Below are 57,671 nucleotides of genomic sequence, written 5' to 3'. Positions count from 1 at the left end.
TCTAAATTCACGCTAGAAAAAATGAACACAGTGGAATTTAGCAATGCGATTGCAAAGTACGCAAAAAAGGCAATGGAACTATATTCCGAGATTGCCGTACAAATTGTTGACTCTGAAGGTGAGAATGAAAATACTCGAAATGAAATACGTATAAAACCTTTTTTAGACAAGCTTAAAAGAACCTTAGCCTTAAGAATGTCAAAAATTTCAACCTGGAAACTCCCAAAACTCCAAAATATTACTAGCTCAACATAAATCTTAAAGCAATGTAGGACACTGTAAAACACTGAATATACTGTGAATTTTTAGTGCAATAAGTTCATTAAAAAAAGCCGCCATCACCCGACGGCGGCTTACTCATTCCCACCCCAGTAATATCTTGCACCAAGACGCCGCTCCTGAAAATAGCCACATTATCCACAATCAGCGCGTGATAGTGTGACTGCTGGGAAGCCGCATGCGGGACAATCCTTGTGCATTTTTTTGCTGGGAAAATCTGCAATGGCGATTGTTGGGATAGCTAAGTTTTTATAATACTCATATAAATATCGCGATACAGAACTAATTTCAACAAAACAATTACAGGAGTTATTGTGTCATATCATGAAATTGAGAATCTTAACGAAATTTCAAGGCTCGGCAAAAAATTACAAGATAGCCTCTATTCCGCCACTGTTCGCACGCAGAAAAGAACAATTGGTTTCCCCGGAAACAAAGAGGTTAGAGAAATTTCATTTCTAACTGACAACGGTGCGGATTCCTTATGGTTTGCCAACTGGGAATCAATTCGCACACCGGGAAAGATAGTCAATCTTTTCGGGCGAGGAGATCCTCATGAAGATACACAACTAACGATCGACGTACAATTTAATTACAATACGGAGAAATTCACCAGGCAATTAGGCGGTGTTTTTCTAAAAGATATCGATAGCGGAGAAATCATAGTCGCACATCGAGGAATAATTACAAAAAAAAGTAGAATAGAGCTTGATATTGTATTTGAGGTGATGGCAGCAGATGTGATTGAGGGAGAAAATAGCGACGGCTTAAGAGATTACCTTTTCATAACATTGTTAAATTCAAAAAACCTAATTTCTGAAATTGGGGAATTTTCCCAAAATCTTCGCAAGTCTTTTCAAGATCTAGATCTAACATCAATGAGTGGTGCGAACCCTGATAAAAAGCTGATAAATCCAGGGAGCCGAGCCAGAAATTTAAATGATCTTCGTCCATATTTTAAAGAATTTAGTGGCAAACGACGTTCATTTACACCACGGAAAGTATTCCCGGATTGCAGTCATGGAAAAGTCGTTAATGCTCTTGAGCAGGAGTTCTTTCTATCGGCGCAGACATTAAAATCAACAGCTGTTGATCTTGTGGTTAATGGAAAGACATCATCTATCCTTTTTGAGGTAAAAACAAATTCCGGCACGCAAAGCATTTACACCGCAGTCGGGCAACTTACTGTGCATATGCCCAAGGTGGCAGAGTTTACGAAAAAAATCGTAAGCAAAGTTTTAGTTATTCCGGAGAAACCATTGAAGGAACTGGAGAAAATTTTAGAAGCAGAACTAAACATATTGATAGTTACGTACGATATCTCTGCAAAAGGAAAAGTAACTTTCAACGGATTGGAGAAGATATGAAACATCGAACGCTTCAGAACCATTTTCCAGATTTAATTCCGCCTTAATCTCGACAAATATTTCTCCATAACAGATACAGAAAAAAAGCCGCTGTCTCCCGACAGCGGCTTTCTCATTCCTACCCCAGCAGCAGCGCCTTGAACCAGACGCCGCGCCACAACTAGCTTAATTACCCCACAAACTTCCGCGCATTCCTGAACATGCGCATCCAAGGCGAATCCTCACCCCATGCTTCAGGATGGTAAGACTGCTGTACCGAACGGAACACGCGTTCTGCATGCGGCATCAGCACGGTGAAGCGGCCGTCTGGCGTGGTCACGGAGGTGATGCCTTCCGGCGAGCCGTTCGGGTTGTACGGATACGCTTCCGTGGCGGCGCCCTTGTTGTCGACGAAGCGCATGGCTTTGGTGACCTGGGTGATGTCGCCCGTTTGCGAGAAGTCGGCGTAGCCTTCGCCGTGGGCGATGGCGATGCCGGCTTGCGTGCCGGCCATGCCGTTGAAGAAGATCGATGGGGAATCCATGACTTCGACCATGGCAAAGCGGCCTTCGAATTTCTCCGACTTGTTGCGCGTGAACTTGGGCCAGGCGTGGGCGCCGGGGATGATGGATTTCAAATTGCTCATCATCTGGCAGCCGTTACAGATACCGAGACCGAAGCTGTCCGTGCGGTTGAAGAAGCGCGCGAACTGTTCCGCCAGGCTGGCGTTGAACAGGATGGTTTTCGCCCAGCCTTCGCCCGCGCCAAGTACGTCGCCGTACGAGAAACCGCCCACGGCGATGACGCCCTGGAAGTCGTCCAGTTTGACTCTGCCCGCAATCAGGTCGCTCATGTGCACGTCGACGGCCGTGAAGCCTGCCTGGTGCATCACGTACGCCGTCTCGATGTGCGAGTTGACGCCCTGCTCGCGCAAGATGGCCCCACGCGGACGCACGCCCGTGGCGATGAATGGCGCGGCGATGTTCTCGTTCTGGTCGAAGGTGACGATAGGCGACATGCCCGGGTCTTGCACGTCCAGCAAACGGTCGTATTCAGCGTCCGCGCAGGCTGGATTGTCGCGCAGGCGGGCGATGCGCCAGCTCGTTTCGCTCCACAGGCGATGCAGAGCCGCGCGCGGCTGGGTGTAAATCAGCTTGGCGTCGCGCGTGAATTCGATGACGTCGCGGTCGTTCAATTTGCCGATGATATGGCTGCAGGCGCCCAGGTTGAAGGTGCGCAGCACGTCCATGACGAGCGACTTTTCTTCCGCACGCACCTGGATGACGGCGCCCAGCTCTTCGCTGAACAAGGCGCGCAGGGTCAGTTCGTTGCGGCGTTCCGCTACCTGGCCCGTCCAGTTCTTGGCGTCGCCCCAATCGCTCGAGTGTTCGCCTTCCATGGTCAGCATGTCCAGGTTGACGGACATGCCCGCGTGGCCGGCGAAGGCCATTTCCGTCAGGGTGGCGTACAGGCCGCCGTCCGAACGGTCATGGTAGGCCAGCAGCTTGTCGTCGCTGTTCAATTTCTGGATGGCGGCGAAGAAGCCTTTCAGGTCTTCCGCGCTGTCCACGTCCGGCGTTTCATTGCCCAACTGGCCCATGACTTGCGCCAGCGCCGAGGCGCCCAGGCGGTTCTTGCCGCGGCCCAGGTCGATCAAGATCAGCGAGGTGTCGCCCTGGTCCGTCTTCAGCTGCGGCGTGAGCGACTTGCGCACATCAAGCACTGGCGCGAACGAGGACACGATCAGCGACACTGGCGAGGTGACGGATTTGGCCGCGCCCGTGCTGTCGTCTTTCCACGTCGTGCGCATCGACAGCGAATCCTTGCCGACGGGGATGCTGATGCCCAGTGCCGGGCACAGGTCCATGCCCACGGCTTTTACCGTGTCGTACAGGGCTGCGTCCTGGCCAGGCTGGCCGCAGGCGGCCATCCAGTTGGCGGACAGCTTGATGTCGGAGATGTCGGCAATCGCTGCGGCGGCGATATTGGTGACGGCTTCGCCCACGGCCATGCGGCCCGAGGCGGCGGCGTCGATGACGGCCAGCGGCGTGCGTTCGCCCATGGCCATCGCTTCGCCCAGATAACCTTCAAAGCTCATGGTGGTGACGGCGCAATCGGCCACCGGCACTTGCCATGGTCCTACCATCTGGTCGCGCACGGTCATGCCGCCTACGCTGCGGTCGCCGATGGTGATCAGGAAGGATTTGTCGGCCACGGTCGGCAGCAGCAACACTTTTTGCGCCACATCCACCAGGTCCATGCCCGTCAGGTCGATCGCCGGGAAATCGTTGGCAACGTGGACCACGTCGCGCTGCATCTTCGGCGGTTTGCCCAGCAAGACGTCCATCGGCATGTCGACTGGCTCGTTGCCCAGTTCCGGGTCGATCAGTTTCAGTTGACGCTCTTCGGTGGCCACGCCCACGGCGGCGAACAAACAGCGTTCGCGTTCGCACATGGCTTTGAATAAGGGCAGGCTTTCCGGCGCGATGGCCAGGACATAGCGTTCCTGCGATTCATTGCTCCAGATTTCCTTCGGCGCCATGCCCGATTCTTCCAGTGGCACTTTGCGCAGGTCGAAAATCGCGCCGCGCTTGGCGTCGTTGGTGATTTCCGGGAACGCGTTCGACAAACCGCCCGCACCCACGTCGTGGATGGAGATGATCGGGTTGTCGGCGCCCATTTGCCAGCAGGCGTTGATGACTTCCTGGGCGCGGCGTTCCATTTCCGGATTGCCGCGCTGGACGGAATCGAAGTCCAGGTCGGCCGTGTTGCTGCCGGTGGTCATCGACGAGGCGGCGCTGCCGCCCATGCCGATGCGCATGCCCGGGCCACCCAGCTGCACCAGCAGGCTGCCGACGGGGATGTCGTTCTTGTGCGTGTGTTGCGCCGAGATATTACCGATGCCGCCCGCGATCATGATCGGCTTGTGGTAGCCGAATACGGCGTCTTTGTCCGTGCCGACGTTCTGTTCATACGTGCGGAAGTAACCACCCAATACCGGACGGCCGAATTCGTTAGAGAACGCGGCGCCGCCCAATGGGCCTTCGATCATGATTTGCAGGGGCGAAGCGATGCGTTCCGGCTTGCCGTATTGATCTGCATCAGAACGCGATGCCAATGGCGCCGTCACGGAAGCGGCCGTTTCCCAGCTGCGCACGGCATCCGGCAGCGACAAGTTCGATACCGTGAAACCGGTCAGGCCAGCCTTTGGCTTGGCGCCGCGACCCGTTGCGCCTTCGTCGCGGATCTCGCCGCCCGCGCCCGTGGAGGCGCCGGGGAATGGAGAAATCGCCGTCGGGTGGTTATGCGTTTCCACCTTCATCAGGGTGTGCGTCAGTTCCGTCGACGCCGCATATTCGTGATTTGCACCGCGCGGGTAGAAGCGCGAGACGGTCGCGCCTTCCATGATCGAGGAATTGTCGCTGTAGGCGACGACGGTGCCCTTCGGCTGCAATTCATGCGTGTTCTTGATCATGCCGAACAGCGATTTTGGCTGCGCCACGCCGTCGATGGTCCAGTCGGCGTTGAAGATCTTGTGGCGGCAATGCTCGCTGTTCGCCTGCGCGAACATCATCAGTTCCACATCCGTCGGGTTGCGGCCGGCCTTGGTGAAGGCGGTGTCCAGGTAGTCGATTTCGTCTTCCGACATCGCCAGGCCCAGTTCCGTGTTCGCCGTTTCCAGGGCACGCTTGCCCTGCCCCAGCAAGTCGATCGATTCCAGTGGACGCGCTTCCAGGGTGCGGAACAAGTCCTTGGCGTCGTCGGCGCTGCGCAGTACGGATTCCGTCATGCGGTCATGCAGCAGGTCGGCCACAGCTTGCACCTGCTCGTCCGTCAATTTGCCGGCGCCAATGGCGCTGCCCAGGATGCCCGATTTCAGGTTGATGCGGAAAGCGATGCCGCGTTCGACGCGCTTGATGTGCGCCATGCCGCAGTTATGCGCGATGTCGGTGGCTTTCGAAGCCCACGGCGAAATCGTGCCGAAACGGGGAATGACGAAGAATTCTTCGGCAGCGCCTTCCGTATTGTCAGCGTGGGCCGGCTCGCCGTACGTCAGCAAGGCGCCAAGGCGCGTGCTGTCGTCGTTGGTGAGAGGCGCGCTGGCATCGATGAAATGGACATAGCGTGCTTGTACGGCAACAATCGCAGGCGAGACGGCTTGCAGTTGGCTTAACAGACGGTGGCTACGGAAATGGGACAGGGCATTGGAACCCGGCAGTATCAACATGATTGGAAGGTGGTTGATGCAGCGTGGCTGCGGGTTAAAGGTAGGTATGACAATATCTTTCGTACGGCAAATTTCCTTTGCGCGCATTATACCCGTTTTACCCCTGCCTTATGACCGGAACTTGGGGCTTTGCCACCCTTTTGCCCCGCAAAGCGGCAGTTTTTGACACCGCAACAACAACCTCAGGCGATCACATAGCGGTTCTTGCCTTGGCGCTTGGCCAGGTACAGCGCCTCATCGGCCAGCCGGTAGCTGTGGCCCAGCTCCTTGTCCCGGTCCAGCTCGGCCACGCCCACGCTGATCGACACGAACTGCGCGGCCAGGAACGCCTGGCTGACGGCCTCGACCAGGGCGCCCGCAAAGGCGCGCACGGCCTCGCGGTCGCCCGCGTAGACGACGCCGAATTCCTCGCCGCCCAGGCGCCCGCACAAATGGCCTTGCGCCTTGTCGGCGATGATGGCGGCCGTGCGGACGAGCACCTCATCGCCCGCATCATGGCCCTGCTGGTCGTTGATGATCTTGAAATCGTCGATGTCGATCATCAGGAAATGCAGCACGCCGCCGTGGAGCGCGCCATGCATCTGCTGGGCGCGCTGCGTGAACATGCGGCGGTTGTTCAAGCCCGTCAGGCCGTCCTGGAAGGCCAGCCGCGTCAACTCCACTTTGGAGTGATAGTTGCGCAAACGCAATAAGCTGAAACTGACATTCAGCGCCAGCCCGAACAGCACGCTGACGGCGATCATCAGCGGCGCCCAGGATTGGTCGGGCAAGCCCGCGTTCACCGGGTACAGGCCGTGGCCCACGTTCCACCACACGCCCGCCACCACGGCGAGGTAGCTGAGGCCGCCATTGAAGATGGAGGCGATGGCCAGGGTCATGAAGACGCCCACGGGCAAGACCCAGAAGCTGGCGTGCTGCACGGCGTCGGCCATGGTGCGCAAGCCGAAAGTCAGGGCCAGCACGGCGCAGGCGCCGGTAATGGTCAGCACGGGCAAGGTGGTGCAGCGGTAGCGCACGACCAGGCTCGTCAACATGCCCAGCAGCGCGAGCACGGCGTGCGCCAGGTTCGGATGATAGGGATCGGGCATCAGCAGCCAGGTCAGGCTGTAGGCGATGATGCCCAGCAGCTGCGTGACCATGCCGACCCGGTGCAATTCCGCGAAATAGGTATGCTGCTGTTCGCTGTTGCCGCCAAATGCGAGGGGAACGGCAACGCGCCGCAAGGTAGACAGATCAGGAACGCGCATGACGGGTATCGACACCAGAAAGGAATAAAGCGCCCGGTAAAGCCTTGCGCATGCCTGGCCGCGACATGGCGCGGCATGCAATAAGTGTTGCATTTTAGAATACTATCACGCTAGTCAAGGAATTGCCGGAAAAACAGGTGCCAGCGCCATTGCACGGGGCGTGCGTGTCATGAAATACAACGCTGGACGGCGCCCGACACGCCTGCCCTCGCGCAGCGTGCCTGATTGCATGCATTTTGCTGGCAGTGTCGCCCGGCTTTGCAGTATGCTGATAAAAAACAATACTGCCAAACAGCGACATATAAGAAGAGTTCCCGCAAATGACCGAACAGATGAACGAGAGCTGAACCATGCCAGAAACTAGCGACTTATCTGTCCTGATCGTCGACCCGAACCCCAGCATGCGGGGCAATCTGCACAATATGCTGAACCAGGCCGCCATTACCAAGGTGGAATATGCCGTCAATTCCGGCACGGCCATCCGCCTGCTGACGAAGAAACCGTTCGACATCATCCTGTGCGAATACGATCTTGGTAGCGGCACGGACGGCCAGGACGGCCAGCAGTTACTGGAAGACTTGCGCCACCACAAGCTGATCGGCCTGTGGACGATCTTCATCATGCTGACCTCCGAAGCCATCCACAGCAAGGTGATCAGCGCAGCCGAACTGATCCCGTCCGACTACATCCTGAAACCGTTCACCGTCGACGTGCTGAGCGGACGCATCGCGCGCGCCATCGAACGGCGTGCCATTTTCCTGCCCACGTATCAGCTGATCGACAAGGGTGACTTGCGCGAAGCCGTGAAAAGCTGCCGCGCGGCCGAACTGCAGCACCCGCGCCTGGCGGCCGATTTCACCCGCCTGCGTGCCGAACTGCACATCGCCCTGGACGAATGGAAGGAAGCGGAACAGCTGTACGCCGACATGCTGGCCACGCGGCCCATGGCCTGGGCCCATCTGGGCTTGGCGCGCACCCTGTTCGAACAGCAGCGCCACGAGGAGGCGCAGGATTCGCTGCTGGAACTGGTGGAAACCTATCCCCGCTTCATGGCCGCCTACGACCTGCTGGCGCAAAACCATGAAGCCATGGGCCAGCAACTGCAGGCGAAGAAAATCCTCGAAGACGCGGTGGCCATTTCACCGCACATGGTGCGCCGCTTGCGCCACCTGGGCGGCATCGCGTTTGACACGGGCGATATCGGCGCGGCCGAGCGGGCCTACAAGCAGGTGGTCACCAAAGCGAAGTACTCTGAATTCCGCGATCCGGAAGACCACGTCAACCTGGTCAAAACGCTGGTCAAGAAAGGCGATGCGCCGCAAGCGAGCGGCGTGCTGCGCGACATGGAGCGCTCCCTGCGGGGCGGCGCCAACGTGGAAGCGTGCCGCGCCATCTCGGCCGCCATGCTGCATGAATTGTCGGGCAACGACATCGCCGCCGCCAGCGAACTGCAATTGGCCGCCGCCGCCCTGGACACGGCGCGGGGCCTGTCGACGCAGCTGAAAGTGGGCCTCGTGCAAAGCTGCCTGAAAAACAATCTGGAACAGGCCGCGTCCGACGTCATGATGAAACTCGTCAACGAAGCCGACAGCGAAGTGACGATGGAAGCGGCCGTCGATGTATTTGAAAAGGCCGGACGCCATGACTTGGCGCAAGGCATGGGCCAGCAGATCAGCAACCAGGTGCAGGAACTGATGCAGGATGCGGCCAGCAAGTCGGAAAGCGGCGAGCTCAAGGGGGCCGTCTTCGTGCTGCGCCAGGCCCTGCGCAAAACGCCAGGCAACCTGCCCGTGCTGTTCGCCTCCGTCGAGGCCATTTTGCGCCAGCTCAACATGCTGGGCTGGGAAGCCCCGCTGGCTGAACAGGCACAGCACCAGATGCAGGTAATCCGCAAGATCGATCCCAAGCATCCGCAGCTGGAGTCACTCAAGCAGCAGTATGCGGCCACGCAACACAAGTATGGTATTGCTAGCTGACTATTGCCGTAAGCTGATGGCTTGCCGATGCATCGTCCCGCAGCGATGACTATGGGCCGAAGCGAGCTCTGACACGCCTGCCGATGCTGCCCGAGCCGCATCGGGGAATGGCTGCCGCATCACTGGATATCGGCAGACTGTTCTTTGCCATCAGGGGAGGGTCATATCCAAACCGACCATCCTGACAACAAAGAAGGTGACAATCCCCAAGGCCATGAGCAAAAGCACGAAGCCTGCGACCACCTTGCCGCTCGCGCGCAGCACCGCGCGATTCTGCTTCGCCTTATCCTTATCCTTCTTCCCTTGATCGTAATGCCACTTGATGGCGAAGAACATGCCCGTGCCGAGCACGAGAGCCTTGAACGTAACGAAGACTATAGGGGTCCAATCCATCATTTTGCGTATTTCCAGTCTATTACTTGACACTATCTATCGTGGGGAGCGCTACCTCAAAACACTGCTTCAGCAGCGTCTGTTCAAGGTTGGAGTTGCTGCACGCTTTGATGCATACTACTTTAAAACAATTTCCATACATTGAGACAAAATGTCCCAGTTGCAAACAATGCAAGATGAAAACCGGATGGCTCGGGATATTCTGGCGGGACGGTACAGCGGCGCGGCAGACGGCCTGCATGTATGGCGCGAGTTGCCGGCATATTGGAACTCCTCACGGCTTGCGCGTGCCGCCGCTAGCTGCAGCATCGCTTCACGCCGGCCACGGCATTCGTAACTGGCAGCGTATCCGGGTATGCGATTCGCGAGATCACGCCAGCCGGATTGCAACCCTTCCGGGGCTAATCCGAGCTACGCTCCACCCGCGCCACCACCAGCTCGATCAGCTCCGCAATCAAGGGCCGGAACGTGGCAGCATCGCCGCCCTGCCCCAGCATGACGGTGCGCGTGGTCAGGTGCGAGAAGACGGCGTCGAACAGGATTTGCGGCAGGTTGGAAAACGAGGTATCGGGAGCGATGCGGCCCTGGGTGCGCTGCTGCTCCAGCAGGCGCAGGATCAGCGCATGCCACACTTGCGGGCCGTGCTCGTACCAGGCCAGTCCCACGGCCGGCACGGCGGCCGCGCCCGTGACGACGAGACGGTAGAAATCCACGTGGCGGGGGCTGGTGACGACGGCCACCAGTTCATCGAGGATCAGCTGCAAGCCTTGTTCCAGGCCCGCTTGCGAGGTATCGAGCCCGCGCAGGTCGATGATGAAATCGGCGCACAGGTATTCGACCACGGCCACCAGCAGCTCCTGCTTGCTGCCAAAGTAACGATAGGCGGTGGCTTTCGAGCCGCCCGCCTCGGCCACGATGGCGTCCATGCTGACGCCGTCGTAGCCGGAGGCGAGGAAGAGGTCCGCCGCCGCCACCAGCAGCTTGCGGCGCCGCTCCTCGCTTCGGGTACTGGGGGAAGCTGGAACGGTGCGCAACTGGGGCATGAAGCAAACTCTTACTGTGTATTGGGAAGCGCGTATGCTATCACGTAATCTCCCCGATCCGGGCTCTGGCGGGCGCCGCCCGCCACCACCACGACGTACTGGCGGCCCGACCTGGGCGACACATACGTCATCGGCGTGCCCTGCGAACCGACGGGCATGCGCGCCTTCCACACTTCACGGCCCGTGGCGATTTCCATGGCGCGCAGATAATAATCCTGCGTGCCCGTATAAAACACCAGGCCCGACGCCGTGCTCACGCCGCCACCGAGGGTGGGCATGCCCAGCGGGATGGGCAGCCGCGCGCGCACGCCGTTGATGACGGCATCCTGCACCGTGCCGGCCGGACGCTCCCACACTTTCGTGCGCGTCTTCAGGTCGATGGCGGCAAACACGCCCCACGGCGGGCTTTGGCAGGGTATGCCCAACGGAGAATTGAAGGCCTTGTGGTCGATGATGAACGGCGTGCCATCCATCGGATAAGTGCTGCCCACGCCGTGGCCCGACGTCAGCTTGGCCACGTCCACCGTCTCGCGCGGCACCAGCTTGACCACTTGCGGCATGCGGATATCATTGACGAACATATAGCCATTGCTTTCATCGACAGCCGCGCCGCCCCAGTTGAAGCCGCCGTAGTAGCCCGGATTAATCAGGGTCTCTTTTGTGCTTGGCGCCGTGAATTCGCCCTGGTAATTGAGCTTGCGGAAGCTGATGCGGCAGGCCAGCTGGTCGAAGAAGGTGGCGCCCCACATGTCGCGCTCCGTCAGCGTTTCCGCACCGAGGGCCGGCATGCCGGTGGAGTATGGCTGTGTTTTCGACACCCAGTCGCCGGCCGCGTGCTCCTGCGGCACGGTTTTTTCCACCACGTCCGCGATCGGTTTTCCCGTGCGACGGTCCAGCATGAAGATCTGGCCCCGCTTGGTCAGTTGCACCAGCGCGGGGATCGTGCCGCCCTTGCCGTCCGGGACGTCGTACAGGGCCGGCTGCGCGGCCACGTCGTAATCCCAGATATCGTGGTGAACGGTTTGATACGTCCAGCGCTCGCGGCCAGTGGCCATGTCGAGTGCAACGATGGCCGACGCATACTTTTCCGTCAGCGGTGGACGCTTGCCACCCCAGAAGTCGGGCTGCTCGTTCCCCGTCGGCAGGTACACCAGGCCCAGTGCATCGTCGAACGCAGGCGTCGACCACATGTTCGGCGTGCTGCGCGTGTAGGTCTGCCCTTCCGGCGGCAGCTTGGTGATGGCCGGATTGCCCAGGTCCCAGGCCCACACCAGTTCACCCGTGTCGGCGCTATAGGCGCGCACGACGCCCGATGGTTCATCGGTGGAGCGGCCGTCGAACACCCAGCCGCCGAGGATGATCAGATTGCGCGCCACCGTGGGCGCGGACGTGTAGGCGTAGTACGGCACGTTCATTTTCACCTTGCCCAGGCCGACGGTGAGGTCGACGGAACCCTTGCCGCCGAAAGCCTCGCACTGCTTGCCCGTCTGCGCGTCAATCTCTATCAGGCGCGCATCCATGGTCACTTGCACGATGCGCCTGGCGCACGCGCCCGCCACCGGCGCGCTGGCCGCCTGCATGCCCTCAAAACGGAACGGCTTATCCACCTTGGCCGGCTCGTAGTAGCCGACGCCGCGGCAGCGGTTCCACGTCCTGGTGTTGGCCGGCTTGGGATCGAAGGTCCAGCGCTCCTTGCCCGTGTCCGCGTCCAGCGCGATGACCTTGCTCATCGGTGTGCACGTATAGATGGTGTCGCCGATCTGCAGTGGCGTGTTTTGCGATTCGGACGCGCCTTCGGCCAGCTCGCCCGAGCGGTAGGTCCACGCCACTTCCAGCTTGTCGACATTCTGCTTGTCGATCTGCGTGTACGGCGCGAAGCGCGTGCCCTTCGGCCCATAACCGTAGTGCGCCCAGTTGGCGCTGCCGTCGTTGACGGCCGTCACCGCATCCTGCTGCGGCTGCGCGGTGGCGTCCGTCACGCCGTGCGGCTTGAACATGGCAGCGAAGCCGGCTACCAGCACGACGGCAAACAGGGCCGCGAAACCGCGCGACTGGCCAGCGTGACCACGGCCTGCCAGCCAAGGATGCAGCAAGGCGGCCACCAGGCCGATGACGAGGAATGGCGCCAGGCGCGGCACCATGGGCCAGAAAGCAAAACCGATTTCCCACACGGCCCAGGCCACGGTGGCGATGACCAGCGCGGCGATGATGCTGCTCGCCAGCGGCTTGCGGCGCAAGTACAGCACGCCGGCCAAGAGCAAGCCGAGTCCGGCCAGCAGGTAATACCAGGAACCGCCGAGGGTAATCAGTTCAATGCCGCCCGCCGCCAGGGCCAGGCCGGTAAATCCAAGAAACATGCCGAAAACCGTCAGGGCAAGCCGCTTGCCCCTGAAGACCGCCGGGATCGCCGGCGCTCCTTTATTTACTGAAGTGTCCATTTTTTATCCATGACGCCTCCCCTGCCCAGGCAAATACGCCGGGGATGGCTGATTTTTTAAATCTACGTAGCGAAACTGTACTGTACGGTTTCATTTTAAGCCGATTCTTGACTCAAGTAAAGAAAGTGATGTCTGAGCTTGATTTTTTGCGGGGATGGGATGGATGAGATGGCGAACCGAATCTAAGAATCTGGTCTTGGCTTTTCTGCTAGCGCTCCTGGAACGCCCGAAAAACGCCCAGGGCTAGGCGCCGCGTCGAAGACAGTACGAATGTACGGCGAGACGCGGCAACAACGCCCTGGGCTTTTTTCGGGTGTTACAGAGAGGCCATGTCGATGACGAAGCGGTAACGTACATCGCTCTTGACGACGCGCTCAAACGCCTCATTGATATCCTGGATGCGGATGATCTCGATGTCGGACACGATATTGTGCTTGCCGCAGAAATCCAGCATTTCCTGGGTTTCCTTGATCGATCCGATCATGGAGCCGGACAGGCTGCGACGCGCGCCCACCAGGCCGAAGGCGCTGATTGGCGGCACGGCGCCTTCAGGGATGCCGACGATGACCATGCTGCCATCGACTTTCAGCAGGTTGATGTACTGGTTCCAGTCGATAGCCGCGCCCACGGTGCAGATGATCAGGTCGAAGGTGCCGGCCAGTTTGCTGAACGTTTCCGCATCGTTGGTGGCGTAGTAATGCTTGGCGCCCAGACGCAGGCCGTCTTCGCGCTTCGACAAAGTCTGGCTCAGCACCGTCACTTCGGCGCCCATGGCGTGGGCAATCTTGACGCCCATGTGGCCCAGGCCACCCATGCCCAGGATGGCGACCTGCTTGCCAGGGCCGGCCTTCCAGTGGTTCAGCGGCGAATACAGGGTGATGCCGGCGCACAGCAGCGGTGCGGCGGCGTCCAGCGGCAGATTGTCAGGAATCGACAGCACATAGCCTTCCTTGACGACGATGCTGTCCGAGTAACCGCCCTGCGTGGCCGTCTTGCCGTCCGCTTCCAGGCCGTTGTAGGTCTGGATCAGGCCTGGCATGTACTGTTCCAGGTCCACGTTGCGCGTCTTGCAGGTGGTGCAGGAATCGACGAAGCAGCCCACGCCCACGTGGTCGCCCACCTTGAACTTGCTGACATTGGCGCCGACGGCCGTGACGACGCCGGCGATTTCATGGCCGGGCACCATCGGGAAGGCGGCGCCGCCCCATTCGTCGCGCGCCTGGTGGATATCGGAATGGCACACGCCACAGTATTTGATCGAGATGGCCACGTCGTCTTCGCGCGGGGCGCGGCGCTCGAACGTGAATGGTTGCAGTGCGGAGGTAGGGCCCAGAGCGGCGTAGCCTTTGGCGATGGTGGTCATGAAAACTCCTTGGGTAGTGTTAGGAACGAGAGAGGCGAAGAAGCGCGTGCAGTGCATGCGATTGCACAAGTGTGCCCGAGAAGCCCGCCCGCCGTTACCGCGATCCTGCAAGACCTTTGCACGATCCTCCAAATCTGCGTAAGATCAGCCCCTGCCCTTCCTCGCCTCACGCATACTGACCTCCATGTCCACACCACTCACTCCGCAAGACGAAATCGCCGCCCTGATCAGCCGCCACGCGCCGCGCACGGGCGACTACACGACCGCCATCGGCAACCTCACCTTCCACCGCCAGTCGTCGGTCACCGAGTCCCTGTTCCATGCGGCGCGCCCCAGCGTGGCCATCATCGCGCAGGGCGCGAAAGACGTCACCCTGGGCAGTGAAACCTTCCATTACAGCCGCATGCAATATCTGCTGACCTCCGTCGACTTGCCGGTGCAGGTGCGCGTGGTGGAAGCGAGCGTGGACAAGCCGCACCTGTGCGTGGTGCTGGGCATCGACATCGCCGACGTGGCGGCGCTGCTCGATAGCGAAAGTAACGGCGTAAGCGCGGCGCAGCAGAAAATCCTGCCCGCCACGCGCGGCATTTCCGTCAGCGACGTGTCGGCCGAGCTGCTCGACGCCATGCTGCGCCTCGTGCGCCTGCTGGACAAACCGGAGGAAATCGCCACGCTGGCGCCCTTGATCCGCCGCGAGCTGACCTATCGCCTGCTCAATGGCCCCGTCGGCGCGCGCCTGCGCCACATGGCGCTGGCCAGCAGCCAGTCGCACCAGGTGGGGCAAGCCATCGACTGGATCAAGCACAATTATTGCGAGCCGCTGCGCATCGAGCACCTGGCCGGCATGGCGAACATGAGCATGTCCTCGCTGCACCACCACTTCAAGGCGATTACCGCCATGACGCCGATGCAGTACCAGAAGCTGCTGCGACTGCAGGAAGCGCGGCGCTTGATGCTGGTCGAGCAAATCGACGCGGGCACGGCCGGCTACCGGGTCGGCTATGCCAGCGAATCGCAGTTCAGCCGCGAATACAGCCGCCAGTTCGGCCGCGCGCCCATGCGAGACGTGGGCCAGGTGCGTGCGCAGCTGAGCGGCGCCAGTGCCAGCGCCGGCACCGCCTATTCCATCTTGCCGTAACCGCCGCCGCCCGGCGTTTCGATGACGAAGACGTCGCCTGCTTGCATGTCGGTCTTGCCGATATGCGCCAGGTGCTCCACCGTGCCGTCCACCCTCTCCACGTAATTGCGCCCCAGCGCGCCCGGCGCGCCGCCATCCATGCCAAAAGGAGGGTGGATGCGGTTGTTCGACAAGATCGCTGCCGTCATCGGCTCGAGAAAACGCACCCGGCGCACGCCGCCATTGCCGCCGTGCCAGCGCCCCGCCCCACCCGAACCTGCGCGGATGCTGTAGCTGTCCAGGCGCACGGGGAAGCGCCACTCGAGGATTTCCGGATCCGTCAGGCGCGAATTGGTCATGTTCGTCTGCACCACGTCCGTGCCGTCGAAACCGGGGCCGGCGCCAGAGCCGCCCGATATCGTCTCGTAGTATTGGTACTTGGCGCTGCCAAACGTGAAATTGTTCATCGTCCCCTGCGAGGCGGCCATGGCCCCCAGCGCGCCATACAGGGCGTTGGTGATGCAGGTCGAGGTTTCCACATTGCCCGACACGACGGAGGCCGGGTACTGCGGCTTGAGCATGGAGCCGGACGGGATGATCACGCTCAAGGGCTTCAGGCAGCCCGCGTTCAGCGGGATCTCGTCGTCGACCAGGGTGCGGAATACGTACAGCACGGCCGCCATGCAGACGGCGGACGGCGCGTTGAAATTGTTCGGCAGCTGGCTTGAAGTCCCCGTAAAGTCGATGGTGGCGCTGCGCTCGGCCACGTCGACCTTGATCGCCACCTGGATGCGCGCGCCGTTGTCCAGGTCCAGCGCATAGCTGCCATCCTTCAGGGTCTTGATGACCCTGCGCACGGCTTCCTCGGCGTTGTCCTGTACGTGGCCCATGTACGCTTGCACCACGGCAAGGCCGAAATGCGCGACCATCTTGTGCAATTCTTCGGCCCCCTTCTGGTTGGCCGCCACCTGGGCGCGCAGGTCGGCCAGGTTTTGCCGGGGGTTGCGGGCCGGCCAGCTGGCGCCCGCCAGCAGGGCCAGGGTCTCGTCTTCGCGCATCACGCCCGTGGCGCCGTCGACCAGCTTGAAATTGTCGATCAACACGCCCTCTTCCTCGATGCGCGTGGAGTCGGGCGGCATGGAGCCGGGCGTGGTGCCGCCGATGTCCGCATGGTGGCCGCGCGAGCCGACATAGAACAGGATGGCGTCGCCCGCTTCGTCAAACACAGGCGAGATCACCGTCACGTCGGGCAAGTGTGTGCCGCCGTGGTACGGGTCGTTCAGCATGAAGACGTCGCCCGGCCGCATGGCGCCCGCATTGCGCGTCATGATCGTGCGGATGCTCTCGCCCATGGAGCCCAGGTGGACGGGCATGTGCGGCGCATTCGCGATCAAGTGGCCTTGCGCGTCGAAGATGGCGCAGCTGAAGTCGAGCCGCTCCTTGATGTTGACGGAATGGGCCGTATTTTGCAGCCGCAGGCCCATCTGCTCGGCAATCGACATGAACAGGTTGTTGAAAATTTCCAGCATCACGGGATCGGCATTCGTCCCGATGGCGCGCCGTGCGGGCAAGGCGGCGACCCTGCGCAAGATCAAATGGCCATGCGCCGTGACGTCGGCGCGCCAGCCCGGTTCGACGACGGTGGTGGCATTGGCGTCGCTGACGATGGCCGGGCCGTCTATCGTATCGCCGGGGCGCAGGCTGTCCGCCCCATACAGGCCGCTGTCGCGCCACGCACCGGCGCAGTACATGGCCACCGTCTGCAGGGGCGCCAGCGCGCCCGCACGTGCCGCATAGGCCGGCACGGCCACTTGCGGCGCATCGGACGCGCCGATGGCTTCCACGGAAATGGCTTCGACGATCAAGGCGCGCGCCGGCATCAAAAAGGAAAAGCGTTTTTTATACGCTGCCTCAAACTGCGCCTGCATGCTCGGTACCGTATCGAACAGCACGACGAGGGCCGAATCCGTGCCCTCATAACGCAGGTGGACGCGCGACACCAGCGCGATGCGCTCCCCTTGCACGCCCTGGCGCAGCAAGTCGCCCCGCGCCAGCTCGCCCAGCGCCGCGAAATCGCGCGCCAGATTCACGCCCAGTGCTGCCTCGATGGCCTGCTCGCGCATGGCGCTCTGGTCGGCCAGGCCCATGCCGTAGGCCGACATCACACCTGCCAGGCTGTGGATGAACACCGTGCGCATGCCCAGCGCATCGGCCACCAGGCAGGCGTGCTGGCCGCCCGCGCCGCCAAAGCTGGTGAGCGTATATTCCGTGACGTCATGACCGCGCTGCACGGAAATCTGCTTGATGGCGTTGGCCATATTGCCCACGGCGATGGCGATATAGCCTTCGGCCACCTCTTCCGGCGTGCTCGCCACGGTGCGCGCCAGCGCCGCGAACTGGGCGCGCACCGTGGCTGCGTCCAGCGCTTCGTTGGCGTCGGGCCCGAAAACGCGGGGAAAGAACGCGGGCTGCAGTTTGCCCAGCATGACATTGCAGTCGGTGACAGCCAGCGGACCGCCGCGCCGGTAGCTGGCGGGCCCCGGGTTGGCGCCCGCGCTGTCCGGCCCCACCTTGTAGCGGGCGCCGTCGAAGTGCAGGATGGAGCCGCCGCCCGCGGCCACCGTGTGGATACTCATCATGGGCGCGCGCATACGCACGCCGGCGATCTGCGTCTCGAACACGCGCTCGAATTCGCCCGCGTAATGCGACACGTCCGTCGAGGTGCCGCCCATGTCGAAGCCGATGACTTTATCGAAACCGGCCAGCGCGCTGGCGCGCACCATGCCGACGATGCCGCCGGCGGGGCCGGACAAAATGCTGTCCTTGCCCTGGAAGGCACGGGCATCCGTCAAGCCGCCGTTCGACTGCATGAATTGCAGGTGCACGCCAGGCAGTTCGGCCGCCAGCTGGTCGACGTAGCGGCGCAAAATCGGCGACAGATAGGCGTCGACCACCGTGGTGTCGCCGCGCGCCACCAGTTTCATCATGGGGCTCACTTCGTGCGACACGGACACCTGCGTAAAACCGGCCTCGCGCGCCAGCTGCGCCACCCGCGCCTCGTGCGCATGGTAGCGGTAGCCGTGCATCAGCACGATCGCGATGGCGCGCACGCCGCGCGCATAGGCCTGTTCCAGCGCGGCGCGCGCGGCGGCTTCATCGAGCGGGCTCACGACGTCACCCTGGGCGCCCACTCTTTCATCGATCTCGATCACGTCGCCGTACAGCAGTTCGGGCAAGATGATCTGGCGCGCGAACAGCTGGGGGCGGTTCTGGTAGGCGATGCGCAAGGCGTCGCGAAAACCGCGCGTGATGGCCAGCACGGTGGACTCGCCCTTGCGCTCGAGCAGCGCATTGGTCGCGACCGTCGTCCCCATCTTGATGGCGCCCACCAGTTCGACGGGCAGCGGCGCGCCAGGCGCAAGCCCCATCAGCTGGCGCATGCCGGCCAGCGCCGCATCGCGGTACTGGCCCGGGTTCTCCGACAGCAGCTTGTGCGTGGCCAGGCTGCCGTCAGGACGGCGCGCCACGATGTCCGTAAAGGTGCCGCCCCGGTCGATCCAGAATTGCCAGTCCATCGTGCTGCCCCCGTACTTATGTGAGATGGCTATTGTAGCCGCCAAACAGAGGCGCGTTTCAGGCGTGCGCGCCTTGCCTTTCGCCCGCTTCGGCCTTATGTTGAAGACATGCTGACTAACGGAACACGCTCCATGCCCCTGATCGACTCTGCAACACCGCTGTACGCCATCGCCGAACTGCGCGCCATCGAACAAGCGGCCATGCGCGACCTGCCGCAAGGGCTGCTGATGCAGCGCGCGGGCCAGGCCGCCGCCAGTGCCGCCCTGAAACTGCTGCACGCGCACGAAGATGGCGACAGCGCGGGCCACCGGCGCGTACTGGTATTGGCCGGCCCCGGCGACAACGGCGGCGACGCTTTGGAAGCGGCTGCGCACCTGGCCGGCAGCGGCACCGAGGTGCTCGTCTGGCTGGCGCCCGAGGCGCAAGCCACGTCGCCCGAGCGCGAACAGGCGCTGAGCCGCGCACGCAACAGCACCGCGCGCTTCATGGACGCGACGACCTCCATGGCATCGGCCGCAGTGGGCGCGGCGCCATGGCACCTCGTCATCGATGGCCTGTTCGGCATCGGCGCATCGCGCCCGCTCGACGGCGAATGCCGCGAAGTGGCGCATCTGGTCAACAACCTCGCATGCCCCGTGCTGGCGCTCGACGTGCCCAGCGGCCTGCACGCCGATACGGGCGCCATCGACGGCGTCGCCATCCGCGCCACGCATACGCTCACCTTCATCGGCGACAAGCCGGGCCTGCACACGGCGAATGGCCGCGACTACGCGGGCGAAGTGGAAGTGGCCGCGCTGGCCATCGATCCTTCCCTGCTGCCGCCCGCCAGGGCCCAGCTGGGCGGCCTGCACCTGTTCGCCAGCCAGCTGCAGCAGCGCCGGCAAAACACGCACAAGGGCAGCTACGGCAGCGTGGCCGTCATCGGCGGCGCGCAAGGCATGGCCGGCGCGCCCATCCTGGCGGCCCGCACGGCCCTGCATGCGGGTGCGGGTAGAGTCTACATCGCCTTTCCCGACACACCGCCCGCCTTCGACAGCGGCCAGCCGGAACTGATGTGCCGGCACGCCAGGGACGTGGATTTCTCGGGACTGCACTTTGCCGCGCTGGTGGCCGGCCCCGGCCTCGGTGACAAGGCCGGCACGGTGGAATTGCTGCAGCGTGCCATCGACAGCGACAGTCCCCTGCTGCTGGACGCCGATGCCCTGAACCTGATGGCGGCCGAGCCGGAGCTGCAATCGGCGCTGGCCGTGCGCACGGGTGCGGGGGCGACGATATTGACGCCCCATCCGCTGGAAGCGGCGCGCCTGCTCGACATGACGGTGGCCGAGGTGCAGGCCGACCGCCTGGGCGCGGCGCGCCAGCTGGCGGCGCAACTGGGCGTCATCGTCGTCTTGAAAGGTTCAGGTACGGTGATCGCCGCGCAGGATGGCACCGTGGTGGTCAACAACACGGGCGGTCCCGCGCTGGCGACGGCTGGCACGGGCGACGTGCTGTCCGGCCTGTGCGGCAGCCTGCTGGCGCAAGGCTGGCCGGAATGGGAAGCGGCGCTTGGCGCAGTCTGGCTGCATGGCGCGGCGGCCGATGCGCTGGTGGCGGCAGGCAGCGGCCCCATCGGCCTGACGGCGGGGGAATTGATCCCGGCCATCCGCAAGCTGATCAATGCCTTGTCGGCATCATCATTGCACTAGATCAAGCGTCCAGCTGAAATGGTAATCGTGCGCCCGCAGCGGGCCGCGATCGAACTGTCATGCGTGACCAGCACCAGGGTCGAGCCACGTTCGCGGTTCAGCTCGAACATCAGCTGGATCACGGCTTCGCCCGTGGCCGCATCGAGGCTGCCCGTCGGTTCGTCGGCAAACAGCAGCGGCGGCTCCGTGACGAAGGCGCGCGCCAGGGCCACGCGCTGCTGCTCGCCGCCGGACAAGTATTTCGGATAGTGTTTCAGACGGCTGCCCAGGTTCACTCTGCCCAGCATGGCTTGCGCCTTCTCTTTCGCGTCCGGGTCGCCGCGCAATTCCAGTGGCAGCATGACGTTTTCCAGCGCCGTCAGGTGGGCCAGCAGCTGGAAGGACTGGAACACGAAACCGAGCTTTTCCTTGCGAAAACCGGCGCGGCCATCTTCGTCGAGGGCGAAGATATCGGTGCCATCGAGGATGACCTTGCCCTCGCTGGGCGTGTCCAGGCCGGCCAGCAAACCCAGCAAGGTGGACTTGCCGGAACCGGAGGCGCCGACGATGGCCAGCGTCTCCGCCGTTTGCACGGTAAAATCGACTTGATGCAAGATGGTCAGCTCACCATCGGCATCGGGTACGCGCTTGGCCAGTTGGACCACTTCGATGGCCGGCTGGGCATTTTGGCTGTGGGGTGCGGCGGGCCGCTGGGCCGCTGCTTCTGACGGAAGAAAACTGGTGGAAGTCGCTTTAGGGAATTCGGGCATGCTGATCTATCTTAAAAAATTTCGTGAACAAATAAGTGTCAAGGGCAGCAGCCGCATGCGGCGGCGCACGCTATCCTTGCTTCCTGCGGCAGCCCTGCTGCTGGTATCCGGCATGGCGAACGCCTATTCTGCACCAAAAACGCTGCTGGTGCTCGGTGACAGCCTCTCGGCCGAGTATGGGCTGGCACGGGGCACGGGCTGGGTGGCGCTGCTGGAACAGCGGCTGCAAGCGCAAAAGAACGACACGCGCATCGTCAACGCCAGCATCAGCGGCGAAACCACCAGCGGCGGCCGCGCGCGCCTGCCCGCCCTGCTGGCCAAGCACCGGCCAGATGTCGTGCTGATCGAACTGGGCGCCAACGACGGCTTGCGCGGCTTGCCCGTGGCGGCCGCGGAAGCGAATCTGCGCGCCATGGGCGAGGCGGCCAAAAAATCGGGCGCGCAAGTGGTGCTGGTGGGCATGCGCATGCCGCCCAACTATGGCCGCGCCTATGGCGAGCAGTTTTATGGCGTGTACGGCAAGCTGGCCAAGGAATGGAAGGCGCCGCTGGTGCCCTTCATGTTCGAAGGCATCGCCGACCAGCCACAGCTGTTTCAGGCCGACCGCATGCACCCGAATGCGCAGGCCCATCCGACCATCCTGAAAAACATCTGGCCGCAACTGGCGCCATTGCTGAAAGCCAGGTAAGCCTGCGCCAAGCCAGCACATGCTGCAGACAAAAAAATAGCCGCTCGAGAGCGGCTATTTTTATGCGTGGAAACTAGATCTTACGGTGCTGGCGCTGCGGCGGCTGGGGCGGTGATCGGCTTGACGATCTTCACCTTGGCCTTGGCTTTCAGGTACTCGACGTAATCGAACATTTCCTGTTGTGCCAGGATGCCGCTGATCTGGTCTTTCTCTTGCTGGCGGCGCGCTGCGTCCACCTCCGCCGGCTGCTGCACCTTGGCGATGCGGTAGATGCCATAACCCAAGGCTGGCAGGTCCACGCCCACATAGGCTGGCAGCTTGCTCGTGTCCGCTTTCATGACTTGCGCGATGGCGGCACGGTTGATGCCGTCAAGCTTGCTGCGCGACACCCACTGTGCGGCGCCGAAACCAGTTGCGTCACCCGAGGCTTTCAAGGCGGCCAGCTTGGTCTCGCCCGCTTTCTTGGCCAGCTTTTCCGCTTCTTCCAGGGTCACGCGCTGACGGATCATCGCTTCGACCTCGGCCAGCGGACGCTTCGTTGCTGGCTTGAATTCCACCACGCGGCCGGCGATCAGCACGTTCGGTGCGACGGTCACGGCTTCCGTGTTGCGCTTGTCTTTCAGCGAATCGTTCGAGAAGATGGCCGCGAGGAACTTGGCGTTGTTGAATGGCGCCTTGCCCAATGCTGGCGACGGCGTGCGCGACAGATTGGCGACGGTCTCCACTTTCAGTTTCAGCTTGTCGGCCACCGGCTTCAGGCTGTCCGATTGCTCGTAGACCGTGTTGGTGAACGTTTCCGCCATTTCCGAATACTTCTTGGCAGCAAATTGCTTGCGCAGGTCGGCCGTGATTTCGCCGCGCACTTCATCCAGCGCACGCACATGCTGTGGCTTGAGCGAGGTGACCGTCAGGATGTGGAAGCCGAAATCGGAAGCGACGACATCGCTGATTTCGCCTTGCTTGAGTTTCGCTACGGCATTGAGCAACGGCGCAGGCAAGCCATCCTTGCCAATCACGCCCAGGTCGCCGCCCTGCTCTGCGGATGCCGGATCTTCCGACTTGGCTTTCGCCACGGCGGCAAAGCTGGCAGGCGTCTTGCGCACGTCAGCCAGGATGGCTTCGGCCTTGGCCTTGGCGGCTGCCTTGTCGGCGGCCGAAGCGTCTTTCTTGACGGCTACGAGGATATGGCTGGCCTGGCGCGCTTCTTCCGTCGTGTAAGCTTTCTGGTTCTTCGCGTAGTAGCCGGTCACGTCGGCGTCGGTGACGTCGACTTGCTCGCCGGCGGCGCTGTCGTCCAGCACGACGTATTCGATCTTGGCTTGTTCCGGGATTTCAAAGAACTTGCCGTTCTTGTCATAGAAAGCCTTGATCATGGCGTCCGTCACTTTGACTTCCGGCACGTACTGGGCGATCGGCAGCAGCAGTTCCTGCACTTCACGCTCTTCCGAGGTGATGTCGGACAGGCGCTTGGAGACGGTGCTCGGCGCGAAGGCGGTGCCTTGCACGGCACCAGCCAGTTGCTGCAGGGCCATGTCGCTGCGACGGCGCGCATCGTACATCTGCGGCGTCATGCCTTGGGCGGCCAGCATGGCCTTGTAGCGTTCCAGGTCGAATTTACCGTCCGGCAAGGTCAAGCCTGGGATTTCCAGCACTTCCTTTTGCAGCACGGCATCGCTGATGACCAGGTGGCTACGGCCCACTTCGGCGGCCACGGCGCGCTCGGCGATCAGGTTGTCGAGGATGCTCTGGCGCGCTTCCGGCGTGTCAAACATTTTCTGGTCGAACTGCTCGCCCATCATCTGGCGGTAGCGGTCGATCTGCTGGCGTTGCGCTTCTTCATATTGCTGCTGCGTAACGACCTGGTCGCCGACCTTGGCGATGGTGTTCGCGCCGTCGCCGAAGCTTTGGTAGCCGCTGATACCGACCAGTGCAAAAGACGGGACGATGACCAGCATCAGGAGAAACTGCATCAAGCGTCGATGGGTACGAATAAATTCAAACATGGTCAGCCAATTCGGGATGAGTGGATCACTATAAAAAAAGGCGAACATGCGTTCGCCTTGATTTCTTCGGCGGAATGGACGGGACAGATGTCCACTTCCCCTTTAGATTCAACAACTTGGCGCTGGAACTAAAGCAGGATTCTGACGCCCAAGCCATTATCTCCTGATTCTACAATGCCCATAGCGCTATAGCAAGAGTAAATCAGGGCGCGCGCCCTGCCCTGGCGCCGCATGGACGACAAGGCGCCAAGCTCGAACATTTAACCCGATGCAGCTTAAAGCGGATTTAAACGCAGGCATTTTTATTCAAAACGGCAGGATGGGATTTTAAAAAGCGGTACACCGAGATAATCTGGCGCTGAAAAAGAAAAACCCGCGCTACTTATTCAGCAGCGCGGGCTTCTATATTCTGGCGGAGCGGACGGGACTCGAACCCGCGACCCCCGACGTGACAGGCCGGTATTCTAACCAACTGAACTACCACTCCTTAAGAGCGCATTTTTTGGCGGAGCGGACGGGACTCGAACCCGCGACCTCCGACGTGACAGGCCGGCATTCTAACCAACTGAACTACCACTCCGAAAAATACACAGTACTGCTTGCATTTGTATCCAGGGTTGCGATTCGTAGAACTTCAACCCTGAAATCGCGGCACCCGAAAGCGCCGCCAAATGTTTCCGGTGATTGTCACCTCACCGAAGTCCGTTAGTTTACAGCATCCTTCAAAGCTTTACCAGCTTTAAATTTTGGAACTTTTGCAGCTTCGATCGTGATCGCTTCTTTCGTACGCGGATTGCGGCCGGTACGCTCAGCGCGTTCGCTGACCGAGAAAGTGCCAAAACCAACCAGCGTCACGCTGTCGTTGTTTTTCAAAGTTTCCGTCACGCCGCCGATAACAGCGTCGAGTGCGCGCGCAGCGGCGGCTTTGGAAATGTCAGCTTTTTCAGCAATGTGGTCGATCAATTCAGTCTTGTTCACTAGCATCCCCAATTACAAAGGTATAAAACGTTTACCGTATCGTTGCGGCACTTTTGGCACCACAGCTGTCCGGCGAAAAAAATGTGCAGGCGTATTAAACAAGCCACACTGTATATGTGTCAAGCGCTTTGGGGGCGCAATTCACGTTTCAATATAAAACAAGCGCTCTAAAAGCGCTTGTTTGGGGAAAACAGGGGTAAAACGTTAGTGTTTTACTACCTCGCCGGCCGCGTCAGGCTTGGCCGCGGCGGCCGTGACAGCCTCCACCGCAGCGACATCCGCCAACGCTTCAGGCATGCGTTCGAGGGCGATTTCCAGCACTTTGTCGATCCAGCGCACCGGCACGATCTCCAGTTTGTTCTTGACGTTGTCCGGAATGTCGGCCAAGTCTTTCACATTTTGCTCTGGAATCAGGACCGTCTTGATACCGCCGCGATGGGCCGCCAGCAGCTTTTCTTTCAGGCCGCCGATCGGCAATACTTCGCCGCGCAAGGTAATCTCGCCCGTCATCGCCACGTCGGCGCGCACGGGGATGCCCGTGAAGACCGATACCATCGCCACCGTCATCGCTGCGCCAGCCGAAGGACCGTCCTTCGGTGTCGCGCCTTCCGGCACGTGGATGTGGATGTCGCTCTTCTCGAACACGTCCGCCTTGATGCCCAGGCGCTGTGCCCGGCTGCGCACCACCGTGCGGGCTGCCTCGATCGACTCTTTCATGACGTCGCCCAGGGTACCCGTGCGGATGATGCCGCCCTTGCCCGGCATCGACACGGCTTCGATGGTCAGCAGATCGCCGCCCACTTCCGTCCATGCCAGACCGACCACTTGGCCCACCTGATTTTCTTTCTCTGCGACACCGAAATCATAGCGGCGCACGCCGAGGAATTTATCCAGGTTCTTCGAGTTGACGATGACTTTCTTGTCGGATTTCTTCAGCAGCAGCATCTTGACCACCTTGCGGCAGATCTTCGACACTTCACGCTCGAGCGAACGCACACCGGCTTCCCGCGTGTAGTAGCGGATGATGTCGCGCAAGGCCGACTCGGCCACCGAGATTTCCTCTTCCTTCAAGCCATTGTTCTTGATCTGCTTCGGCAGCAAATAACGCTGCGCGATGCTGGTCTTTTCGTCTTCCGTGTAACCGGACAAACGGATCACTTCCATGCGGTCGAGCAAGGCTGGCGGAATGTTGTACGAGTTCGACGTGGCCACGAACATCACGTCGGACAAGTCGAAATCGACTTCGATGTAATGATCGGAGAACGTGTGGTTCTGTTCCGGATCGAGCACTTCCAGCAAGGCCGACGAAGGGTCGCCACGGAAATCGGCACCCATCTTGTCGACTTCATCAAGCAGGAACAAAGGATTGCGCACGCCGACTTTCGACAGCGATTGCAATATCTTGCCCGGCATCGAGCCGATGTAGGTGCGGCGGTGGCCGCGGATCTCGGCTTCGTCGCGCACGCCGCCCAGGGCCATGCGCACGAACTTGCGGTTCGTCGCGCGGGCGATGGACTGGCCCAGCGAGGTCTTGCCCACACCAGGAGGACCGACGAAGCACAGGATAGGCGCTTTCAGCTTGTCGACGCGCTGTTGCACCGCGAGGTATTCCAGGATGCGTTCCTTGACCTTGTCGAGGCCGTAGTGGTCGCCCTCGAGCACTTTTTCCGCATTCGCCAGGTCGTTATTGACCTTGGATTTCTTTTTCCAAGGCAAGTTGACCAGGGTATCGATGTAGTTGCGCACGACGGTGGCTTCGGCCGACATCGGCGACATCAGCTTGAGCTTTTTCAACTCGTTGGTAGCCTTGTCGAGCGCTTCCTTCGGCATCTTGGCCGAAGCGACTTTTTTCTCCAGCTCGTCGAGGTCGGCACCATCTTCGCCCTCGCCCAATTCTTTCTGGATCGCCTTGACTTGCTCGTTCAGGTAGTACTCGCGCTGCGATTTTTCCATCTGGCGCTTCACGCGACCGCGGATGCGCTTTTCCACCTGCAGGATGTCGAGCTCGCCTTCGAGCTGACCCAGCAGGTGCTCGAGACGCTTGGCCACGCTGAAAATTTCCAGAATGACTTGTTTTTGCTCAAGCTTCAGGGGCAGATGCGCGGCCACCGTGTCGGCCAGGCGGCCGGCATCGTCGATGCCCGACAGCGAGGCGAGGATTTCTGGTGGAATTTTTTTGTTCAGTTTGACGTACTGGTCGAACTGCTGCACGATCGCGCGGCGCATGGCTTCGACTTCCGACTCGTCGCCCGGCTCGGACTCGAGCGGCGTCAGGTCGGCGATGAAGTGCGTCGGCGCATCGCTGATGTGGTTGATACGGGCACGCTGCGCGCCTTCGACCAGCACCTTGACGGTGCCATCGGGCAGCTTCAGCATTTGCAGAATATTGGCAACGCAGCCAATTTCATAGATATCCGAAGGAGACGGCTCGTCCTTCGCGGCTGCTTTTTGAGCGGCAAGCATGATGCTCTTGCCCTGCTCCATCGCAGCTTCCAGCGCCTTGATCGACTTTGGACGGCCAACGAACAGCGGTATCACCATATGCGGGAAAACGACGACATCCCGCAACGGCAATAACGGCAGTTGAGTTTGCTCAGTTAATTTGGAAGTTGTCATGGCGTACCTTATAGAAAGCGTGTTTACGATGTTGGCGCTCGCTGCCAAAACACAAGACCGGCGAGAATAAATAATTCTGTGAAACAAACATAAAGTCTATTTCGCAAAACACACCCGCATGACTGTAACAAATGCAGTTTTAACAGTAAAAAAGCCACGCGCAGCTAAGCGCCGCGAGTGGCTTTACGATTGAAGCCTGCACTCATTGATTTAAATTGTACTGCCATGCATTAAGGAATCAAAACCCTTTTTATGCATTTGTCTCGGCAGTTTTCAATTTTCTCCGGAGGCCTTGGCAGTCTCTTGGTAAATCAACAAAGGTTTAGCACCACTGGTGATGGTATTTTCGTCGATGACGACCTTCACCACATTTTGTTCACTCGGCAGTTCGTACATGACGTCCAGCAAAGCGTGTTCCAGGATGGAACGCAGACCACGGGCGCCGGTCTTGCGCGCCAGCGCCTTCTTGGCGATCGCATGCAGGGCGGCCGGACGAATCTCCAGTTCCGCGCCTTCCATCTCGAGCAGCTTCGAATACTGCTTGATCAGCGCATTCTTCGGCTCGACCAGGATCTGGATCAGCGCCTCTTCCGTCAATTCCGCCAGAGTGGCGATGACGGGCAGACGGCCGACCAGTTCCGGGATCAGACCGAACTTGACCAGATCTTCCGGTTCCGCTTGCAGCATCAGTTCACTGGCCGAGCTTTGCGACTTGCTGCGCACCGTGGCCGAGAAGCCGATGCCGCTCTTTTCGGAACGGTTGGCGATCACTTTCGACAGACCGTCAAAGGCGCCGCCGCAGATGAACATGATGTTGGTCGTGTCGATCTGCACGAAATCCTGGTTCGGATGCTTGCGGCCGCCTTGTGGCGGCACGGAAGCCATCGTGCCTTCGATGAGTTTCAGCAAGGCTTGCTGCACGCCCTCGCCCGACACGTCGCGCGTGATGGACGGATTGTCGGACTTGCGCGAAATCTTGTCGATCTCATCGATGTAGACGATGCCGCGCTGGGCTTTCTCGACGTCATAGTTGCAGCTTTGCAGCAGCTTCTGGATGATGTTTTCCACGTCCTCACCCACGTAACCGGCTTCGGTCAGGGTGGTGGCGTCGGCGATCACGAACGGCACGTTGAGCATGCGCGCCAGGGTCTGTGCCAGCAGGGTCTTGCCCGAGCCGGTAGGACCGACCAGCAAGATGTTGCTCTTGGCCAGTTCGATGTCGTCTTTCTTGCCCAGGTGCTTGAGGCGCTTGTAATGGTTGTACACCGCCACCGACAGGATGCGCTTGGCAGTCTGCTGGCCGATCACGTACTGATCGAGCAAGGCGGCAATTTCTTGCGGCGTCGGCAGGTCGGATTTGGTACCGGTCACCGTCTCGATGCTCGACGTTTCATCACGGATGATGTCGTTGCACAGGTCGATGCACTCGTCGCAAATGAAGACGGACGGGCCGGCGATGAGTTTCTTCACCTCGTGCTGGCTTTTGCCGCAGAACGAGCAATACAGTAATTTTTCGCCGCTAGAGGATTTTTTGTCTGACATAAGGCATTTTGGTTGGAACTGCATTAACAATATTGCAAAATCGCAAGCCGGAGTGCGGTAGTTGCCCGCAAAGGCCGCTACCCATGGCGCAAGTCAACAACGTGCACAAGCTCCATGCTACCCGAAATAAAAGCGAAACGCCCGAACGTTTGAGCGCCCGGGCGTTAACTTACGTACTTAGCAATACCGGTAGGGGCTCATCAAGCGCGGCTGGTCAACACTTTGTCGATCAAACCATACTCAACGGCCTCGTCGGCGGACATGAAACGGTCGCGGTCGGTGTCCTTGGCGATCTGTTCGATCGACTGGCCCGTGCGCTCGGCCATGATGCCGTTCAAGCGGGTGCGCAGGTAAAGGATTTCCTTCGCCTGGATCTCGATATCGGACGCCATGCCTTGCGAACCACCGGACGGCTGGTGAATCATGATGCGCGAGTTCGGCAGCGAGAAACGCTTGCCCTTGGCGCCAGCGGCCAGCAGGAAAGCGCCCATCGAAGCAGCCATGCCCGTGCACAGGGTCGAGACGTCCGGCTTGATGAACTGCATGGTGTCGTAGATGGCCATGCCGGCCGAGACCGAGCCACCTGGCGAGTTGATGTAGAGCGAGATTTCCTTTTCCGGATTTTCGCTTTCCAGGAACAGCAGCTGGGCGACAACCAGGTTGGCCATCTGGTCATTGACCGGGCCGACCATGAAAATCAAGCGTTCCTTCAGCAGGCGCGAGTAAATATCATACGAGCGCTCGCCGCGACCGCTTTGTTCCACCACCATCGGCACCAGGCCGAGCATCTCTGTGTCCAGCGCTGGATTACGGTTCATACCTGTCATTTCATTTCCTTGTGAAGCAGTTAGGGGATGCCGCCACTACCTTGCGGCAAGCGCCGGCACCCGGATACCAACTGGTTTACGCTTGTGCGTTGCTTCCCATCAGTTCGTCGAAAGCAACTGCTTTCGTCGTGACTTTCGACAGGCCCAACACGTAAGTGACGACGTTTTCTTCCAATACAAGGGCTTCGATCTCACCCAGACGACGACGGTCGCTGTAGTAGTACTTCAGCACTTCGCGTGGATCTTCGTAGCTTTGAGCGAAATCTTCGATTTGCGCCTTTACTTGCTCAGGCGTTGCCTGCAGATTGTTGTCGCCCACCAGCTGCGACAGGATCAGGCCCAGGCGTACGCGACGCTCGGCTTTTTCTGCGAACAGTTCTGCTGGGAAAGGCACATCCTTGACGTTCATGCCGCGCTGCGCCATGTCTTGACGGGTCATTTCGGCCAGGCGCTCGGAATCCTGAGCGATCAGCGTTTTTGGCACTTCCAGCTCAGCAACTTTGATCAGCGCGTCCATGACGGCTTCCTTGTTGCGTGCTTTCACGCGGCCAGCAACTTCGCGTTGCAGGTTGACTTTGATGTCTTCGCGCATTTTGGCCAGGTCGCCATCGGCAACGCCCAAGGACTTTGCGAATTCAGCATCGACTTCCGGCAGGTGCGCCCATTCCAGCTTTTGCAGGGTGATGGTGAACGAAGCGGTTTTGCCGGCGACGTCCTTGCCATGGTAGTCCTCTGGGAACGACAATGGGAAAGTCTTAGCTTCGCCCACTTTCAGGCCCAGGGTTGCTGCTTCGAATTCTGGCAGCATGCGGCCTTCGCCCAGCACGAAAGCGTAGCCTTCAGCTTTGCCGCCTGGGAATTCAACACCGTCGATCGAGCCGACGAAGTCGACGGTCACGCGGTCGCCGTTGGCAGCGATCGGCTCACCGCCGTCGCCGTGTTCGCCAGCTTCGCCCTTGGTGTGGAAGTGCACGCGCTGCTTGCGCAGGATGTCGATGGTCTTGTCGATTTCGGCTTCCGACACGTCGGCTTGCACGGTTTCGATTTCAACGGCGGTCAGGTCGCCGATGGCGACTTCCGGATACACTTCGAAGGTTGCATCAAAAGCCAGCTGGCCTTCGGCTGCTTCTTCTTTCGGCACGATGTTCGGGAAACCGGCCACGCGCAGATTGTTTTCGTTGGCGGCGTCGTTGAATGCGCGGCCGACTTTGTCGTTCAGCACTTCGGATTCAATTTGGTAGCCGTATTGTGCTGCGACCATTTTCAACGGCACTTTGCCCGGACGGAAGCCCGGTGCCTTAGCCGTACGGGCTTGCACTTTCAGGCGCTTCTCAACTTCCGTGCGGACGTCCGTCAGCGGGAAGGAGATCGTGATACGACGTTCGAGTTTGCCCAAGGTTTCGACTGCAGTTGCCATGTAAAAAATCGTCCAAAAAATAAACACTGTTGGTGCGAGAAAAGAAGACCCGACCCCTTGCGCCATCACTGGCGGCAAGACATGGGTCCAGCTTCACTCGCTCGCATATTCATCTGTAAAAGCACTGAAAGCAGGACAATGGACCTGGTCTACCCGGCTGAGGGAAAACCCGCACCAGGCACCAAACAATCCGCCGCTTCCAGTACTGCGACAGGGCTCCGAGCGTCCAGCCTTGCTGTTAAGTAAATGCAAGGCCGGCCATCATTCGGTAAAGCGTGGCATTATAACAAAGGACTTCGGGAAAGTGGCTGGCTTTGCAGCCCGGCCACAGAGGATACCAGCGGCAGCGAACGAATCGCTACAGCCTGGATGGCCCTGTCTTTACTCTTGCCCCGGCATTCTTTATTTCGCCAGAGACAGGCTTTCCAGCCTGCTTCGTTCATTAGTATATGCGAACTGTCGCTCCGTCCGAAACAAAGAAATGCGCTCTTGGCGAAGTTTTCGGGCAAAAAACCTTTGATTTACCTCAATTTGGCCATTTTCCAGGCAAATCTCTACCCGGGCCCTGCCCGGCCGCCCGATCTCTGGCGAAAAATAGCGCAAACAAAGACATCCCGAATGACGGAAATACAGGAAAGACAACGTAAAAACAAGAAAGACGCCTGCAACGAGGCTGAAGAACAACTTGATGGTGCTGCACGTCCGGGCTGGAACAACCCGGATTGGTGCGGATGGGGAGACTCGAACTCCCAAGCCGAAGCACTGGCTTCTAAGACCAGCGTGTCTACCAATTCCACCACATCCGCATTTTGTACTACTTGCCGCAGGCTACACACCCGCCGTTGCTGATTTTAACAACTCGGGAGCGATCTGGCTACCGTGAACTAAACGAGCAAGCCCTCGGTAAAGCAAAGGCGGCATTCTACTGGATTTCCCAGAGGAATGCCGCCTTTTTTATGACTGCGCCTTGGGGCTGGCTCCTAGCCTTGTTTTGCCGTCACCGGCTCCGGCTTCTTGACCCGGAACCAGGCCGCATACAGGGCCGGCAGGAACAGCAGGGTCAAGGCCGTCGCGAGTATCAATCCACCCATGATGGCGACCGCCATCGGGCCCCAGAACACGGAGCGCGACAAGGGGATCATGGCCAGCGCCGCGGCTGCCGCCGTCAGCACGATGGGGCGGCAACGGCGCACGGCCGAGTCGATGATGGCATCCCATGGCGCCGAACCATCCTTGATGTCTTGCTCGATCTGGTCGACGAGGATCACCGAATTGCGGATGATCATGCCGAACAGCGCGATGACGCCCAGGTTGGCCACGAAGCCCAGCGGGCGATGCAGCAGCAGCAAGGCAAACGCGGCGCCCGCCACGCCCAGCGGCCCCGTCAGGAACACCAGAAGCGAACGCGAGAAGCTATGCAACTGCAGCATCAGCAAGGTGAAGATGATGAAGATAGCCAGCGGCAAATTCGCCGCGATCGACGCTTCCGCCTCGCCGCTGTCGGCCGCCACGCCTTTCACGGTGATGCGATAGCCGGCTGGCAACTTGGTCCGCAAGGCGTCGAGCTGCGGCGCCAGCTGCGTCGACACGGTGGCGCCCTGGATGCCGTCGACCACGTCCGATTGCACGGTAATGGCCCATTCACGCTTGTCGCGCCAGACCACGCCCGGTTCCCACACAAAATGCGCGCGGGCCAGCTGAGAGATGGGCACGGACTTGCCCGTTGCCGTCGGAATATTCGTGTCATTCAGCACGGAAATCGTCGCCCGTTCTTCCAGCGGCTGGCGCACCTGGATATCGATCAGCTTGTTGTCTTCGCGGAACTGGCCGATGACCGTGCCCGACAGAATCGTATTGGCCGCCTGCATCACCGTTTTCGAGGTGACGCCCAGCGCGCGCATCTTGTCCTGGTCCAGGTCCAGGCGCAGCACTTTCACCGATTCATTCCAGTTATCATTGACGCCCAAGGTGTTCGGATTGGCGCGCATGATGTCCTTGACCTGGTCGGCGATGGCGCGCACGCCCACCACTTCCGGCCCCGTGACACGAAATTGCACGGGATACGGCACTGGCGGCCCGTTCGGCAACAGCTTTACCCTGCCCCGCACTTCCGGGAAATCCTTCTTGAAGACATCGACGATTTGCTGGCGCAAGCGTTCGCGGTCGGCCAGGCTCTTCGGCAAGACCACCACTTGCGACACGTTGGTTTGCGGGAAGATCTGGTCCAGCGGCAGGTAGAAACGGGGACTGCCGGTGCCCACATAGCTGGTCACGCTATCCACGCCGTCGAGCTTGCTGACGAACGCCTCGAATTTCTTCACCTGCTTTTCATTCGCGGCAAAGGTCGTGCCCTCGGGCGACCACAGCTCCACCATCAGTTCCGGACGGCTGGAATCGGGGAAGAATTGCTTCTCGATAAAGTTAAAGCCGTAAATACCCAGCGCAAAGATGGCCAGGGTGGCGACAATCGTCGTCTTGCGCCATTCCACGCACCAGGTGACAGCGCGGCGGAAGCGGCGGAAGTTCGGCGTATCGAACAATTCATGGTCGTTATGCGCGTGCGGTTTTACTTTCAGCAAGACGTAGCCGATGTAGGGCGTAAAGACGACGGCCACCACCCAGGAAATGATCAGGGCCAGCGCATTGACGGAGAACAAAGAGAACGTGTATTCGCCGGCGGCCGACTTGGCCAGGCCGATGGGCAAGAAACCCGCCACCGTGATCAGGGTGCCCGTCAGCATGGGCATGGCCGTCGACGTGTAGGCAAACGTGGCCGCATCGAAACGCGACATGCCCTCTTCCATCTTGCGCACCATCATCTCGACGGCAATGATGGCGTCATCGACCAGCAAGCCCAGCGCGATGATCAAGGCGCCCAGGGAAATCTTGTGCAAATCGATGTCGAGCAGGCGCATGAACAGGAAGGTGACGGCCAGCACCAGCGGGATGGTCAGCGCCACCACCAGGCCGGGCCGCACGTCGATGCGCAGCGGTTTCGTGTGCAAGCCCAGCGCGACAAAGCTGACGGCCAGCACGATCAAAATGGCTTCGACCAAGGTATGCACGAATTCGCCCACGGAAGCGGACACGGCTTCCGGCTGGTTCGACACGCGCTGCAACTCTATGCCGACCGGCAATTCTTTCTTCATGCGCGTGACCGTTGCCTGCAGGGCCTTGCCCATGTCGATGATGTTGCCGCCCTTTTCCATCGACACGCCCAGGCCGATCACTTCCTTGCCATTGAAACGCATCTTGTCCTTGGGCGGATCGACAAATTCACGTTTCACGGTGGCAAAGTCGCCGAGGCGGAAGGTGGTGCCGTTGGCGCGCAGCTCCAGGTTTTCCAGGTCCTTGACGGTCACCATGGCGCCCGTCACGCGTACTTGCAGGTTATCCGTGGGCGTCACCAGCACGCCCGTGGCGTTGATGCTGTTTTGCTCGGACAATTGCTGCACGATGGCGTCAAAAGGAATGCCCAATTGGGCGAATTTCTTGTGCGAAAAGATGATATTGATCTTTTCGTCTTGCACGCCGAACAGCTCCACCTTCGACACCTGCCCCACGGCCAGCAGCTCCTGGCGCACCTTGTCCGCGTAATCCTTCATTTCCGCGTAGGTGAAACCGTCGCCGGACAGGGCGAAGATGGAGCCATAGGTGTCGCCGAACTCGTCATTGAAGAACGGGCCCACCACGCCGGCCGGCAAGGTGCCCTTGATGTCGCCGATCTTCTTGCGCACCTGGTACCAGGCGGCAGCCGTTTCCTTGGGCGGCGCCGATTCGCGCAGCTCCAGCAAGATCAATGTTTCACCTGGCTTCGAATAACTGGTGATTTCATTGATGTAGGGCGTTTCCTGCAGCTTCTTTTCCAGCTTGTCCGTCACCTGCTCGGCCATCTGCAGCGCCGTGGCGCCGGGCCAGTACGCTTGCAAGACCATGGCGCGGAAGGTAAACGGGGGGTCTTCATCCTGGCCCAGGCTGGCATAGCTGAGCATGCCGCCGATCAGCAGCACGGCCATCAGGTAGCGCGTCAGCGGGATGTGTTCGAGGGCCCAGCGCGACAGATTGAAACCGCCCTTCATTTGGCCGCACCCACGCTGACTGCGGCAGCGGCGACATCAGGCTTGCTGGCCAGTTCGGCGCCGAGGATGGATACTTTCTGGCCAGGCTTGAGCAGGTTGACGCCGGCCGTGACCACCGTCTGCCCCGCTTTCACGCCCGAGGTCAGCAGCAACTCATTGCCCGCCACGCCACCCACCGTCACCGGCACCAGCTTCACGGCGCCGTTTTCCACCACCCACACGGAGCTTTGCGACTTTTCATTGAACAGGGCCGTCAACGGTACCTTGATTTGCGGCGTGGCCGTCTGCGAGGCGAACTGCACCACGGCCGTCATGCCCAGGCGTGCCTGCGGCGCGTCCGGGATGCTGACCTTGGCGATATAGGTGCGCGTGGCGGCATCAGCCACGGGCGACACTTCGCGTATCTTGCCCGGCAAGCCCTGTTTCGGGTCGGCCCACAGGCGCACGACCACATCCTTGACGCCGCGCAGGGTTTCAACCTTGTCTTCAGGAATGCCGATCACGACTTCCTTCTCGCCGCTCTTGGCCACTTGCACCACGGGCGCGCCTGGCGCCACCACCTGCCCCACTTCGGCCTCGATGCGCGTGACGACGCCATCGACGTCGGCCAGCAAGCTGGCGTAGCCGGACTGGTTCGCCTGGCCCCGGTACAGGGCCTGGGCCGCTTCCACGTTCGCCTGCGCCGCCTTGTAGGTGGCATCCTTGCCATCGAGCACGGCCTGGCTGACGAAATTTTTCTCGCGCAAGTCCTGGTAGCGCTTCAATTCCGAGCGCGCCAGGTCGCGGCTCGTTTCCGCGCTGACCAGCGACGCCTTGGCCTGTGCCTGCGACAGTTGCAAGTCGACAGGATCGAGCTGCATCAACACTTGCCCCTTCTTGACGCTGGCGCCCACGTCCACCTTGCGCGCCACGATCTTGCCGCCCACGCGGAAGCCCAGCTGCGATACGACACGGGGCACGACCTCGCCCGCCAGCTCGGCACTCACGTCAACATTACTGCTAGACAACACGATCGCACGCACGGGACGCACGTCTTCCACTTTGACGGCAGGCTTGGAACAGGCCGCCAAGGTCAGCGCCAGGGTAGCGGCGGCAATCAGCCGCAGGGCAGGAAGTGCGGATGCGCCGGTCTCGCGGCGCGGGGTTTTCAGGGCAAACAAGGTATTTTCCTTTACTATGCGGGCTGTAATATTTTTATGCGGAGAAACTTTTTGCTTGCCCTTTGGGCCAAGCCAAACTTTTTCGCACGCGATATCCTTAAATTTGTGACAATATCAGCTTGGTCATGGCGGGAAGCAAATTTCCCCTAATGACTTTCTGGTTATTAATTATAATCGTGCGTAAAAGTTTTTAGTGACTTATGCGTCATTAATCTTGAGACGTACAACGTCCGGCCACATTCCAGCATTGCGGGGTGCCGGGCAAAACTGCAAGACTAGAGAAGTGTGTTCATGCCTGTAGACCATTACGAAAATTTTCCTGTTGCATCATTTTTACTGCCGCGCCGCCTGGTGCCCGCCGTCGAAGCCATCTATGCCTTCGCCCGCAGCGCGGACGACCTGGCTGACGAAGGCGACGCCACGCCGGCTGAACGCCTGGCCTCCCTGCACGCCTATGAAGCGGCGCTGGGCCGCATCGCCCGCCAGGAAGGCCATGCCGGCGAGAACGCCGCCATGTTCGAACGCCTGGCCGCCGTCATCGCCAAACACCAGTTGCCGCTGAAGCCGTTTTACGATCTGTTGTCAGCCTTCAAGCAGGATGTGGAAACGACGCGCTACGCCAGCTACGACGACCTGCTCGACTACTGCGCCCGTTCCGCCAACCCCGTGGGGCTGCTGATGCTGCACCTGTACGGTGCCGCCGATGAACAGAATGTACGCGATTCCGATGCGATATGTTCAGCTTTACAACTAATTAATTTCTTGCAAGACGTCGCCATCGACCAGCAAAAAGAGCGCATCTACCTGCCGATGGACGACCTGAGCCGCTTTGCCGTCTCCGCCGCAGCCTTCGAGCGGCCCGAGGCGCACGGCAAGTGGAGCGCCCTGATGCGCTTTGAAGTGGCCCGCACGCGCGCCCTGATGCTGTCGGGCGCGCCGCTGGCCCTGCGCCTGCGCGGACGCATCGGCTGGGAACTGCGTCTGGTGGTGCAAGGCGGTTTGCGCATCCTCGAAGCCATCGAAGCCGTCAATTACGACGTGTTCCGGCGCCGGCCCAAGCTGGAGAAACGCGACTGGCTGATCATTTTCTGGCGCGCCCTGCGCATGTCGCGCAAAAGCTTGCATCAAGAGACACAAGTAAAAACGGCTTTTCCCCCGTCGCCCACTCTGTAAGACGATAGAATAGCGGCTTCGATCTGCAACCCTTGCTCTTTTGACTATGTCTCCCGACGAATACTGCCAACAAAAGGCCGCCCAGAGCGGCTCCAGCTTCTACTACAGCTTCCTGTTCCTGCCTGCCGAGCGCCGCAAGGCCATCACGGCCCTGTACGCCTTCTGCCGCGAAGTCGATGACACGGTCGATGAATGCACGGACGAAGCCGTGGCACGCACCAAGCTGGTCTGGTGGCGCAAGGAAGTCAAGGCCATGTACGAGGGCATCCCCACGCATCCCGTGATGCGCGCGCTGGAGCCGCATCTGGCCATATATAAACTGGAAGAAAAGCATTTGCAGGCCATCATCGACGGCATGGAAATGGACTTGAACCAGACCCGTTACCTCGACTACCAGGCCATGAGCCGCTATTGCTGGCATGTGGCCAGCGTGGTGGGCATCCTGTCGGCCAGCATCTTCGGCGCGACCCGCCCGGAAACCCTGCTGTACGCGGAAAAACTGGGCCATGCCTTCCAGCTGACCAACATCATCCGCGATGTGGGCGAAGATGCGCGCAAGGGGCGCATCTACCTGCCGATCAGCGAATTGCAGCAATTCAATGTGACGGCAGCCGACCTGCTGAACGCGCGCCACAGCGAAAATTTCGAAAACCTCATGCGTTTCCAGGTGGCACGCGCGCAAAAGGCCTACGACGAAGCCTTTGCACTCTTGCCAGCCGAGGATCGCCGCGCCCAGCGCCCGGGTCTGATCATGGCCGCCATCTACCGCACCCTGCTCAATGAAGTCGAGCGCGACGGCTACCACGTGCTGAAACAACGCATTTCGCTCACGCCGATCCGCAAACTGTGGCTGGCCTGGAAGACCTGGGTTCGTGGCTGAGAGTAACGTGAAGCAACGCTACGCCGTCATCGGCGCCGGCTGGGCTGGCTGCGCGGCGGCCATGGAACTGGCGCGCGCCGGTCACTCGGTGACCGTGTTCGAGGCTGCGCGCACCCTGGGCGGGCGCGCGCGCCGGGTCGAACGCGAAAGTACCGTGCTCGACAACGGCCAGCATATCTTGCTGGGCGCGTACACGGAAACCTTGCGCCTGATGAAGCTGGCAGGGCAAGATCCCGGCGAACTGATCCTTAACCTGCCCCTGCAGATGCGCTATCCAGCCGGCTCCGACGGCATGGATTTCATCGCGCCCCGGCTGCCCGCGCCGCTGCACCTGGCATGGGCCCTGCTGCGCGCCAAGGGATTATTGCGCGCCGACAAGCTGGCCCTGATGCGCTTTTCCACCGCCATGCGGTGGATGGGCTGGCAACTGTACAACGATTGCACGGTCAGCGAACTGCTGCAGCGCTTCGACCAGACGGACCGTTTGAACCGGCTGATGTGGCACCCGCTGTGCCTGGCCGCGCTGAATACCCCACCCGAGCGCGCCTCGGCGCGCGTCTTCATCAATGTGCTGCGCGACAGCCTGGGCGCGAGCCGCCGCCGCGCATCCGACATGCTGATCCCGAAAAGGGATCTGAGCAGCCTGCTGCCCGACGCGGCAAGCCGCTACCTGGCGCAGCATGGCGGCGAAGTGCGCACGGGCGCCAAGGTTGCCGCCTTGCGCGCCCTGCCCGATGGCCGCTGGCAACTCGATGACGGGGAAAGCTTTGATGGCGTGATTGTGGCCACCTCGTCCGTGCAGGCCGCCAACCTGTTGCAAGGTTTGCACGACGCGCGCCTGGACGATGCTATTGACCGCATGCAAGCTTTCACACCGGAAGCCATCAGCACCTGCTATCTGCAATACGACGCCTCCGTGCACCTGGACTTGCCCTTGTACGCCCTCGTCGATGCGCCGGAGCAGCAGCACTGGGGCCAGTTCGTCTTCGACCGGGGCCAGCTCGACAGCAACCAGGCGGGCTTGCTGGCCGTCGTCATCAGCGCCTCTGGCCCTGCCGCCGAGCAAGGCCATGGGCCGCTGGCCCAAGCCATCGCGGCGCAGCTGGCGCAGGTGTTGCAGCGTCCGGAACTGGCGCAGCCCGTCTGGACCCAGCTGATCACGGAAAAGCGCGCCACGTTTGCCTGCACGCCGGAACTACGGCGCCCCGGCAACGCCAGCGGCGTACCGGGCTTGCTGCTGGCCGGCGACTACACGGCCAATGAGGACCGGACACAAGACTATCCGGCCACCATCGAGGCGGCCGTGCGCAGCGGCGTGGCGGCGGCAAAGGCCGTCACCACGGGCAAGGTGGCAAAGTAGACTTGACGGTGCATCCTCCCCTGGTGTCGCTCGCCCCCGCGAAATTGCATTCTGTCGCACCGCGCTGGTGCGCTCGCGTGCGCTTGGGTACAGTCTGATCATCGACAACGGCCATGCCACGGGGAATACCATGCACACCACCTTGCACTTGAAAAACAGCTTGAAAGCCCTGGCCTTGCTGGCTTGTGTGGTGCTAGCCACCTTGATCGTCGTTCAGGTACAGCAGGCGCCACAAGCGCCATTGCTGCTGAGCCAGGCAAGCATGCTGCTGCCGGCAATGGGCTGAAGCGGCGGACAGGAAGAATATGATGAACAAGCAAGATTATCTCGACTCTCTGCGGCGCGCGCTGGCAGGCTTGCCACCGGACTTGGTGGCCAAGACTCTCGATTATTACGAACAGACCTTCATCGAAGGCGCTGCGGCCGGCCGCAGCGAGCACGAGATCGCCGACGACCTGGGCGACCCGAAAAAAATCGCCCTGACCTTGCGCAGCAGTACCCACCGCCAGGCTTTCGAACAGAAGAAAACCCCCGTCAACCTGCTGCGCCTGCTCGTCTCGCTGGTGGGCCTGACCATCTTCAACCTGTTCATGGTCGTCCCTGCCGCCGTCTACGCGGCCCTGCTGGCCGCCCTGTATGCCGTCGGCCTGAGCTTTTACCTGGCCGGCATCGCCATCACGGCCAGCGGCTTGTCCGGCGCCAACGAATTGGTGCTCGATGGCCCGTTTCGCCACGTCTTCGTTCAGGACGATGAGGGCGGCGAGCGGCGCGAAACGCGCATCACCATCGGCGACACGGGCATCGAAGTCGATCACCTGCCCGGCCCCGTCAAGGCTGAGTCAGAACCCGAGGCGCCGGGCGCGTCGTCGCGCGTGATGGAGCGGGCCGAAGCGCTGGCCGGTGGCGGCATCCGCATCTCCACCGACATGGACCGCGATGCGCGCACCACGCAAACCATCTTCGGCGTGGGCATGCTGCTCGGCGGCATCGCCATATTCCTGCTCAGTCTGGTCGTAACGCGCTATACCTTGATCGGCATCAAGCGCTACGTCGCCATGAATGTCTCCCTGCTCAAAGGTCACTAGAAAGGCTGCCATGAAACGCTTGCTCAAAGTTGGCCTGTCCATGCTCCTGCTGGCACTGGTCCTGATCGCCATGTCGTATGCGGCGCTGCGCGCCAAGGGGATCAGCAATCCCAGCAGCGCTGCCGGCCGTGCCGTGCGCAGCGAAACGCGCCCGATTTCCGCCAATATCACCAGCATCGACCTGGCCGGCCCCATCGACCTGGTGCTGCGCCGTGGCGCCACGCCATCGCTGAAGGTCAGCGGCGAGCAGCGTTTGCTGTCGAACGTCGACACCACGCAAGATGGCACGACCCTGCATATCGGCCCGAAAGGCATGCTGTTCCACCATCGCCAGCCCCTGCAGGTGGAACTGGTGCTGCCAGCCCTCGTGCGCATGGAAGTGCACGGCAATGGCGACAGCAAGATCACGGGCTTTTCCGGCGACAGTTTTATCCTGGAATTGACGGGTTCGGGCGACGTCAGCTTCACGGGACGCTACAAGCAGGTACAAGCCACCGTCAACGGCAGCGGCGACCTCGACATCAATGGCGGCAACAGCGACAGCGTGGTGCTGGAAATGGTGGGCTCCGGGCGCATCGCCGCCAGCGGCAACACGAAATTCCTGCGCGCCGACCTCAGCGGTTCGGGCGACATCGATGCCGAGCACCTGGCCGCCGACAAGGCCAGCGTCAGCCTGCAAGGCTCGGGCCAGAGCACCGTCTTCGTGCGCGACGCCGCCAACCTGACCCTGCGCGGTAGCGGCGACATCCACGTCCACGGCAACCCGCGCCAGCGCGATGCGCAGAAGAGCGGATCAGGCGATATTATCTGGCATTAACTTTCTCTTCCAGCCAACTGACCGCCTGCTCGCCGGCCGCCTTGCCTTGCGCCAGGCAGGCCGTCAGCAGGTAGCCGCCCGTCGGCGCTTCCCAGTCCAGCATTTCACCAGCGACAAACACGCCCGGCATCGCGCGCAGCATGCTGCCGTCGATGCCGTCGAAGGCCACGCCGCCGGCGCTGCTGATGGCTTCATCGATGGGGCGCGGGCGCTGCAAGGTGACGGGCAGCAGCTTGATGGCAGCAGCCAGCTTGGCTTCGTCGGCAAAGTCGGCCGCGCCCAGGCATTCGCGCAGCAAGCCCGATTTCACGCCCTTGATGCCCAGCCGGCTTTGCAAATGGCTGGACATGGAACGGGCACCACGGGGACGCGTGACTTCCTCGAACACGCGTTCATGACTATGGTCAGGCGCCAGGTCGAGCCAGATGGTGGTGTGGCCCTCAACCGCGATCTGCTCGCGCAGCGCGGCCGACAGCGCATAAATCAGGCTGCCCTCGACGCCGCCCGCCGTGATGACAAACTGCCCCTGACGTTTGATCATGCAGCCGTCGATGTCGCGCGCCGTGATGGCCACGGTCGCCAGCGGTTCGCCCGCATGGCGGCTGCTGAAATGCTCGCTCCAGTCCACGTCGAAGCCGCAATTGGCCGGCGCCAGCGCTGCCACGGCCACGCCCTGCCCTTGCAGCAGCGGCACCCAGGCGCCGTCCGATCCCAGCCGCGCCCAGCTGCCGCCGCCCAGGGCCAGGATCACGGCGTCGAAGGCGCGCAGGCGTTCGCCGTCCGGCGTGGCAAAGGCCAGCTGGCCATCGCGCCAGCCCATCCAGCGGTGGCGCATGTGGAATTGCACGCCCGCTTCGCGCAAGCGGTGCAGCCAGGCGCGCAGCAAGGGCGCGGCCTTCATGTCAGTCGGGAAGACGCGGTTCGACGAGCCGACAAAGGTCTCCACGCCCAGGCCGTGCACCCAGTCGCGCACCTTCTGCGGGCCGAACTGGTCCAGCGCCGGTTTTACCCTGTGCGCCTGCCTGGCGTAGCGCGAGACAAAGGCCTGGTAGCCTTCCGCGTGCGTGATGTTCATGCCACCGCGCCCCGCCAGCAGGAACTTGCGGCCGACGGAAGGCATGGCGTCGAACAATTCCACCTGCGCCCCCTGGTCGGTGGCCGCCTGGGCCGCCATCAGGCCGGCGGGGCCGCCGCCGATGACGGCGATGTGAAACGGAGGGGAACTGGAGTTGGTCATGGCAAGCTGGGAAGACGGTGAAAACCCCGGCATTTTAGTCGAGATTGGCCCGGATATGGCCCGCCGATGGCGATCGCGCCCAAAAATGAGGCATACTGCGCCAGGCATGCTGCAACGATCGGCAGTTTCATATCACTTGACGACAAGACACGAGAGGAGAAACACATGGGCGCAGGATTCTGGATTTCCCGCTATTTGCTGGCCAGTTCGATTTTATTCATCATCCTGACAGTGGTCGAGTACAGCAAGGGCACCACCAGCCAGGCAGATATCCTCAGCGCGCTGGCCTGGTCGCTGGTGGCGTCGGCCATCTTCATCGGCTCGAAATACTGGCGCTACAAGAAAGCCATCGCCTGCGCGACGTGCAGCGGGGACAAGCCAAAAACCAAGTCGTCATAAAAAAATGGCCGCTTCAGCGGCCATTTTCTCAAGTGGGCATTCTCAGCCGCCCGTCACGGGCGGGAAGAACGCCACCTCGTCGCCTTCGCCTATCACGGTATCGGCATCGCACATCACCTGGTTATGCGCCATGCGCAGCGCGCGGCCTTGCGCCAGCGCGTATTCCCAGTTGCCCCCGCGGGCGATCAGGAAAGAGCGCACGTCACCAACCGTCCGCAAAGGCTCGCTCACCTCCAGCACTTCCTGGGACGAGCCCACCAGCTCGCGCACGCTGGCGAAAAAACGCAGATTGATCTTCATCGATACTTCCTTAGTACAGCAATTCGTTAAACGGGATAAAACGCAGCATGTCGCCGCGCGCAATCGACAGCCCCGGCGGGCAGTCGATCAAGCCATCGCCCCACACGGTGGACGTCAGCACGCCTGAACTCTGGTTGGCGAACAGTTCCAGTTCACCCTCGTCATTGACCTTGGCGCGCAAGAACTCGTTGCGCTTGTCCGCCTTCAAGCGTTCAAACGCGGCCGGCAGCTTGTAGCTGCGCGGCGCCAGATTCCCCGCCACGCCCTGCAGGCGCAAAATGAACGGGCGCACGAACAGTAAAAAAGTGACAAAGCTGGACACGGGATTGCCGGGCAAGCCAACAAAGAACGCATCCTGCACTTCACCGAAGGCCAGCGGTTTGCCCGGCTTGACGGCGATCTGCCACATGTTCAGCCGCCCTACCGCTTCCACGGCCGGCTTGATATGGTCTTCCTCGCCCACGGACACGCCGCCCGAGGTGATGATGAGATCATTGCCCTGCGCCGCCTGGCGCAGCACGGCTTTTGTCGCTTCCAGGCTGTCGGGCACGATACCCAGGTCCGTGATATCGCAGCCGAGGTTTTCCAGCAAGCCGCGCAGGGTAAAACGGTTCGAGTTGTAGACGGCGCCCGGCGCCAGAGGTTCACCGGGCATGGCCAGCTCGTCACCCGTGAAAAACACGGCCACGCGCAGCTTGCGCAGCACCGGTACTTGCGCCAGGCCCACCGAGGCGGCCAGGCCCATTTCCTGGCTGCGCAGGCGCCGGCCCACGCCCAGTATCTCGCCGCCGGCGCGGATATCCTCGCCCTGGCGGCGCACCCACTCCCCGGCTTTCGGCACGTGATTGACCGTCACCACGCCATCGGCCACCGTGCACTGCTCCTGCATCACGACGCAATCGGCGCCGTCCGGGATCAGGGCGCCCGTAAAGATGCGCGCCGCCGTCCCCGGCTGCAAGGGCTGGCCCACGTGGCCGGCCGCAATGCGCTGCGACACGGGCAAGCTGGCCGCGCCGCTGGCGCAATCCTGCGCGCGCACGCAATAGCCATCCATCTGCGTATTGTCGCGCTCGGGCACGTTCAGTGTCGACGTCTGCGCGGCCGCCAGCACGCGGCCGTTGGCGCGCATGGTGTCGACCAGCTCCACTTCGGCCACCGGGCGCGCCGCGCCCAGCATGAAGGCTTGCGCCTCGGCCACCGACAGCATCGGTTTGCGTACAGTGCTGGCGTCTGTCATCACAGTCCCGTGTTGGCGGCGATATACGCCTTCATTTTTTCCACGTCCGCATCCATCACGACGAACTTCTGCGGCAAGTCTTCGATGTTCTCGAAGCCACTTGGCCGTTCAGCGTCCACGCCCAGCGCTTCGAGGATGGTTTCGTTGAACTTGGCCGCCAGCGCCGTTTCCAGCACGATCATCGGCACGTTGGGTTCCAGGTGCTCGCGCGCCACCTTGATGCCGTCGGCCGTGTGCGTGTCGATGGTGATGCCGTAATCGTCGGCCACGTCGCGGATCGTATCGAGGCGGTCCTGGTGCGTGGACTTGCCCGACTTGAAGCCATACTTGGCGACTTGCTTGAATTCGTCGCCATCGCTGCCAGGCTTGCCGGACAGGTCGAAGCCGCCGTGGGTTTCCACTTTCGTGAACAGGGCGCGCACGCGCTCGCTGTCGCGGCCCACCAGGTCGTAGACGAAGCGCTCGAAATTCGACGCTTTCGAGATGTCCATCGACGGGCTGCTCGTATGGTAGGTCTCGGCGGACTTGCGCACGCGGTAGACGCCCGTGCGGAAGAATTCGTCGAGCACGTCGTTTTCATTCGTGGCCGCTACCAGTTTCGAGATCGGCAGCCCCATCATGCGGGCGATATGGCCGGCGCAGATATTGCCGAAGTTGCCCGACGGCACCGTGAACGACACTTTTTGCTCGTTGCTGGTAGTGGCCGCCAGGTAACCGCGGAAGTAGTACACGACTTGCGCCACGACACGCGCCCAATTGATGGAGTTGACGGTGCCGATTTTCTGTTTCGCCTTGAACGGCAAATCGTTCGACACGGCCTTGACCATATCCTGGCAATCGTCGAACACGCCTTCGACGGCGATGTTGTAGATGTTCGGGTCTTGCAGGCTGAACATCTGCGCCGTCTGGAAGGCGCTCATTTTCTTGTGCGGCGACAGCATGAAGACGCGGATGCCCTTCTTGCCGCGCATCGCGTATTCGGCCGCGCTGCCCGTGTCGCCGGACGTGGCGCCGAAGATATTGAGTTCGGCGTCGTGCTTGGTGAGCGTGTATTCAAACAGGTTGCCCAGCAACTGCATGGCCATGTCCTTGAAGGCCAGGGTCGGGCCGTTCGACAGCGCCTGCAGCATCAGGGTGGTCTGGCCGCCCTTGACGACGTTTTCTTCGAGCACGCGCAGCGGCGTGATGTCGGCCGCGTTTTCGCCGGCGCGGGCGTTCTTGTAGACTGCCTTGGTATAGGTTTTCGCCGTCAGTGCCTTCAGGTCCGCGGCCGGGATATCGGTGGCGAACTTCTTCAGGATTTCGAATGCCAGGTCGGCATACGACAATGTGCGCCAGGCATTGAGCTCGGCACCAGTGACTTGCGGGTAGTGTTCAGGGAGATACAGTCCGCCATCGGGGGCCAGGCCGCCCAGGAGGATGTCGGAGAATTGCTGCAAAGATGACTGTTGCGACTGCAATGGCGCTTTATCAGCGCGGGTAGACACGTAATGCATAGATTTGAAGAGTCCAGTTGAGCTGAGAGCGGTTGATCATGAATGGCAGCGGATATTATAGTGCCAGCCGCCGTCCAAGGCGAATCGCGTGGCGCCAGCCAGATCAAGATGTGACAATTGGAGAGCTTGAATGTTATCAATCCAGCCATAATGGTTGGGATCAAGCCAGGTGAACATGGCCGGTGTAAGCACTGGCGTGCGCCGCCGATTTGCGCCACACTGTGCTGAATGTTCCTGCCATGACTATTGATGGAGTCGAAAACCGGCCATGCCGATCAGTAAAAAACCGTATTTGCAAAGCGCCGCGCTGCGCCCCGACGTTGCCGTCGACCTGGACCACTATCCGTTCACCATCCCCGCCATCCGCGACTTCGTGCACATGGACTTCCACCGCGATGTGACGTTTTTCGTGGGCGAAAATGGCAGCGGCAAGTCGACCATGCTCGAAGCGCTGGCCGTGGCGCTGGGCTTTGGCAAGGATGGCGGCACGCGCAACGTGCGCATCGCCCTGCCGTCGGACGAAGAATCGGGCTTGCACGCACACTTGCGTTTGAGCAAGAGCTACAAGAAGCCCGATGACAGTTATTTTTTGCGCGCCGAGAGCTTTTTCAACGTCGCCACCTACATGGACGACATGCCCGAATACCTGGGCAGCTACGGCGGCAAGTCGCTGCACGCGCAATCGCACGGCGAAGCGTTCATGGCGACCTTGATCAACAAGCTGCGGGGAAAAGGCTTGTATCTGCTGGACGAGCCCGAGGCGGCGCTGTCGCCGAGCCGCCAGATGGCGGCACTATCGGTGATCCACCAGTTGGTGCAGGACGACTCGCAGCTGATCATCGCCACCCACTCGCCAATACTGCTGGCCTACCCGAACGCGAAAATCCTGATGTTTACGGGCGGCGGCATCCACGAAGTGGCATATGAAGACACGGAGCACTACGCCGTGACGCGCGATTTCCTGAATAATTATCCAAGAAGGCTGGAGCAGCTGTTTGAAGAGGAGTGAGGGTGCAATAAGACGCAGCGGAAATCTGAGGTCAGACCCGGCGGGTCTGACCCCGGCACTTAGCAAGCGGCGTGGTTGACGGTGATCACGTGCACGGCCAGCCCGCCCAGAGACGTTTCCTTGTACTTGTCCTGCATGTCCGCACCCGTCTGGCGCATGGTTTCGATGACTTCATCGAGGCTGACGAAATGCGTGCCATCGCCCTTCAGCGCCAGCGAGGCGGCCGTAATCGCTTTCACGGCGCCCATGCCATTGCGCTCGATGCAGGGGATCTGCACCAGGCCGCCGATCGGGTCGCACGTCATGCCCAGGTGGTGTTCGATGCCGATTTCGGCCGCGTTCTCGATCTGTTCATTCGTGCCGCCCAGCGCGGCCACGAGGCCGGCCGCCGCCATGGCGCACGCCACGCCCACTTCGCCCTGGCAGCCCACTTCGGCTCCCGAAATCGAGGCATTGCGCTTGCACAGCATGCCGATGGCGGCGGCCGTCAGCATGAAGCGGCGCACGCCGCCGACCGGGTCGCTGGGGCGGCAATCCTGCGCATAGTAGCGCAGCACGGCCGGGATGATGCCGGCGGCGCCGTTGGTCGGCGCCGTCACCACGCGCCCGCCGGCCGCGTTTTCCTCGTTGACGGCCATCGCGTACAGGCTGACCAGATGCACGGCGTCGTGCGGCAAGTCGTTGGCGCGGTTGTCGGACGCCTTCGCCTCCTGCGCCAAACGCCATAATTTCGCGGCGCGGCGCTTCACGTTCAAGCCGCCCGGCAGGTTGCCCGTCGTTTCCAGGCCGTGCGCGATGCAGTCGCGCATGACGTGCCAGATGCGGTCCAGGCCTTCATTGAGTTCTGTCTCGCTGCGCTTGACGCACTCGTTCGCGCGCAGCATTTCAGGGATCGACAGGCCGCTTTCCACGCCATGCGCCAGCAACTGCTCCATGGTGTCGAAGGGGAAGACGACTCTTGCGCTGGCGGCCGACTCCACGGCGGCTTCCGCCTGGGCTTCGCCTGCTTCGCGGATAAACCCGCCGCCGATCGAGTAATACACCTTGTCGATGCGGCTGCCGTCCGCCAGTTTCAGGGTGAAGCGCATGCCGTTCGGGTGCTCGGGCAGCGACTCGCTCTTGTGCCAGATCAAACCCGTGGCAGCCGCAAACGGCACGACGTGCGTGCCCAGCAGCGCGATTTCACAGGCCGTCTCGATGGCGGCCAGCTTGCTGTCGACTGCATCGGGCGCCACGTCCTGTGGCGTTTCGCCCATCAAGCCCAGAATGACGGCCTTGTCCGTGGCATGGCCCACGCCCGTCAGCGCCAGCGAGCCATACAAGGCCGCTTCGACGCCCACTACCTGGTCCAGCGAACCGTATTCGACCAGAAAACGCCGCGCCGCCACCATCGGTCCCACCGTGTGGGAACTCGACGGCCCGATGCCGATTTTAAACAGGTCAAATACGCTCATGTCCATGTAGTGTCTCTTTACTTGTGTTGTAGTTATTTATATGGTGATAGTGCGCGTTCAGGCAGCCTTGGCGGCATGCCCCACGTCGACATTGGCCAGCATGTCCGTGACCATCTGCTCGACGCCGATCTGCGCCTTCCAGCCCCAATCGGCGCTGGCCTTGCTGTCGTCCAGGCTTTGCGGCCAGCTGTCGGCGATGGCCTGGCGGCTGTCCGGCTTGTAGCTGATCTTGAAGTCCGGCACCATGTGCACGATGGCTTTCGCCAGCTGCTCGGGGTTGAACGACACGCCCGCCACATTGTACGAAGAGCGGATCTTGATCGATGCCGCCGGCGCGTCCATCAGTTCGATGGTGGCGCGGATCGCGTCGGGCATGTAAATCATTGGCAAGGTGGTGTTCGCATCGAGGAAGCAGTCATAGCGCTCGCCGCGCAAGGCTGCATGGAAGATGGCGATCGCGTAATCGGTGGTGCCGCCGCCCGGAGGCGATTTGTAGCTGATGATGCCCGGGTAGCGGATGCTGCGCACGTCCACGCCATACTTGTTGAAGTAATACTCGCACAGGCGCTCGCCGGCCAGCTTGCTGATGCCGTACATCGAGGTCGGGTCCATCACCGTCATTTGCGGCGTGTTCACTTGCGGCGTGTTCGGGCCAAAGGCGGCGATCGACGATGGCCAGAAGATGCGCAAAGGCTTACCTGCTTCGCCCCGCTCGCGCGCCAGTTCCAGGATATTGAGCAAGCCGTCCATGTTCAGGCTCCACGCCTTCAATGGCGCCGCCTCGCCCGTGGCCGACAGCATGGCCGCCAGCTGATACACCTGGGTGATGTTTTCATCGGCGATGATGGTCGCCAGGCCGTCCTTGTCCAGCACATTGAGCTGGGCATAGCGCTTGGCCTGGTACAGATTATTCGTGCCGATGTCGCTGGCGATGACGTTGTCCGCGCCGTGCTGCAGCGCCAGCGCGCCCACCAACTCACTACCGATTTGGCCGTTTGCGCCGATGACTAAGATGCGTTCCATGCTATTTTCCTGAATTCTTGTTAATTAGTAGTGGTGGTAGTGGTCAGCAGACCGAGTTCCTTGCCTGCCTGCTCGAAGGCGGCCAGCACTTTCACCAGCTGTTCACGCGTGTGCGCGGCCGACAGCTGCACGCGGACACGGGCCTGGCCCATCGGCACGACCGGGTAGAAGAAGCCCGTCACCAGCACGCCCAGCTCATACAGGCGGGCGGCGAATTTCTGCGCCACGGGAGCGTCGAACAGCATCACCGGCACGACAGGATGGGTACCCGGCTTGATGGTAAAGCCGATGCGCTCGATTTCGCTGCGGAAGAAAGCCGTGTTGTCATGCAGGCGGTCGCGCAGTTCCGTCGACTTGGCCAGGCGTTCCAGTACCGACAGCGAAGCGCCGGCGATCGATGGCGCCAGGGTGTTCGAGAACAGATACGGGCGCGATTTCTGGCGCAGCGTGTCGATGACTTCCTTGCGCGCCGAGGTAAAGCCGCCCATGGCGCCGCCCAGGGCCTTGCCCAGAGTGCCCGTGATGATGTCGATGCGGCCCATCACATTGTGGTGTTCGTGCGTGCCGCGGCCCGTCGCGCCCATGAAGCCGGAAGCGTGGCACTCGTCGATCATCACCAGCGCGCCGTATTGGTCGGCCAGGTCGCAGATCTTGTCGAGCTGCGCGATCGTGCCATCCATCGAGAACACGCCGTCCGTGACGATGACTTTATGGCGCTTGCCGGCGGCAATCGCCGCTTTCAGCTGCACTTCCAGGTCGGCCATGTCGTTGTGGGCGTAGCGGTAGCGGCCAGCCTTGCACAGGCGGATGCCGTCGATGATGGAAGCGTGGTTCAGCGCGTCGGAGATGATGGCGTCGTTTTCATCGAACAGGGGCTCGAACACGCCGCCGTTGGCGTCGAAAGCGGCCGCATACAAAATCGTGTCCTCGGTACCCAGGAACGCGGAAATCGCCTGTTCCAGTTCTTTATGTACGGTTTGCGTGCCGCAGATGAAGCGCACGGACGACAGGCCGTAACCATACTTTTGCGTGGCGGCAATGGACGCTTCCTGCGTCTGCAGGTCGCCGGACAGGCCCAGGTAGTTGTTCGCACACATATTGATCAGGGTACGACCATCGTCGCACACCACTTCGGCGCCCTGGCGCGAGGCGATCACGCGCTCGGGCTTGTACAAGCCCTGCTGGCGCAGTTGATCGAGATTCTGTTGCAGACCGCTGAAAAAGGTGTTCTTCGCTTGCTCGCTCATGATGATCCTTGTGTGTCCCTGTTGTATGTGTGGTATCCGGGTGACCTCAGCCGCCATAGGGGGAGCGGCAGCTTGACCGGTGCGCGCAGTATGCTGTACCGTGAAGCGCTGTTTGAAGTCTACACGTTTCCGTGTTTTTCCTCCAAATCCACTATTTCGAACTGAAATTCAATATAGTGGATATTACCCAAGCCTTTTGAACTTTGCAAGCCACCTGCCGATGAAAACCAGCGTTTCGACCAATTCTCCCCCTGAAGTGGGTGCCACCCTGCAACGGCTGCGCCTCGCGCGCGGTCTGACACTGGAGGATTTGTCGCGCATCGCGGGCGTCTCGAAGTCCATGTTGTCGCAAATCGAGCGCGAAAAAGCTAATCCCACCATCGCCATCACGTGGCGCCTGGCCAACGCCCTGGGCGTGCAGATCGGCGAATTGCTGTCCAGCGCGGAAAAAGCCGTGGAAACCATCCGCATCACGGATGCCCACGAAACCCCCACCCTGCCCGGCGACCACGCGGGCTATGTGCTGCGCATCCTGGGGCCGATGGAACTGGCCGGCAAATACGAATGGTATGAAGTGACCCTGGCGCCGGGCGGCGAACTGGCGTCGCAGCCGCACGACCCGGGCACCACCGAGCATTTGACGGTGATCCATGGCAACCTGGAGCTGGAAGTGGGTACAGCGAAGAAAAAGGTCAAGAATGGCGGCACGGCACGCTATCCGGCGGACCAGCCGCATACCATCCGCAATCTGGGCAAGACCGAGGGCAAGGCGCTGCTGGTGGTGATTCATCGATAAGCGCCGCCAGCAGTGCGCAATATGCATAAATGTCTATGCTAAGATTTTAGAATAGACAAGATTTCCAGGCCTGGATGTCTTCGCAGAGCGTCGCGGCACCTCCCGGCTCGTCCCAGCTCCGCCACACCGCGCGCGGCATCCAGGCATCCACTGTTTTTACGGAGCCCCCGCGATGACCATTTCCGACAGCACCACCACCTTCCACAACAAGAAAGTCGTCCAGTACGACCCTGACTTGCCCTTCGACGCCTCGCCCGACATCGTTTACCGCCTGTCGCTCGAGTATGACGACGAGCGCAAGATGGACGAGCTGATCGTCGGCTTCCTCGCCAGGGCCGACAAGAACGCACTTGAAGCGCTGATCATCGGCATGTGGGGCGATCCGTACGAATCGGGCGCCGACGAAGTGATGGCCGCGCTGATCGCCCAGGCGCCGCAGCTGCCCAATTTGCGCGCCCTGTTCATCGGCGACATGACGTACGAGGAATGCGAAATCTCGTGGATCGTGCAAGGCAGTTACAAGCCTCTGCTGGATGCCTTCCCGCAGCTGGAAGAATTGCGCATCCGCGGCGGCAATGAGCTCGTCCTCGAACCGTTCGCGCACCAGCACCTGCGTCGCTTCACCATCGAAGCGGGCGGCCTCGATCAAAAGATCGCCGAAGCGCTGGCACAATCAAGCATGCCGCAGCTGGAACACCTGGAACTGTGGCTGGGCACGGACGACTATGGCTTTTCGGGCGATGTCGCCCTGTATCGCAAGGTGCTGGCGCAGCTGACCGTGCCGACGCTGCGCTACCTGGGCTTGCGCGACGCGGAAATCGCCGACGACCTGGCCGTCTGGCTGGCGGAAGAACCGCTGGTGGCGCAGCTCGACACCCTGGACCTGTCGCTTGGCACCATCGGCGACCTGGGCGCCGTGGCCGTGCTCAATCACACGCAGCTGGGCAAGTTGAAGCGCCTGGACCTGTCGCACCATTACATTTCCGAGGAAAACCAGGCGAAACTGAAGGCGCTGCCTTTCGAAGTGGTGCTGGACGACCCGCAGGAAGAGGATGAAGACGACGGCGAAAGCTACCGCTACGTGGCCGTCGGCGAATAAGCGGGTTCCCACTTTGCCTACGCCTCTCACCCTGCTGGCCACCGCCTGTAGCAAGCGCGTGCGCCTGATGCAGGCGGCGCGCATGCAACTGCGCCTGCCGCCTGCGCAAGTGCTGGAGTGGCGCGACTGGCTGGCGCAGCCGGCGCTACTGGAGGAGGCATTGCGCCAACCCTGTTTGTTCAAGATCGAACCGCCCGGCGACGATCCTGCCGCCCATTTTCTGTTGTTGCAGGCGGGCTGCCGGCTGCAGGACCGTCCGCCAGTCGCGGCGCCCGCACATGGCGAGCTGCTGGCCATGGATGCCTGGTTTGCCGGTTTTACAGCTGCCATGGCGTCCCTGACGGCGCAGCTGGCCGAGCTGCCGCAGGCGCGCGTATTCAATGCACCGGGCGAGATCAGTCTCATGACGGACAAGCTGGCCTGCCAGCGCCATTTGGCCGCGCACGGCGTGCCCATACCCGACTTGCTGGGCCCCGTGGAGAGCTACGGGCACCTGCAGTCGCTGCTGCGCCAGCATGACCTCGACCGCGTGTACCTGAAACCGCGCTACGGCTCGTCCGCGTCCGGCGTCGTCGCCTACCGCAGGAACAAGACCGGCTGCCAGCAAGCCACCACCTCGGCCAACTTGTCGCGGGTGGACGGCCAGACACGTTTGTTCAACGTCAAGCACATGACGCGCTACGAGACGCAGTACGACATCGCCGCCCTCGTCGACGCGCTGGCCGCCCAGGAACTGTACGCGGAAGCGTGGCTGAACAAGCCGCGCTGCGGCGACAGCCATTACGACCTGCGCGTCGTGACCCTGGCGGGCCAGCCCGCGCACCGGGTGGCGCGTATCGGACAGCACATGATGACGAACCTGCACCTCGACAACCGGCGCGGCGACGCGGCCGGCCTTTTGAGCGAAGCCGACCTGGCGGCGCTGGAAGCAACAAGCGCCCAGGCCGCGCGCGCCTTCCCCGCCAGCCACGTGACGGGCTACGACCTGGTGGTACGCCTGGGCCAGGCCCATGTGCTGGAAGCGAATGCCTTCGGCGACCTGCTGCCCGGCTTGTTATGGCAAGGCGCGGACACTTACGCAGCCCAACTGACCCATGTTTAAAGACACACCGGCAATCCCCGACATGCACGCCATCGTCGGCAGCCACGACCTCGTCTTCCTCACGCTCGACACCCTCCGCTTTGACGTGGCGCAAGCCCTGTATGAGGCGGGTGAATTGCCCGTGCTGGGGCGCTTCCTGCCGCCGGGCGGCTGGGAACGGCGCCACTCGCCCTCCACGTTCACGTATGCGGCGCACCAGGCCTTCTTCGCGGGCTTTTTGCCCACGCCGGCCGCGCCGGGACGCCATCCGCGCCTGTTCGCCAGCGCTTTTGCGGGCAGCGAAACGACATCACCGCACACGTTTGCGTTCGAGGAAGCGGACCTTCCCGCCGCGCTGGCCGCACGCGGCTACCGCACCATCTGCATCGGCGGCGTGGGGTTCTTTAATAAACAGACCGCGCTGGGCACGGTGCTGCCGTCGCTGTTCCAGGAAAGCCACTGGAGCGCCGGCATGGGCGTGGCCAGCCGCCACTCGACGCAAAAACAGGTGGCGCTGGCCATAGCCCGCCTGGCAGACGGCGCCCAGCGCACCTTTTTGTTCATCAACGTGGCCGCCCTGCATACGCCGAACCGCGCCTACCTGCCCGGCTGCCGCGCCGACAACCTGGACAGCCATGCGGCGGCCCTGCGCTACGTGGATGGCGCGCTGGCGCCATTGTTTGCCGCCTGTGCCGCGCGCGCCCCCACGTTTGCCATCGTCTGCTCGGACCACGGCAGCGCGTATGGCGAAGACGGCTACCGGGGCCACAGAGTGGCCCACGACAGCGTGTGGAACGTGCCGTATGCGCACTTCTTCATCGCCCCCGATACAGATACAAATTCCCAGGAGTCCCCACCGTGAACCCCGCCGAACAAGCCGCCACCCTGGCGCAGCGCATGCGCCACACGCCCTACCAGGCGTATTCGTACTCGTACCCGCACAAGGCGGCCTACCGCGCCTTGCCGCAGGCGACGCCGCTGGCGCCCCTGTGGGCGCGGCAGGACCGCTCCGCCCTCTTCGCCTACGTCCACATTCCGTTTTGCGAAATGCGCTGCGGCTTTTGCAACCTGTTCGCCATGGCCCGTCCCAGTGCGGACATGGTCGAACGCTATGTGCAGCAGGTGCTGGTGCAGATGCGCGCCCTGGCCGGCGCGCTGGGCGAACGGCGCTTTGCCCGCTTCGCGCTGGGCGGCGGCACGCCCACCTACCTGTCGCCGGCGCAGCTGGATACATTACTGTGCGGCGCGCGCGACATCCTCGGCATCGACCTGCAGCACACGCCGGCCGGCATCGAAGCGTCGCCCGAAACCATCACGTTCGAGCGGCTTGCCGTCTGTCGCGCGCACGGCATCGACCGGGTCAGCCTGGGCATCCAGAGCTTTGCCGCCGGCGAAATGCGCGCGCTGGCCCGTCCGCAGCAAAACGCCACCGTCCATCACGCCATCGGTCTGATACGCGCAGCGGACTTTCCCACCCTGAACCTGGACCTGATCTACGGCATCGCCGGGCAAACCGTCGCCAGCCTGCTGGCCTCCATCGACAGCGCGCTGGCCTTCGCGCCCGAAGAAATCTACCTGTATCCGCTCTACGTGCGCGAACAGACGGGTCTCGGCAAGGTGGCGCGCCGCCAGGGTGCAGTGTCGCTCAACCCCATCATGCTGGCGCAGGGCGGCGACTGCCGTTTGACCCTGTACGCGGCCGCGCGCGACCATTTGCGCGCGCAAGGCTACGAGCAGGTCTCGATGCGCATGTTCCGCGCGCCCCATGCGCCGGAACAGAACGGTCCCTCGTACTGCTGCCAGAACGATGGCATGGTGGGCCTGGGCGCGGGCGCGCGCTCCTACACGGCCAACCTCCATTATTCAAGCGAGTACGCGGTGGCGCGCACGGACACCATCAACATCATCGAACAGTATCTGGCGCTGGACGAGGCGCGCTTCGCGCAGGCCGAACATGGCTATGTGCTCGACGATGCAGAACAGCGCCGCCGCTACGTGATCCAGTCGCTGCTGACCGAACCGGGCCTGGACCGCGACGCCTACACGGCGCGCTTCGGCAGCCGCTGCGAAGAAGACTTGCCGCAGCTGGCCGAATTGCACTCCTTGGCTCTGGTGCAAGAAGATGGCCCGCTGCTGCGCCTGAATGACCGAGGCTACAGCTACGCCGACACCGTCGGTCCGTGGCTGGCGTCCGATACGGTGCGCGCGCTGATGGCCGAAGGCGGCCAGGCGTGCTGACAACTGAGCCTGGCACTTTGTCCCTGCTGTACCGGGGCACGCTATCGAGCTGCAATTACGCCTGCGGCTACTGCCCGTTCGCAAAAAAGCGAGACAGCCGCGCCGCGCTGGCCCGCGATGCACGCGAAGTGGCGCGCTTCACCAGCTGGGTGGCACGCCAAACGCGCCCCATCGGCATCCTGTTTACGCCATGGGGTGAAGCGCTGGTACGGCGCCACTACCGCACGGCCATGCAAACCCTGGCAAGCCTGCCGCACGTGCGCCAGGTGGCGCTGCAAACCAACCTGTCCGGCCCCTTAGGCTGGCTGGATAACATGGACGGACTGGAAAAAATCGGCCTGTGGTGCACCTACCACCCGGACCAGACGACACTGGCCCGTTTTCTCGAACGCTGCGCGCGCCTGGACGCCATGGGCGTGCGCTATTCCGTCGGCGTCGTCGCCATGACCGAGCACCTGGAGGCCATCCGCGCCCTGCGCGCGGCCCTGCCAGCGCACGTCTACCTGTGGCTGAATGCCTACGACCGCCGCGGCCCTGGCTACTACAGCGTGGAAGACCTGGCCTGGCTCGACGCCATCGACCCGTGGTTTGCGCAAAACCGCCGTCCGTCGCCCTCGCGCGGCAAGCCGTGCCTGGCGGGCGAAGCGTCGCTGTCCGTCGATGGCGATGGTGAATTGACGCGCTGCCATTTCGTGCCCGAGCGGCTGGGGAATCTGTACGCGGACGACCTGGCCGACCTGCTGCAGGAGCGCCCCTGCCCGCGCTTCAAGTGCGACTGCTATATCGGTTATGCGCAGCGCAAGGATTTGCCGTTTCAGTCCACGTTTGAAAACGGCGTGCTGGCGCGCATCGCGCCTTTGCATCGGACGTAAATCTATGGTCACCCTCCCTTTTGCAAGCTGATTTTGTATGATGTGAGCAGGCTTGCTTAAATCTATCCGGCGTCTGGTTGGAGATGGTTCTCCGCGCCACGATGAGAGTCGCGCC

At 61.5% G+C, this 57,671-nt stretch carries 43 protein-coding genes, 3 tRNA genes and 1 pseudogene (1 of these 47 running past the window's edge); 21 read left to right on the top strand and 26 right to left on the bottom strand.

Annotated features, from left to right (window positions below; genetic code table 11):
* Together ACQ4WY_RS00235 and ACQ4WY_RS00230 are read left to right on the top strand one after the other, a co-directional pair.
* Positions 1-255, top strand: partial view of an AIPR family protein gene (locus ACQ4WY_RS00235; protein WP_436502296.1) — the final stretch only. Its footprint begins 1,461 nt before the window's first position; the window shows 255 of its 1,716 coding nt (coding positions 1,462-1,716); its start codon lies off the left edge, out of view; its stop codon occupies positions 253-255.
* Between the two features lie 338 nt (positions 256-593).
* Positions 594-1,646, top strand: coding sequence for a hypothetical protein (locus ACQ4WY_RS00230; protein WP_436502295.1), 1,053 nt, complete (start codon positions 594-596; stop codon positions 1,644-1,646).
* Between the two features lie 169 nt (positions 1,647-1,815).
* Here ACQ4WY_RS00230 and purL read toward each other — a convergent pair whose 3' ends face one another.
* Both purL and ACQ4WY_RS00220 read right to left on the bottom strand, forming a co-directional pair.
* Complete coding sequence (gene purL / locus ACQ4WY_RS00225; RefSeq protein WP_436502294.1) at positions 1,816-5,853, bottom strand: phosphoribosylformylglycinamidine synthase; 4,038 nt, start codon at positions 5,851-5,853, stop codon at positions 1,816-1,818.
* A gap of 182 nt (positions 5,854-6,035) precedes the next feature.
* Positions 6,036-7,100, bottom strand: a complete 1,065-nt coding sequence (locus ACQ4WY_RS00220; RefSeq protein WP_436502293.1) for a GGDEF domain-containing protein — start codon at positions 7,098-7,100, stop codon at positions 6,036-6,038.
* A 350-nt stretch (positions 7,101-7,450) separates the two neighbouring features.
* Between ACQ4WY_RS00220 and ACQ4WY_RS00215 the strand changes: the two genes are divergently transcribed.
* Positions 7,451-9,076 (top strand): response regulator, encoded by a 1,626-nt coding sequence (locus tag ACQ4WY_RS00215; RefSeq protein WP_436502292.1) that lies wholly within the window; start codon positions 7,451-7,453, stop codon positions 9,074-9,076.
* A 150-nt stretch (positions 9,077-9,226) separates the two neighbouring features.
* Here the strand turns inward: ACQ4WY_RS00215 and ACQ4WY_RS00210 are convergent, their stop codons facing one another.
* A complete protein-coding gene (locus tag ACQ4WY_RS00210) occupies positions 9,227-9,472 on the bottom strand; it encodes a hypothetical protein (RefSeq protein ID WP_353657348.1) in 246 nt (81 codons plus the stop codon).
* 178 nt (positions 9,473-9,650) lie between these two features.
* Between ACQ4WY_RS00210 and ACQ4WY_RS00205 the strand changes: the two are divergent.
* Positions 9,651-9,874, top strand: a pseudogene (locus tag ACQ4WY_RS00205) (PLP-dependent aminotransferase family protein); the annotation flags it as partial.
* On the opposite strand, the gene ACQ4WY_RS00200 reads toward ACQ4WY_RS00205, so the two are convergent.
* From ACQ4WY_RS00200 to ACQ4WY_RS00190, 3 genes are all read right to left on the bottom strand, one after another.
* Complete coding sequence (locus tag ACQ4WY_RS00200; protein ID WP_436502291.1) at positions 9,871-10,512, bottom strand: TetR/AcrR family transcriptional regulator; 642 nt, start codon at positions 10,510-10,512, stop codon at positions 9,871-9,873. The pseudogene ACQ4WY_RS00205 and the gene ACQ4WY_RS00200 sit on opposite strands and share 4 nt — an antisense overlap.
* A gap of 11 nt (positions 10,513-10,523) precedes the next feature.
* Positions 10,524-12,950: a membrane-bound PQQ-dependent dehydrogenase, glucose/quinate/shikimate family gene (locus tag ACQ4WY_RS00195; RefSeq protein ID WP_436502290.1), complete on the bottom strand. Its 2,427-nt coding sequence runs from the start codon at positions 12,948-12,950 to the stop codon at positions 10,524-10,526.
* Positions 12,951-13,266: 316 nt separating this feature from the next.
* Positions 13,267-14,313, bottom strand: a complete 1,047-nt coding sequence (locus tag ACQ4WY_RS00190) for an NAD(P)-dependent alcohol dehydrogenase (RefSeq protein ID WP_353657351.1) — start codon at positions 14,311-14,313, stop codon at positions 13,267-13,269.
* Positions 14,314-14,497: 184 nt separating this feature from the next.
* Here ACQ4WY_RS00190 and ACQ4WY_RS00185 point away from each other — a divergent pair, with 184 nt between their 5' ends.
* Entirely contained in the window at positions 14,498-15,451 is a 954-nt protein-coding gene (locus ACQ4WY_RS00185; RefSeq protein ID WP_436502289.1) for an AraC family transcriptional regulator, read from the top strand.
* Here ACQ4WY_RS00185 and ACQ4WY_RS00180 read toward each other — a convergent pair.
* Positions 15,433-19,005: a hydantoinase B/oxoprolinase family protein gene (locus tag ACQ4WY_RS00180; RefSeq protein WP_436502288.1), complete on the bottom strand. Its 3,573-nt coding sequence runs from the start codon at positions 19,003-19,005 to the stop codon at positions 15,433-15,435. The two genes, ACQ4WY_RS00185 and ACQ4WY_RS00180, sit on opposite strands and share 19 nt — an antisense overlap.
* Positions 19,006-19,137: 132 nt before the next feature.
* Here ACQ4WY_RS00180 and ACQ4WY_RS00175 point away from each other — a divergent pair, with 132 nt between their 5' ends.
* A complete protein-coding gene (locus tag ACQ4WY_RS00175; RefSeq protein ID WP_436502287.1) occupies positions 19,138-20,694 on the top strand; it encodes an NAD(P)H-hydrate dehydratase in 1,557 nt (518 codons plus the stop codon).
* Here the strand turns inward: ACQ4WY_RS00175 and ACQ4WY_RS00170 are convergent.
* Positions 20,691-21,443, bottom strand: a complete 753-nt coding sequence (locus tag ACQ4WY_RS00170; RefSeq protein ID WP_436502286.1) for an ABC transporter ATP-binding protein — start codon at positions 21,441-21,443, stop codon at positions 20,691-20,693. The two genes, ACQ4WY_RS00175 and ACQ4WY_RS00170, sit on opposite strands and share 4 nt — an antisense overlap.
* Between ACQ4WY_RS00170 and ACQ4WY_RS00165 the strand changes: the two genes are divergently transcribed.
* Positions 21,442-22,131 carry an arylesterase gene (locus ACQ4WY_RS00165; RefSeq protein ID WP_436502285.1) on the top strand — a complete coding sequence of 230 codons (690 nt, stop codon included), beginning with the start codon at positions 21,442-21,444 and terminating at the stop codon, positions 22,129-22,131. The genes ACQ4WY_RS00170 and ACQ4WY_RS00165 overlap by 2 nt on opposite strands.
* A gap of 80 nt (positions 22,132-22,211) precedes the next feature.
* On the opposite strand, the gene ACQ4WY_RS00160 is transcribed toward ACQ4WY_RS00165, so the two are convergent.
* From ACQ4WY_RS00160 to ACQ4WY_RS00110, 11 genes are all read right to left on the bottom strand, one after another.
* On the bottom strand, positions 22,212-24,134 hold the full coding sequence (locus ACQ4WY_RS00160) for a SurA N-terminal domain-containing protein (protein WP_436502284.1): 1,923 nt from the start codon (positions 24,132-24,134) through the stop codon (positions 22,212-22,214).
* 410 nt (positions 24,135-24,544) lie between these two features.
* A tRNA-Asp gene (locus ACQ4WY_RS00155) sits at positions 24,545-24,621 on the bottom strand.
* A 16-nt stretch (positions 24,622-24,637) separates the two neighbouring features.
* Positions 24,638-24,714: transfer RNA gene (locus ACQ4WY_RS00150), tRNA-Asp, on the bottom strand.
* A gap of 125 nt (positions 24,715-24,839) precedes the next feature.
* Positions 24,840-25,112 (bottom strand): HU family DNA-binding protein, encoded by a 273-nt coding sequence (locus tag ACQ4WY_RS00145; RefSeq protein WP_010398442.1) that lies wholly within the window; start codon positions 25,110-25,112, stop codon positions 24,840-24,842.
* A 204-nt stretch (positions 25,113-25,316) separates the two neighbouring features.
* On the bottom strand, positions 25,317-27,728 hold the full coding sequence (gene lon, locus ACQ4WY_RS00140) for an endopeptidase La (protein ID WP_034787304.1): 2,412 nt from the start codon (positions 27,726-27,728) through the stop codon (positions 25,317-25,319).
* A 273-nt stretch (positions 27,729-28,001) separates the two neighbouring features.
* A complete protein-coding gene (clpX, locus tag ACQ4WY_RS00135) occupies positions 28,002-29,270 on the bottom strand; it encodes an ATP-dependent Clp protease ATP-binding subunit ClpX (protein WP_010398446.1) in 1,269 nt (422 codons plus the stop codon).
* 200 nt (positions 29,271-29,470) lie between these two features.
* The gene (clpP, locus tag ACQ4WY_RS00130) at positions 29,471-30,088 is read right to left on the bottom strand and encodes an ATP-dependent Clp endopeptidase proteolytic subunit ClpP (RefSeq protein WP_374106865.1); all 618 of its coding nucleotides are present in this window, start codon (positions 30,086-30,088) and stop codon (positions 29,471-29,473) included.
* A gap of 85 nt (positions 30,089-30,173) precedes the next feature.
* Entirely contained in the window at positions 30,174-31,514 is a 1,341-nt protein-coding gene (gene tig, locus ACQ4WY_RS00125; RefSeq protein WP_436504366.1) for a trigger factor, read from the bottom strand.
* A 723-nt stretch (positions 31,515-32,237) separates the two neighbouring features.
* A tRNA-Leu gene (locus ACQ4WY_RS00120) sits at positions 32,238-32,320 on the bottom strand.
* A gap of 174 nt (positions 32,321-32,494) precedes the next feature.
* Entirely contained in the window at positions 32,495-35,593 is a 3,099-nt protein-coding gene (locus ACQ4WY_RS00115) for an efflux RND transporter permease subunit (RefSeq protein ID WP_436502283.1), read from the bottom strand.
* A complete protein-coding gene (locus tag ACQ4WY_RS00110; protein WP_436502282.1) occupies positions 35,590-36,753 on the bottom strand; it encodes an efflux RND transporter periplasmic adaptor subunit in 1,164 nt (387 codons plus the stop codon). The genes ACQ4WY_RS00115 and ACQ4WY_RS00110 overlap by 4 nt, the downstream gene beginning before the upstream one ends.
* 291 nt (positions 36,754-37,044) lie before the next feature.
* On the opposite strand from ACQ4WY_RS00110, the gene hpnC reads away from it, so the two are divergent.
* The 6 genes from hpnC (at position 37,045) to ACQ4WY_RS00080 (ending at position 42,068) form a co-directional block, all read left to right on the top strand.
* Positions 37,045-37,926, top strand: coding sequence for a squalene synthase HpnC (gene hpnC, locus ACQ4WY_RS00105; RefSeq protein ID WP_436502281.1), 882 nt, complete (start codon positions 37,045-37,047; stop codon positions 37,924-37,926).
* Between the two features lie 46 nt (positions 37,927-37,972).
* The gene (gene hpnD, locus ACQ4WY_RS00100; protein ID WP_436504365.1) at positions 37,973-38,806 is read left to right on the top strand and encodes a presqualene diphosphate synthase HpnD; all 834 of its coding nucleotides are present in this window, start codon (positions 37,973-37,975) and stop codon (positions 38,804-38,806) included.
* A 7-nt stretch (positions 38,807-38,813) separates the two neighbouring features.
* Entirely contained in the window at positions 38,814-40,166 is a 1,353-nt protein-coding gene (hpnE, locus tag ACQ4WY_RS00095; protein WP_436502280.1) for a hydroxysqualene dehydroxylase HpnE, read from the top strand.
* A 130-nt stretch (positions 40,167-40,296) separates the two neighbouring features.
* Positions 40,297-40,452, top strand: coding sequence for a hypothetical protein (locus ACQ4WY_RS00090; RefSeq protein WP_353657363.1), 156 nt, complete (start codon positions 40,297-40,299; stop codon positions 40,450-40,452).
* 19 nt (positions 40,453-40,471) lie between these two features.
* Entirely contained in the window at positions 40,472-41,251 is a 780-nt protein-coding gene (locus ACQ4WY_RS00085; protein WP_436502279.1) for a DUF1700 domain-containing protein, read from the top strand.
* Between the two features lie 10 nt (positions 41,252-41,261).
* A complete protein-coding gene (locus tag ACQ4WY_RS00080) occupies positions 41,262-42,068 on the top strand; it encodes a head GIN domain-containing protein (protein ID WP_353657365.1) in 807 nt (268 codons plus the stop codon).
* Here the strand turns inward: ACQ4WY_RS00080 and ACQ4WY_RS00075 are convergent.
* Positions 42,055-43,305: a TIGR03862 family flavoprotein gene (locus ACQ4WY_RS00075; RefSeq protein ID WP_436502278.1), complete on the bottom strand. Its 1,251-nt coding sequence runs from the start codon at positions 43,303-43,305 to the stop codon at positions 42,055-42,057. The genes ACQ4WY_RS00080 and ACQ4WY_RS00075 overlap by 14 nt on opposite strands.
* A 165-nt stretch (positions 43,306-43,470) precedes the next feature.
* Here ACQ4WY_RS00075 and ACQ4WY_RS00070 point away from each other — a divergent pair, with 165 nt between their 5' ends.
* On the top strand, positions 43,471-43,704 hold the full coding sequence (locus ACQ4WY_RS00070; RefSeq protein WP_034781412.1) for a hypothetical protein: 234 nt from the start codon (positions 43,471-43,473) through the stop codon (positions 43,702-43,704).
* A gap of 42 nt (positions 43,705-43,746) precedes the next feature.
* Here the strand turns inward: ACQ4WY_RS00070 and moaD are convergent, their stop codons facing one another.
* Genes moaD through thrC form a run of 3 tightly spaced genes read right to left on the bottom strand, consistent with a single transcriptional unit; the run spans position 43,747 to position 46,737 of the window.
* On the bottom strand, positions 43,747-44,004 hold the full coding sequence (moaD, locus tag ACQ4WY_RS00065; protein WP_436502277.1) for a molybdopterin converting factor subunit 1: 258 nt from the start codon (positions 44,002-44,004) through the stop codon (positions 43,747-43,749).
* Positions 44,005-44,014: 10 nt separating this feature from the next.
* Positions 44,015-45,241, bottom strand: a complete 1,227-nt coding sequence (locus ACQ4WY_RS00060; protein WP_436502276.1) for a molybdopterin molybdotransferase MoeA — start codon at positions 45,239-45,241, stop codon at positions 44,015-44,017.
* Positions 45,241-46,737, bottom strand: a complete 1,497-nt coding sequence (gene thrC / locus ACQ4WY_RS00055; RefSeq protein ID WP_436502275.1) for a threonine synthase — start codon at positions 46,735-46,737, stop codon at positions 45,241-45,243. Before thrC ends, ACQ4WY_RS00060 begins: the two co-directional genes overlap by 1 nt.
* A gap of 268 nt (positions 46,738-47,005) precedes the next feature.
* On the opposite strand from thrC, the gene ACQ4WY_RS00050 reads away from it, so the two are divergent.
* Entirely contained in the window at positions 47,006-47,746 is a 741-nt protein-coding gene (locus ACQ4WY_RS00050) for an AAA family ATPase (protein WP_353657370.1), read from the top strand.
* Between the two features lie 59 nt (positions 47,747-47,805).
* Here ACQ4WY_RS00050 and ACQ4WY_RS00045 read toward each other — a convergent pair whose 3' ends face one another.
* Genes ACQ4WY_RS00045 through kbl form a run of 3 tightly spaced genes read right to left on the bottom strand, consistent with a single transcriptional unit; the run spans position 47,806 to position 51,470 of the window.
* Entirely contained in the window at positions 47,806-49,206 is a 1,401-nt protein-coding gene (locus ACQ4WY_RS00045; RefSeq protein ID WP_436502274.1) for an L-serine ammonia-lyase, read from the bottom strand.
* 51 nt (positions 49,207-49,257) lie between these two features.
* Positions 49,258-50,223, bottom strand: coding sequence for an NAD-dependent epimerase/dehydratase family protein (locus tag ACQ4WY_RS00040; RefSeq protein ID WP_436502273.1), 966 nt, complete (start codon positions 50,221-50,223; stop codon positions 49,258-49,260).
* Between the two features lie 20 nt (positions 50,224-50,243).
* Positions 50,244-51,470, bottom strand: coding sequence for a glycine C-acetyltransferase (gene kbl, locus ACQ4WY_RS00035; protein ID WP_436502272.1), 1,227 nt, complete (start codon positions 51,468-51,470; stop codon positions 50,244-50,246).
* 220 nt (positions 51,471-51,690) lie between these two features.
* On the opposite strand from kbl, the gene ACQ4WY_RS00030 reads away from it, so the two are divergent.
* From ACQ4WY_RS00030 to ACQ4WY_RS00005, 6 genes are all read left to right on the top strand, one after another.
* Positions 51,691-52,266, top strand: coding sequence for a helix-turn-helix domain-containing protein (locus ACQ4WY_RS00030; protein ID WP_034751403.1), 576 nt, complete (start codon positions 51,691-51,693; stop codon positions 52,264-52,266).
* 172 nt (positions 52,267-52,438) lie between these two features.
* Positions 52,439-53,365: an STM4015 family protein gene (locus ACQ4WY_RS00025; RefSeq protein WP_436502271.1), complete on the top strand. Its 927-nt coding sequence runs from the start codon at positions 52,439-52,441 to the stop codon at positions 53,363-53,365.
* Positions 53,366-53,378: 13 nt separating this feature from the next.
* Positions 53,379-54,467, top strand: coding sequence for an STM4014 family protein (locus ACQ4WY_RS00020; RefSeq protein ID WP_436502270.1), 1,089 nt, complete (start codon positions 53,379-53,381; stop codon positions 54,465-54,467).
* A complete protein-coding gene (locus ACQ4WY_RS00015) occupies positions 54,460-55,308 on the top strand; it encodes an STM4013/SEN3800 family hydrolase (protein WP_436502269.1) in 849 nt (282 codons plus the stop codon). Before ACQ4WY_RS00020 ends, ACQ4WY_RS00015 begins: the two co-directional genes overlap by 8 nt.
* Positions 55,305-56,684, top strand: a complete 1,380-nt coding sequence (locus ACQ4WY_RS00010) for an STM4012 family radical SAM protein (protein ID WP_436502268.1) — start codon at positions 55,305-55,307, stop codon at positions 56,682-56,684. Before ACQ4WY_RS00015 ends, ACQ4WY_RS00010 begins: the two co-directional genes overlap by 4 nt.
* Positions 56,678-57,556, top strand: a complete 879-nt coding sequence (locus tag ACQ4WY_RS00005) for an STM4011 family radical SAM protein (protein ID WP_436502267.1) — start codon at positions 56,678-56,680, stop codon at positions 57,554-57,556. Before ACQ4WY_RS00010 ends, ACQ4WY_RS00005 begins: the two co-directional genes overlap by 7 nt.
* Positions 57,557-57,671 lie beyond the last annotated feature (115 nt).

The organism is Janthinobacterium salmonicoloratum, assembly GCF_051380845.1.
Classification (GTDB): Bacteria; Pseudomonadota; Gammaproteobacteria; order Burkholderiales; family Burkholderiaceae_D; genus Janthinobacterium; species Janthinobacterium lividum_F.
Note: the sequence above shows the minus strand (reverse complement) of the source record. Positions and strands in the feature narration are given on the sequence as shown.

Coding starts and splice junctions, on each gene's coding strand:
- ACQ4WY_RS00080 (WP_353657365.1), top strand. CDS start 41,262: ATGAAACGCTTGCTCAAAGTTGGCCTGTCCATGCTCCTGCTGGCACTG.
- ACQ4WY_RS00050 (WP_353657370.1), top strand. CDS start 47,006: ATGCCGATCAGTAAAAAACCGTATTTGCAAAGCGCCGCGCTGCGCCCC.
- purL (WP_436502294.1), bottom strand. CDS start 5,853: ATGTTGATACTGCCGGGTTCCAATGCCCTGTCCCATTTCCGTAGCCAC.
- ACQ4WY_RS00190 (WP_353657351.1), bottom strand. CDS start 14,313: ATGACCACCATCGCCAAAGGCTACGCCGCTCTGGGCCCTACCTCCGCA.
- ACQ4WY_RS00030 (WP_034751403.1), top strand. CDS start 51,691: ATGAAAACCAGCGTTTCGACCAATTCTCCCCCTGAAGTGGGTGCCACC.
- ACQ4WY_RS00070 (WP_034781412.1), top strand. CDS start 43,471: ATGGGCGCAGGATTCTGGATTTCCCGCTATTTGCTGGCCAGTTCGATT.
- ACQ4WY_RS00210 (WP_353657348.1), bottom strand. CDS start 9,472: ATGATGGATTGGACCCCTATAGTCTTCGTTACGTTCAAGGCTCTCGTG.
- ACQ4WY_RS00170 (WP_436502286.1), bottom strand. CDS start 21,443: ATGCCCGAATTCCCTAAAGCGACTTCCACCAGTTTTCTTCCGTCAGAA.
- ACQ4WY_RS00175 (WP_436502287.1), top strand. CDS start 19,138: ATGCCCCTGATCGACTCTGCAACACCGCTGTACGCCATCGCCGAACTG.
- ACQ4WY_RS00060 (WP_436502276.1), bottom strand. CDS start 45,241: ATGACAGACGCCAGCACTGTACGCAAACCGATGCTGTCGGTGGCCGAG.
- lon (WP_034787304.1), bottom strand. CDS start 27,728: ATGACAACTTCCAAATTAACTGAGCAAACTCAACTGCCGTTATTGCCG.
- ACQ4WY_RS00045 (WP_436502274.1), bottom strand. CDS start 49,206: ATGGACATGAGCGTATTTGACCTGTTTAAAATCGGCATCGGGCCGTCG.
- clpP (WP_374106865.1), bottom strand. CDS start 30,088: ATGAACCGTAATCCAGCGCTGGACACAGAGATGCTCGGCCTGGTGCCG.
- ACQ4WY_RS00075 (WP_436502278.1), bottom strand. CDS start 43,305: ATGACCAACTCCAGTTCCCCTCCGTTTCACATCGCCGTCATCGGCGGC.
- ACQ4WY_RS00220 (WP_436502293.1), bottom strand. CDS start 7,100: ATGCGCGTTCCTGATCTGTCTACCTTGCGGCGCGTTGCCGTTCCCCTC.
- moaD (WP_436502277.1), bottom strand. CDS start 44,004: ATGAAGATCAATCTGCGTTTTTTCGCCAGCGTGCGCGAGCTGGTGGGC.
- ACQ4WY_RS00185 (WP_436502289.1), top strand. CDS start 14,498: ATGTCCACACCACTCACTCCGCAAGACGAAATCGCCGCCCTGATCAGC.
- ACQ4WY_RS00160 (WP_436502284.1), bottom strand. CDS start 24,134: ATGTTTGAATTTATTCGTACCCATCGACGCTTGATGCAGTTTCTCCTG.
- kbl (WP_436502272.1), bottom strand. CDS start 51,470: ATGAGCGAGCAAGCGAAGAACACCTTTTTCAGCGGTCTGCAACAGAAT.
- ACQ4WY_RS00200 (WP_436502291.1), bottom strand. CDS start 10,512: ATGCCCCAGTTGCGCACCGTTCCAGCTTCCCCCAGTACCCGAAGCGAG.
- hpnD (WP_436504365.1), top strand. CDS start 37,973: ATGTCTCCCGACGAATACTGCCAACAAAAGGCCGCCCAGAGCGGCTCC.
- ACQ4WY_RS00015 (WP_436502269.1), top strand. CDS start 54,460: ATGTTTAAAGACACACCGGCAATCCCCGACATGCACGCCATCGTCGGC.
- tig (WP_436504366.1), bottom strand. CDS start 31,514: ATGGCAACTGCAGTCGAAACCTTGGGCAAACTCGAACGTCGTATCACG.
- ACQ4WY_RS00215 (WP_436502292.1), top strand. CDS start 7,451: ATGCCAGAAACTAGCGACTTATCTGTCCTGATCGTCGACCCGAACCCC.
- ACQ4WY_RS00025 (WP_436502271.1), top strand. CDS start 52,439: ATGACCATTTCCGACAGCACCACCACCTTCCACAACAAGAAAGTCGTC.
- ACQ4WY_RS00195 (WP_436502290.1), bottom strand. CDS start 12,950: ATGGACACTTCAGTAAATAAAGGAGCGCCGGCGATCCCGGCGGTCTTC.
- ACQ4WY_RS00085 (WP_436502279.1), top strand. CDS start 40,472: ATGATGAACAAGCAAGATTATCTCGACTCTCTGCGGCGCGCGCTGGCA.
- thrC (WP_436502275.1), bottom strand. CDS start 46,737: ATGCATTACGTGTCTACCCGCGCTGATAAAGCGCCATTGCAGTCGCAA.
- ACQ4WY_RS00165 (WP_436502285.1), top strand. CDS start 21,442: ATGCTGATCTATCTTAAAAAATTTCGTGAACAAATAAGTGTCAAGGGC.
- ACQ4WY_RS00090 (WP_353657363.1), top strand. CDS start 40,297: ATGCACACCACCTTGCACTTGAAAAACAGCTTGAAAGCCCTGGCCTTG.
- ACQ4WY_RS00180 (WP_436502288.1), bottom strand. CDS start 19,005: ATGGACTGGCAATTCTGGATCGACCGGGGCGGCACCTTTACGGACATC.
- hpnC (WP_436502281.1), top strand. CDS start 37,045: ATGCCTGTAGACCATTACGAAAATTTTCCTGTTGCATCATTTTTACTG.
- ACQ4WY_RS00115 (WP_436502283.1), bottom strand. CDS start 35,593: ATGAAGGGCGGTTTCAATCTGTCGCGCTGGGCCCTCGAACACATCCCG.
- ACQ4WY_RS00040 (WP_436502273.1), bottom strand. CDS start 50,223: ATGGAACGCATCTTAGTCATCGGCGCAAACGGCCAAATCGGTAGTGAG.
- clpX (WP_010398446.1), bottom strand. CDS start 29,270: ATGTCAGACAAAAAATCCTCTAGCGGCGAAAAATTACTGTATTGCTCG.